Here is a 57,068-nt window from a genome sequence, read left to right as displayed (position 1 = left end):
AACGCCGGACCCGCGAGCCACGGGCGTCCGCCGACCTCCGCCCACCCGACGACGCCCACGTCGAACGCGCCGAACACCCCGCCCAGCGCGACGCAGGCGAGGGCGATGGGCACGACTCCGGCGGGCGGCAGCACCACGCCGCTTCGTCGGCTGCGCGGCGTTGCCGTCGGCTGCGTACCCCGCTGCGAGGCGAGCCACACGCCGCCGATCACCCCCAGCCCGAGCGAGCCGAGCATCGCCACGGCCGGGTCGATCGCCGCGGCGACCGCGGTGATCGCGGGCGGACCCGCGATGAACACCATCTGATCGGCGATCGTCTCGAGCGCCAGGGCGGCGGTCCGCTGCGACGGCGGGGCCAGCACGGTCCAGCGTGCGCGCACGGCCGAGGTCAGGTCCGGCGTGGCGGCGCCGGTGACGAATGCCGCGACGAGCCACGTCCAGAACGGCGCCCCCGTCAGCACGAGGGCGAGCAGACCGGATGCCGCGAGCACGAGGCATCCGAGAGACACCAGGATGACGCGAGCTTGACCGTGCCGATCCATGCGCGACGACCACAGGGGAGCGGCGACCGCCATACCGATCACGAGCGGGGCGACCACGAGCCCGGCCGAGGCGAAGCTGCCGGTTGCGGCCGAGACGAGCAGGATGATGCCGAGCGAGAGCGTCGCGCGGGGGAAGCGCGCGAGGATTCCGGCGGCGACGAAGCTGCGCGCGCCCGGTAGCCGCAGCACCTGCCCGTAGGCGCGGACGCCCTGCCCGGTCTCGGCGGCGACGCTCACGCCGTCTCCCTCGACCCGCGCGTGACACAACGCAGGAGATTCGAGCGGCGCGCGGCGGGACGCCGCGTCGATTCGAGGCTCCACGCGCGGTGCCGGTCGGAACTCCTGTGTCGTGGTCTGGCAGCCGCCGCGTCGAGCAGGGGAACGGCAGCGGACGCCCCCGTCCTTTCCGCGGCGATCGACCATCGCGCCCGCGCGACACAACGCAGGAGGTCCGAGCATGTAACCCCGGATACGGACGACATGGGGTACCGCGGGGCAGCGGAACTCCTGCGTCGTGTCCCGCGGGGGCCCGATGGCCCCTCTCCCCGCAACGGAACGAGGATCACGCGGTGTAGTCGAATCGGCTGATCTCCTCGAGTGCTTCGACGACGAACGACACGCTCTGCTCGAAGAGCTCCGCACCGTGCGCGGCGTTCGCACCCGTCGGGTCGCCGAGCACCCCGGTCGGCCCGAAGTCGTTCGAGAGCCACCCGAAGGTCACGGGCTTGCCGTTGAATCCGATGTGCCGGAAGTCGCCGATGTGCGCCGGAACGGTGGCCTCGAACTGCGTCGCGTCGACCAGCTCGGGACGCAGGTGCATGATCATGCTCGTCTCGCCGTGCCCGGCGTGGATGCCGGTGCCGTGCTCGTCCGGACCCCCGTCGGTGCCGTCGAACGAGGGCACGCGCGCGGCGGGCATGAAGAACGTGCGCAGCCCGAAGCGGCGGCGCAGCTCGCGGTTGGCGACGTTCAGCAGCGCGACGTTTCCGCCGTGGCCGTTCAAGAAGACGAGCGTCCGCGCGCGGGTGGTGAGGATCGACCGGCCGATGTCGACGACGGTCTGCAGCATGGTCTCGGGGGTGAGCCACAGCGTGCCCGGCGCCCACGAGTGCTCGTCCGACTTCGTGATCGACAGGGTCGGCAGCTGCCAGACGTCCAGCCCCTGCGCGGCGGCGCGCGCGACGGCGGCGGTCGCGGAGGCCTCGGCGACGATGGCATCCGTGGCCAGGGGCAGGTGCGGACCGTGGTGCTCGATCGCGCCCGTGGGGAGCACGAGGATCGAGTCCTCGGTGAGGGCTTCGGCTGCGGCGGGGCCGCTGAGCTCGGCCAGAAGACGGGTCATGAGATGATCGCTCCCTTGCGCGCGCCGGTGTAGTCGGGGTTGAGCTTGCCGGGGTTCAACAGGCCGTTCGGGTCGGTCAGGGCCGCGGTCTCGGCGGTCTGCTCGACGTTGAAGTCGACGTTCCACTGGTGCGGGTTGTGCACGCCCACCCCGATCGCGTTGAGCTCGGCGATGCCGCGGTACACGTGCTCTTCGCTGACGTAGGGCGCGGCGAGCATGCCGATCGGGAATGCCTTCGTCGACTCGATGTGCAGGTGCGAGCCCGGGAACACCGACTCGACGGCGTCGATGTCGTCGGCCAGCGGGGCGCCTGCGACCTCGAGGTGGAACACCTCGTGCGGCTGGCTCTTCTGATACCACTCGATGGGGTGGTTGTAGCTCAGCATCGACAGGCGGATGCTGGCCTGCGGCCCCTCGCGCACGGCCTCGACCCGGCCGCCGGCGCCCTCGATGATCGCGGTCACGGTGTCGATCTGGCCGGCGTCCAGGATGACGCGCAGGCTCGACCGGCCCTCGGGGATGGCGTCGTCGGCGGGGAGGGATGCCGAGATCTCGGGCCCGTCGCCCGACACCAGGCGCGGGGCGGGCTCGAGGTTGCCGATGGTCTGCACCACCGAGAGGGTGCCGGCGAAGTCGGGGAAGCTCGCCCACAGACCGCGCCATTCGCGGAGCGGCTCGAGCCGCACGGTCGCCCGCACGATGACGCCCGCGGTGCCGTAGTTGTGCACGTACTTCTGGGCCTCGTCGCCCTCGACATGATGGATCTCGGCGCTGCCGTCGGCGTGCACGACGTCGAGGGCGGCGACGAAACCGCGGTCGTTGGAGCCGTGCTCGATCGAGCCGGTGCCGCCGGAGCCCCCGGAGAGGAAGCCGCCGATCGTCGACTGCGCGGTCGAGGGGTACATCCACAGCGCTTGGCCCGCGGCCCACGCGGCCTGCTCGAGCAGCACCATCGGGATGCCGGCTTCGGCGGTGATGAAGCCGTCGCCCACCTCGATGATGGCCTTGGCGCGGGTGGTGTCGATGACGAGACCGCCCTGCATCGGGATTCCCTGGCCGTAGTTGCCGGTGCCCTTGCCGCGCACGGTGATGGGGACTCCGTGGCGGGATGCCGCGGCCACGGCCGTGGCGATCTGCTCGGCGTTCGCGGCGAAGACGACGAGGTCGGCGAGGCCGAGGGGAAGCTGGGCGGCGATGATCGGCGACATCGGCGAGCCGTCGACGCTGGCGCGCTCGCGCACGCGCGGTTCGGCGCTGACGGCGGCGGGGCCCAGCAGGTCGAGGAGTTCGTCCTCGAGGGAGAGGACGCGGGTGGCGGTGTCGCTCATGGGGTGTGTCTCCGGGTGGAACGGGTGGGGGAGGGATGCCGTGGGGGCGGGGGTGGCTGAGCTTGTCGAAGCCACCGGGGGTGTCGTGGTGCGGAGGTGGCTGAGCTTGTCGAAGCCACCGGGGTGTCGTGGGTTCCGGTCCCTTCGACGGGCTCAGGGACCTGGGTCTTGCGGGGTGTCGCGGGGTTCCGGTCCCTTCGACGGGCTCAGGGACCTGGGTCTTGCGGGGTGTCGTGGGTTCCGGTCCCTTCGACGGGCTCGGGGACCTGGGTCTTGCGGGGTGTCGCGGGTTCTGGTCCCTTCGACGGGCTCGGGGACCTGGGTCTTGCGGGGTGTCGTGGGCCCCGGTCAACGACAGGCTCGGGGACCTGGGTGTGGCGGAGGTGGCTGAGCCTGTCGAAGCCACCGGGGGTGTCGCGGGTTCCGGTCCCTTCGACAAGCTCAGGGACCTCGGTTCAGCGGGGCTCGGGCCGNACGAGGCGGACCGGGCCGTCGGGTCAGAACGAGATGCTCGTGTCGATGAACTCGTTCGTGTACAGGTCGGCCGGCGTGTAGCCGTCCGCGGGCGGGGTGCCGAGGTCGGTGTAGACCTTGCCCGCCTTGTCGAAGAAGTCCGCGAAGCGGTCGTCGTCGAAGTTGCCGTAGGTGGAGTCCGTGCCGTTTCCGACCAGGCCCAGGTCGACCTGCGTCTTGACGGAGTAGTCGGCCACGCCCTGCGTGTAGGTCCAACCGGTGGCGTACTGGTCGACGAGGTCGAGGATGAGGGCGTTGGCCGCCGACGGGTCCTCGTAGTAGGCGACGCCGGCCTTCTGCAGCACGGGCACGAGCTTCGTCAGGCACGGCGACAGCTCGTCGAAGTCGGCGGCCTTCACCGATACCGACGACTGATACGTCTGCCATCCCGCGTCGTGGATCAGGGCGAAGTCGACGGGCTTGCCCCACGCCGAGACCTCGTTCTGGTACACGTACGGCTCGGCCGAGGCGAAGCCCTGCTGCATGTCCTTGCCGCCGGCGGCGACGAAGTTCGACGGGGTGCCGTCGTACGAGCCGTCGAGGATCGACGCGTCGGCGAGGCCGGCGCTCTTGAGGTACTCGATGTACGCCGAACCGTCGAAGTAGCGCCACACCCCGCCGTTGGCGGAGAGGGCGGACTTGACGTCATCCACCGTCTTGACGTCGGGGTAGGTGGTCGGGTCCCACATGACCATCGTGGGGCTGATGTCGAGCGGGGCGAAGACGGCCTTCGTGGGGGTCGTGTCCGAGAGCTGGATCGCCTCGTCGGTGCTGATGTAGCCGAGGGTGATCGCGTCGTCCTGGTACATCTGCGCCGAGACGGTCTGGAAGCCGATGGCGGGACCACCGGCGCGGATCTCGAGGTTCACTCCGGTGAACTCGCCGTCCGACATGAGGGGCCCGGTGACCGCCTTCGTGTTGGCGTCGATCGTGTAGTCGTCCTTGATCATCTCGTAGAGGTGACCGTGCTCGGCTTCGGGGTTCCAGTCGGTCTGGATGACGACGGTGGCGGGGCAGTCGGCCGACAGGTCGACCGAGCCGATCTCCATGTCGGCGGTGGGGGCGGTCTCCGCGGCGCTGCCGGCGCAGGAGGTGAGGGTGAGGGCGATCGCGACGGCGCCGGTGACGGCGGTGCCGCGGACGAGGGTGGAGCGCTGCATGCTGGTTCGCTTTCTGTGACGGGGGTGGAGCTCTCGGGTGCGGGTGTTTTCGGGTACGCCGGATGCCGCCGCGGTGCGTGCGCGGCATACGGAGGGGGGTGACCCGGATGCCGCCGCGTGCGGGCGCGGCATCCGGAAGGGGAGCGGTGCGGGTCAGAGGGTGCTGTCGTACCAGCGGCCGACGGCCACCTTCGACAGCCATCCGAAGAAGGCGAAGATCGCCACTCCGAGAAGGCACGCGGCGAGGATGGCCGCGAACAGCTCGGCGCTCTGGAGGCGCGATTGGTAGTTGGCGATGAGCGAACCGATGCCCGGCTCACCGCGACGGAAGAAGTAGTCGCCGACGATCGCGCCGATGACCGAGAGGCCTGCGGAGGTGCGCATGCCGACGAAGATCGAGGGCAGTGCGGCGGGGAGGGTGAGCTTGGTGAGAACCGTCCACTTGTTTGCCTTCTGCAGGCGGAAGAGTTCGCGCTGCGACTTGTCGACCGACTGCAGGCCGAACAGCGTGTTCGACACCATGGGGAAGAGGGCGATGAGCACGCAGACGATGACGCGGGCGAGGAATTCGTAGCCGAACCAGAAGCCGACCAGCGGCACGAGCGCGAGGATCGGGATGCACTGCAGCATCACGGCGTAGGCGTACGTGGAGCGCTCGACCCAGCGCGCGAGCGACATCGCGATGGCCCAGCCGATGCCGAGCACCATGGCCACGAACAGGCCGGTGAGGGCGACGCCGGTGGTGCGGAAGAGCGCGATCCAGATGTCGGCGCCCACCTGCGGGTCGAAGAACCCGAGCGTGAACATCTCGTGCGGCATGGGCATGAGGAAGCCCTTACCCGAGGCGCTCAGACCGATCGAGATGGCGTACCAGACACCGAGGAGCACGACGAGCACCGCGAGCGGCGGGCCGATGACGGCGGCGCGAGCGCCGAACCCGCCTCGACCTGTCGTCGTTCGCGCGCGCGGCGGGGTGGGCGGGGGAGTGGATGCCGTGGGCTCGGACGACAGGACGGCGACCGGCTCTGCTGACGTGGTGCTCATGAGTGTCCTTCCCGAAGGGCGTGGGAGACCTCGCCGACGAGCTTCGCGTACTCGGCCGTGTAACGGATCTCGGGGTCGCGGGGCATGTCGAAGGGGATCTCGAAGGTGTCGACGAGGTGACCGGGGCGCCCCGACATCACGACGACCTTGGTGGAGAGGTAGATGGCCTCGGATACCGAGTGGGTGATGAACAGGCCGCCGAACTTCTGCGCGACGAAGATCTTGATGAGCTCGTCGTTCAGGCGCTCGCGGGTGATCTCGTCGAGAGCGCCGAACGGCTCGTCGAACAGGAAGAGCTCGGGGTCGAGCGTGAGGGAGCGGGCGAGTGAGGCGCGCATCTTCATGCCGCCCGACATCTGCTTGGGCAGGTGCTTCTCGAATCCGTTGAGCCCGACGAGGTCGATGGCCCACTGCGCCTTGGGTGTGCGCACACGCTTGGGCTGCCAGTTGAGTTCGGCGAGGAGTTCGACGTTGGACTGCACGTCGCGCCAGGGCAGGAGCGTTGCGTCCTGGAAGACGTAGCCGATGCGGTCGGTGTTGACGGTGGCGACGCCCTCGCTCGCGGTCTCGAGTCCCGAGGCGATGCGCAGGAGGGTCGACTTGCCGCATCCGGAGGGGCCGACGACGCTGACGAACTCGCCGCGGTTGACGACGAGGTCGACGCCGGAGAGAGCGGTGGTGCCGTTGGGGAACGTCAGGGCGACGTTGCGGAAGTCCAGGATCGGCGCGGTGGGATCCGCGACGGTCACCGGGGCGGGAGAGGCCAAGGTCACGGGGGCGCTCACTTTCCGTAGGGGGCGGGTTACGGCGCCGTCGCGGGTGCGGCGGAGCGGGTGGGGACGGGGAGGGCGACGGATGCCGCGGTCTCGGTCGAGACGGTCGTGCGGCTGACGAGCCGGCCGCGGTGGATCACGACGCGGTCGGCGCTGGCGAAGGCGACGGCCTCCCCGAGGGAGTCCGCCTTGATCGCGACGAGGTCGGCGCGGGCTCCGGCGACCGGGCCGGCGAGGGGGAGGCCCATCACGTCGCGGGCGCCGACGGTGACGGCATCCATGGCGTCATCCGGGGCGAGGTGTCCGGCGCTGACGAGGAGGGAGGCGGTCTCGAGATGGTCGCAGCGTCCGACGGGGTTGAAGGGGTCGCGCACGTTGTCGGCGCCGGCGGCGACGCGCACCCCGGCGGCCTTGAGGCGGCCGATCGGGGCGATGCCGCGGGGGATCCCGCGATCGACGCCCCACCCCTGCAGGTACAGGTTCGTGATCGGCAGGGCGACGATACCGATGTCCGCGGTGCGGATGCCGTCGGCGAGGGCGTCGAGCTGGGTCTCGGCCATCATGCTCAGCCGCACGCAGTGGCCCGCCGTGCGGGGCCGGTTCCAGCCCGTGACGGCGGCGGCGTAGGCGGCGAGGGTGTCGAAGCCTTCGAGGCTCTCGTCGGTGTGCAGGTCGAGCCCCACGTCGCGGCGACGGGCGAGGGCGATGAGGCGCTCGAGGTCGGCGATCGGGTCGTCGGCGAGGTGCGGGGCGCCGCCGACCAGGTCGACACCGGCGTCGAGGGCCGCCTCGAACACCTCGTCGGGCACGGTCGGGCCGCCGAGGGCGACGAGCTCGATGTCCATGAGACCGGCGAGCTCGGCGCGCAGGCGCACGAGGGCACGGACACCCGTGAGGGCGTCGTCGCCGCGGAGCAGGTCGACGTGCGTGCGCACCGCGGTGATCCCGGATGCCAGCATGCGCAATGCCGTCGAGCGGGCCCGACGCAACGTGTCGTCCTCGTCGAGGGTCACGGCGTAGGCGTGCCAGCTGTCGATGGCGCGTTCGAGATCGCCGAACGGGGGCTGGATGGCATCCCAGGACTGCGATTTGTCGAGGTGCGCGTGGGGTTCCGCGCCGGCGGCGGTGACGAAATAGCCGGTGAGGTCGAGCGTCTCGCCGTCGGTCTCAGGGAGGGGGCTTCCCTCGGGCACGACCGCCAGCACCTCGTCGCCGTCGAGCGCGATGTCGACGAGGTCGCCGGAGGCGAGGCGCACACCTCGCAGGGCGGCGATCGAGACGGGTGGAACGGCGGACACGAGGGCCTCCGGGTGGCGAGCAGTCAGGCGTCGAGACGGGAACCACGACGACGGGGCGAGCCGCAGGGGGCGGCTGCGTCAGTGTTGGTGTGACCAACATCCGGCGATGCTCCGATGCTAGGAACCCTGCGTTTCCGCTGTATTTCTCCCGCGTGACCCTCGTGACAAAGTTCGCCCCGCCCGCGTCTCGATCGGCGCCGCGCCGCGAGCGCCGCCCCCTCAGGCGTGCGTGTGCGCGCGCGGGATCACCCGTTCCGCAGCTCGGCCGTCGGTCACCCCTTGACCGCGGAGCCGGCGACCGACTGGACGAAGTAGCGCTGGAAGAGGAGGAACACGATCAGCACGGGCAGGACGAGCAGCGTGCCGAAAGCGAACGTCTGTCCCCAGTCGACGGGCACGCGTGCGGAGAACACGCTCATCTGCAGGGGCAGGGGGCGGACGCTCGGATCGCTGGTCACCAGCGACGGCCAGAGGTACTGCCCCCAGGAGCTGAGGAAGGTCAGGATCGCGACGGTGGCGAAGACGGGCTGGGAGTTGGGAACGACGATCCGGAAGAACGTGCCCCAGGCGCCCAGACCGTCCAGCCGCGCCGCTTCTTCGACGCTCTTGGGGAGGTTGAGGAAGAACGTGTAGAAGAGGAACACGCTGAACGCGTTGGCGATGAAGGGGATCATCTGCACCAGCAGGGTGTCCCGCTGACCTTGCATGAGCGCCATGAGAGGGATCGCGACGGATTCGAACGGCACGATCACGAGCAGGATGATGAGGAGGAAGACCTTGTCGCGTCCCACCCACTCGAGCCGCGAGAACGCGTAGCCGGCGAGGGAGTTCACCACGAGGCCGCCGACGACGACCACGACCGAGATGGCGACGGAGTTGAACATGAACTGCCAGAAGTACCCGGAGGCGTCGGAGCTCAGCGCCTGGAACACCGCCGCGTAGTTGTCGAAGGAGAGGTTGGTGGGGAGGAACCCGGCGAAGCCGTCCAGCACCTCGGCGGAGGGCTTCAGGCTGCCCACGAGCAGGTAGTAGATCGGGGCGAACATGAGGATCGCGGCGACGGCCATGAGGGCGTAGTCGCGGATGTTCGTGGCGATGCGACGCGAACGGGGGGTGGAGGTCATGACTCGCTCCTTTGGCGAAGCAGACGACGCTGCACGAGGGTGATGAGCACGATGATGAGGAACAGCACCACTGAGATCGCGGACGCGCGACCGAGGTTGTTCTCCGAGAAGATCGCGTTGGTCGCGGTGTACAGCAACGTCTGCGTCGCATCCTCGTTCGCCCCGGCGGTGCGGATCAGGATGTAGACCTGGTCGTAGACGCGGAACGCCAGGATCGTGGTGAGCAGGGTCACGAAGATCAGGGTGTTGCGGATGCCGGGGACGGTGACGTGGCGGAACTGCTGCCATCCGTTGGCCCGGTCCAGGCGGGCCGCTTCGTAGCGTTCCTCGGGGATCTCCTGCAGCGCGGCGAGGATGATCACCATCTGGAAGCCGACGCCCTGCCAGATCGACAGCAGGATCACCGACCCCAGGGCGGTGGCGGAGGAGCCCAACCAGTCCTGCGCGGGGACGAGTCCACCCGTGATCAGCGAGACGGAGGCGTTGAGGAGTCCGTCTTCGCCGCGGTCGAGGATCAGGCGCCAGATGACGGCGACCAGGGCCATCGGGAAGACGACCGGCATGAAGAAGAAGGTGCGGAAGAACTTCACGCCGCGGAGCCGCCGGTTCAGGAGCACGGCGAGCACGAGAGCGAGCCCGGTCTGGACGGGGATGACGACGACGGCGAAGACGAGGTTGTTCAGCAGCGAGCGCAGGAACGTGCCCGAGAGGATCGGGTCGGTGAACAGGCGGATGTAGTGCGTGAATCCCCAGAATCGCGGGTCGCGCGCCAGGTCGGCCTGCACGTTGAAGAGCGAGAGCACGATCGCGGCGACGAAGGGGATGCCGACGAAGACGATGAGACCGATGACGGCGGGGGCGACCATGACGACCCCGTCGCGGGTGTCTCGCCATCGGAACCGACGAGGGCGGGGGTGGGGGAGCGGCCCTGCGGGGGGTATCGCCGTTGATACGGGGGTGACCATGATGCTGCCCTTCTTGCGTTCGGAGGGTGTGGGGGTGCGCGCGGCGGAGCGCGCACCCCCGCGGTGGGTGAGGCGACTTACTGCTGGTATCCGTCGTTGTCGGCGAAGTTCTGGTCGATGGTGGTCGCGGCGTCCTGGAGGGCCTTCAGAGGCGCGGACCCTCCCCACACGGACGAGAGCGCGCTGGCGAACTGGGAGGTGACGGTGGGGTATCCGGCGGTGATGGGTCGGTAGACCGCCACGCAGCCGTCGGTGATGGCATCCGATGCGCACGAGTTCGCCAGCTGCTCGCCGAAGAGGGCCAGGGGGCCGCCCTCCTTGTAGAGGGGGTCGGCGGCGAAGGCGGACGCGGTGGCGGGCGGTGCGCCGTTGGCCTGCGTCATCGCGGTGACGTTGTCGTCGTTGAGCAGGTAGTCCAGGAACGCGCCCGCGGCGCTGCCGTCGTCGGTACCCGCTCCGATGCCCCAGGTCAGCGAGCCGGCTCCGGCCTTGGGCCCGTTGCCGAAGTCGGGCAGAGGCATGACCAGCAGGTCGTCGCCGAGGGCCTCGCTGTACGCGGGGTAGTTCCAGTGCCCGCCGACGCCCAGGGCCACGCGGCCATCGGGGAAGGCGTTCCCGTCGGCGTTCGAGTCCACGAACGGCTTCCATGCCGCGACGTCCGTCAGGGCCGCGACGCTCGCCTCGGAGTCCAGGGCTCCGGCGGCGGCATCGTCCGTCAGGAGGTTGCCGCCCGCGGACCACACGAACGGCGCGAAGGCGTAGGTCCCCCATTCGCCGGCGAGACCGGCCTCGTTCAGGTCGAGTGCCTTGCCGGACGGGCTCGCCGCGGACAGCACGGCGAGGGCGTCGGCGAACTCGTCCGAGGTCCACGCGGTGTCGATCGACGTCGGATACGTGACCCCCGCGGCATCCAGGAGCGACTTGTTGCCGTACAGGCCCATGGCGGAGTCGAACTGCGCGAGCGCGTAGAGCTCCCCACCGGAGGTTCCCTCGGAGATGGATCCGGGGGTGGCGTTGTCGATCGTCTCCTGCGAGACGTACTCGCTGATCGGGGTGATCTTGCCGTTGTACGCGAAGCTCGCCAGGGTCGGTCCGTCGATCTGGAGGACGTCGGGCAGCTGGTCCTTCGGGGTGCTGGTGATCGTCGTCGTGTACGTGTCGCCGGCGATCAGACGCAGGCTCGCGGTGATGTCGGACTGCGACGAGTTGAAGCCGTCGACGGCGGCCTGCAGCGCCGCGTTCTCGCTGTCCTGACCCTGCAGGGCCCAGATGTCGATCTCGCCCGCGCCGTCGCCGGCGGAGCCGTCGCTTCCGCCGCCGGCGCACGCGGTGAGCAGGACCGCGCCGGTGGCGAGTGCGGTGGCGGCGACCATGCCGCGACGCGTCATTCGAGTGATGTTCATCGTTCTCCTTGATGTGGATATCCGTCGTTGGACACGGGGTGCAGGCGGGGGAAGCGGTAAAGCATCGCGTGCACGCCTGCGGTGCGCGCGACAAGTGGGGAGGAGGGGGTGGTCAGGAGCGAGCCGTCGCGACCTCATGCAGCTCGATCTCGCCCTGCGGCGAGATGGAGAACGGGATGGGGTCGGAGATCGCGCTGCGGAAGCCCTCGGGGGTGCGGTCGTTGTGGAACGCCAGCAGCGCCCAGCTCCCGTCGCGGCGTTGGACCAGGCGGCCGGAGTACAGCGACTCCGACGTCAGAGGTCGTGCCTGCGACAAGTCGAACGGTCCGGTGGGCGAGTCGACGAGCATCGCCCACGTGCCGACGTTCGGGTGGTCGATCGCGCGAGCGGTGGTGGTCGCGTCGGCCGAGCAAGAGAACAGCAGCACCCATCGGTCGCCGACCCGGGCGACCTGCAATACCTCGACGTGCGCGAAGCCGGCGCCGGGCAGCGACAGCGGAGGGCGCACCTCCCAGGTCGAGAGGTCGGTGCTGACCGCGTGCCCGACGACGCCGCGATCGTCCAGGTCCCCGTGGTCGGCGCGCGCGGTGACGAGCATATGGAACCCGTCGCCGGCGGGGTCGGCGAACACCCAGGGGTCCCGCCAGGCCTCCTCCTTCCACGGGGAGGTGCCCCACGTCTCGTACCAGCGCGCGTCCGCGGACGTCACCGGGCCGGGCTGCTTGGTCCACGTCGACAGGTCGACGGACGTCGCCACGCCGACGGTCTCGATGTTCGCCATGTGGGGTTCGTCGGACAGGAATCGGGTACCGGTGTAGAACATCCGCCAGATCCCGTCGGGGCCCTGCAGGACGTTTCCCGTCCAGGTGGCCGTCTCGTCGAACGCCCCGGTGGGCCCGACCGAGAAGGGGGCCTCCCGCAGCTCCCAACGGACAAGGTCCGTCGACACAGCGTGACCGATCCGTGCGGCGCGGTGTCGGCGGGACTCGTCGCCCAGGGACGTCGGTGCGTGGAGGAAGAACAGGTGGTGCTCGGTCCCGTCGTCGGCGAGCCAGAAATCCCACACCCACGACCCGTCGAGGCTCAGCATCGGGGGCACCCGCGTCCGTTCGCAGTTCCGCTTCGCGGTGTGGTGAGTGACACGGGCATCCTTCGGCGTTGAGGGTGGAGAGCGTGCTAACACGCTTGACTAGTGAAGTTAGGCGCTTTAGCAAACCGTGTCAAGCGCTTTAGCAAGCGGATCGATAGGCTGGGCGCGGCAACGGTGACGAGAAGGTGCGGACGTGGGACAGAAGCGTGTGACGATGGCCGATGTCGCGCGCCTCGCGGGGGTCTCCACGACGGCGGTGTCGCTGATCATGAACGACCGGCAGGGCACGCGACTGTCCGCCGATGCCGCCGCTCGCGTGCGTGCCGCGGCTGACACGCTGGGCTATCGCCCCAACCTCACCGCTCGTGCGCTGAGCACACAGAAGTCGCACGTGATCGGGTTCATCTCCGACCAGGTCACGACCGACCGCCTCGCGAGCGGGCTGATCCGCGGGGCGCTGAGAGAAGCCAAGAAACACGGCCACGTCCTCTTCATCGCCGAGACCGACGGCGAAGACGGAGCGGTCGACGGAGCGATAGAGGCTCTTCTGGACCGACAGGTCGACGGCATCATCTACGCCGCGACGAGGCCGCATGCCCTCTCGGTGCCCGAACTCGTCGGTGTCACGCCCGTCGTGATGCTCAACGCGACCGCGGAGGGCGCTCGAGGGGTGGTGCTGGCCGACGAGTACCAGGGCGCGCGCGACATCGTGACGCTCCTGCTCGACGCGGGCCACACGACGGACGTCGTCATCCTGGGGCGATCCCTCGACCAACCCGACGACGAGTGGCTCACCGTCGCGGTGCAGCGACGACTCGACGGGATCTGGGACGCACTGCGCTCACACGATGTCGTTCCCATGGCCCAGATCCCCGTCCAGCCCTGGTCGATGATCAACGGCTACCGGTCCGTCCGGGCTCTGATCGACGACGGATCGGTGCCGGCCGCGCTCATCTGCCTGAACGATCGTCTGGCGTTCGGCGCCTATCGCGCGCTGGGGGAAGCGGGCCTTCGCGTGGGACGCGACGTCGCGGTCGTCTCCTTCGATGACGACGACATCGCCGTCTACCTCGACCCGATGTTGACGACGGCCGCCGCGCCGTTCGAAGAGATGGGTGCCGCCGCGGTGCGCCTGCTGCTGGCGGGGGCCCAGCCCGAGCAGGAGCATCTCGTCCCGGTCCCGTTGCGCGTGCGCGGATCCGTCGACGTGCCCCCGGATCTCGCGCGAACGTTCGAGACGAGCCCCAGCGAACCCGACTGGGTCCGCTGATCGAACACCGGCGTCGTCATGGCGACCCGCGTAACGCGTCCTACAGCTCGAGCGTGATCCGCTCGCACGCGGCCCGCGAGACGCACACCATCATGGTGCGGTTCGCTGCCTGCTCCTCGGGCGAGAGCACCGAGTCGCGGTGCTCGACCTCGCCGTCGACGATCGCGACCTCGCAGGTGCCGCACGTGCCCACGCGGCAGCTGGAGGGCACGATCGCCCCCGCCTCCTCGATCACGTCGAGCACCGAGCGCTCGGGTGGGACGGTGACGGTCACCCCCGAGAGCATCAGGTCGACCTCGAACGGCTCCGTCCACACCGGGGGTCCCAGCACCTTCGCCTCGAACCGTTCGACGTGCAGGCTGCCGCCGGGCCAGGTCGCCATGGCATCCTCCAGCGCCTCGAGCAGACGCGCCGGTCCGCACGAGTAGACGACGGTGCGCGCGACCGGCGCGGCGAAGCGGGCGGCCAGGTCGAGGCGGCGTCCCTCGTCCGCGGCGTACACCTCGACCCGCTCGCCGTACCGCTCGGCCAGCTCGTCGGCGAAGGCCATGGTGCGGCGCGAGCGCCCGGCGTATAGCAGCGTCCAGGCCGCCCCCGCCGCCTCGGCCGCCTCGATCATCGGCAGGATCGGCGTGATGCCGATGCCGCCCGCGACGAAGACGTACGACCGGCCGGCTGTGGGCGCGAACAGGAAGTGATTGGCGGGCCCGCGCACGCGCAGCGACGCTCCCTCGACGGCGTTCTCGTGCAGCCAGACCGATCCCTCGCGCTCGCGCAGCACGCCGATCCGCCACGTGCCCCGCTCCGCGATCGGGCCGCACAGCGAGTACTGCCGCTCGAGACCGTCGGGCAGCACGACGTCGATGTGGGCACCGGGCGACCAGTGCGGCAGCGTGCCCGCGGTGCGCTCGAGGTCGAGCAGGACGATGCCGTCGGCGGCATCCCGTCTCGCGCGCACCACGACGTCGAACGTCACGCCGCCGCTCACGCGCCGGCCCCCGCCTGGTCGTCCGCGCCGCCGCCGTGCACGAGGTCTTTCACGATGAGCAGGCGGTAGGTCGACCCGTCGGGCGAGTGCCACCGGTGCGGCGTGCCCGAACGGCAGTAGACCGAGTCGCCGACGTGCAGCGTGCGCTCGCCGTAGACGCCGAACGAGATGATGACGGACCCCTCGAGCACGGTGAGGAACTCGTCCTCCTCGTGCACGTAGTGGTCGCCCGGCGCCGCGTTCGAGCCGGTGAATTCGAGCGGCTCGAACCGCCGCGCACCGGTGGCGAGCAGGCGTGCCGTGCCTTCGGCGTAAGGGCCGATCACGCCCTCGTCGGCGGCGACGAACGAGGGCTGCGCGTCCTGGTCGGTGCGCGGGGGTTCGGATGCCGCGATGAGCTCGACGCGGCTCGTGCCGAGCGCCCGTGCCAGACGTTCCAGGCTCGCCATGCTTGGGCGCGCGAGGCCGCGCTCGAGCTGGCTCAGGAACGGGTGCGACAGCGTGGCCGCCTCGGCGAGCTGGGTGAGGGTCAGGCCGCGCGCCTTGCGGAGGCCCCGCAGGTGCGCGCCGAGCAGTTCCTCGCCGGTGGGAGCGTCGTCGACGTCGATCGCGGGGGCCATGGTGGTCATCGTCGCACTCTCTCGAACAGCTGGGCGACGATCTCTTCTTCGTCGGCGGTGGTGAGTCGGCCCTCGTCGACGACGATGCGTCCGTCGACGACGACCGTGCGGGGTCGGCGCCCGGGGGCGGCCCACAGGAGCCCCGCGACCGGGTCGGCGACCCCTGCGTCGACGACTCCGGAAACGTCCCAGATGCACAGGTCGGCGGCCGAGCCGGGGGTCAGGCGCCCGAGCTCGGGTCGGCCGAGGCCGTCGGCGGAGCCCGCGGTGGCCATGCCGAGCACCTCGGATGCCGGCAGCTGCGGTCCGACGAGCGCGGAGACCTGCATCGCCAGACGTGCGTCGGCCAGCAGATGCCCCGCGTCGTTGCTGCCCCCGCCGCTCGTGCCCAGGCCCACGGCGAGTCCCGCGTCGAGGAGGCGCCGCACGGGTGCGACCCCCCATCCCATCGGCACGTCGCAGCCGGGAGCATGGGTGGCGGTGACACCGGATGCCGCGAGGCGGGCGATCTCGTCGTCGGTGACGGCGCACAGGTGGGCGAGGGTGACGTCGGGGGCGAGCCACCCCCACTCATCGAGCAGGTCGATGGGGCGGGAGCCGTAGCGCTCGAGGGCGATGTCGACGTCGACGACCTCGTTCGCCTGCGTGCGTCGGCGCAGGCCGTGCATCGCCGCGACCTCGCCCAGCAGCTCGAACGTCTCGCGCGGATCGCTGTGCACTCCCGCGGGGCCGACGGCGACCTGCAGCATCCCGTCGGCGGAGACACCGCCGCGGACGCCGGGGAGGAGAGCGCGCACGATGGCGTCGGCCGAGGCGGCCGCCTCCTGGGGGTCGTCGCGTGCGGCACCCCTCACGAACACCAGGCGTGCACCGAGCCCGACCGCCGCGCCCGCCGCAGCCCGGGCCATGCCGACGGTGTCCGAGCCGCTCGGCCACGTGAGGTGGTGGTCGGCGACGGTGGTCACTCCGCTCAGCAGCGCCTCGGCGAGACCGGCGCGTGCGGCGAGGCCCGTGAGCTCCGGGTCGACACCGGCGGAGGAGTACGCCGCCGCCATCGCGGGCAGCCACTCCCGCATGGGGATGCCGCGGGTGCCCGGCAACGTGCGGAACGCGGTCTGCAGCAGGTGGTGGTGTGCGTTGACGAGTCCGGCGGTGACGACGCACCCCGTGGCATCCACCTCCGTCGCCCCCGTGTGGTCGACCCCGACGAGGTCGGTGCTGTCGACGATCGTCCCGTCGACGCAGACGACGTCACCGGTGCGCACGCGCCCGCTACCCTCGACGACGGCCGCGGCGCCGCGCACGATGAGAACGCTCACGCGGTCCTCACCGCGCACGAGAGAGAGGCGTCGTCGGGGGCGGCGGCGTGTATCCCGGCGCTGTGCAGCCGGGCCCCGTTCACCTCTCGGAGCGGACGGGCGTCGGCGGCGTTGCGGGATGCCACGATCTCGGCAATCACCGACAGGGCCGTCTCCTCGGCCGATGCTCCCCCCAGGTCGAGGCCGAGGGGCGAGTGCAGTCGCGACAGCTCGGCCTCGCTCACCCCCGCGGCTCGAAGCAGTGTCGCGCGGCGCGCGACGGTGGCGCGCGCGCCCATCGCGCCGACGAAACCGACCGGCAGGCGCAGCGCCGCGCGCAGTGCGGGCACGTCGAGGCGCTCGTCATGGGTCAATACGCACACCGCGGTGCGGGCGTCGGGGGAGGGAAGCCGCGTGAGGAACTCGTGGGGGGCGGCGACGACGAGCTCGACGGCCTCGGGGAAACGGTCCGGTGTCACCAGGAGGGCCCAGTCGTCGCAGACGGTCACCGCGAATCCGGCCGCGGAGCCCAGCCGGCACAGCGCCGCGGCGTGCTCGCCGGCGCCGAGGATGACCAGTCGCGGAGCCGCCGGGCGGTGCAGGTCGAGTCCGTCGCCGTCGAGGTCGAGGTGCAGCGTCGCTTCCGCGCCGGCACGTGCGTCCGCCAGCGCCGGGAGCACCGCGGCCGGATCGATGGGGTAGGCGACGACGTCGACCGCCCCGCCGCACGCGAGTCCCGCGGAGATCGGGGTGACGGTGCCGTCGTCGGTGAACCCGAAGCGCGCGCGGCGCACCTGACCGGTGCGCAGGGCGTCGAGTCCGAGCATGACGGCGTCGCTCTCGACGCACCCGCCCGAGATCGAGCCGATGACTCGCGCGTCGCGCGTGACGGCGAGCGTGGCGCCGACCCCGCGCGGAGCGCTGCGCACCACACCGGTCACCGTCACCGCCGCGACGGGGACGCCCGCCTCGAGCAGTGGCACCAGGTCGGCGGCCAGATCGAGCATGCCTCCGACCGTAGTCGGGGTGTGTTTCGCGCGCGCTACGCTGTCGTCACCATGCCGGCTGCCCCCTCCGCTCCCCCCTGCGGACTCGTGCTGGCCGCGGGTGCGGGTCGCCGCTTCGGCGGTCCCAAGGCCCTCGCCCGCACCCCCGCCGGCACCCCCTGGATCGCGCTCGCCGTGCAGGCTCTCCGCGCGGGCGGCTGCGAGCGGATCCGCGTGACGCTCGGCGCCGCCGCCGACGAGGCGCTTCCGCTCGTTCCCGCCGGGGTGAGCGTCGTCCGCGTCCCCGACTGGCGGACGGGGGTCGCGGCGTCGGTGCGCGCGGGCCTGGTGTCGGCGGCATCCGGGTCCGCGTCCGCCGTCGTCGTGCTGCCGGTCGACACCCCGGATGCCCCGCCCTCGGCCGTCGCGCGGCTGGTCCGTCGCGCCGCACCGGACGCGCTCGCGTTCGCCGCGTACGACGGCTCGCCGGGGCATCCGGTGCTCATCGGGCGGGAGCACTGGAGCGCTGTCACGGCGTCCGTGCGCGGCGATGTCGGAGCGCGACCGTACCTCGTCGCCCAGGGTGCGGATGCCGTCGAGTGCGGCGACCTGTGGTCGGGGGCCGACCGCGACGAGCGCTGAGCGCGACGCGCGGACGCTCCGCGGGCGGGGGCCGCATTCACCCCCGCATTCACTCCCCTCCGACCGGTTCTCCGGTCAGCGTGCGAGCGCGTCCCGATACGCGTCCAGGGTGCGCTGCGCCATGAGGTGCCACGAGTACATCTCGGCCCGTCGATACCCGCGCGCGCGCAACCCCTCCGCCACCTCGGGGTCGGCCAACACGCGCGAGACGGCTGCCCCGATCTCCGCCCCCTCCGAGGGGTCGAAGTACACCGCGGCGTCGCCGTACACCTCCGGCAGGCAGGTCGCGTCGCTGCTGACCACCGGGCAGCCATGCCGCATGGCCTCGAGGCCGGGGAGCCCGAATCCCTCGTAGAACGAGGGGAACGCGTACACCGCCGCGTTCTCGTACAGCCATCTCAGCTGCCCGTCGGACACGAAGCCGGTGAAGTGCGTCGCCGCGCGCTCCCGGTCGCCGAGGTCGCGGATCAACCGCTGTCCGTCGTCGTCCACTTTTCCGGCGACCACGAGCCCGAGCGACTCGTCGGCGGCGCCGAGCGCCGTGACCGCGCGGATGAGAGCGGAGAGGTTCTTGTAGGGCACCTGCGTTCCGACGTACAGCACGAAGCGTCGGAACGGTACCTCCACGGGCGCCGGGGTCTCGGTGATCGCATCCGCCGCGGGGTAGGTCAGCGTCACCCCGCCCGCCGCGGCTCGGGTGTACTTCAGCAGATCGCGTCCCGAGTAGGCGCTGACGACGAGGTTGACGCGCGAGAGATGGGCGACGGCGGTGAAGGCGACGGCGCCGACGGCGCGTTTGGCGAGCGACACGACCGGATGCTTCTTGTGGTTCCGGATCTTCAGCAGCGTCATGTCGTGGAAGGTCGTGACCCGGGGACTGCCGAGGGAGAGCGGCTGCTGCGGCATCGCGAAGTGGACGAGATCGGGCTTCAGCGCGCGCAGTTCGCGCGAGAACGTCGTCTGTTCCCGCAGGGAGAAGTAGGGGGTGTCGGTGGCGGCCTTCGCGAAGAGCGGACTGCTCGGCTCCCAGTCGTCGTACTGCGCCCGCGGGAGCACGATCGTGTATCGGTGCTCGGTGTCGATGCGCTCGAGGTTCTCGACGAGCTTGCGCGTGTAGCGGCCGGTCGAGGTGAACATCGAACGGGCATCGATGACGATGTGCGGGCGTCGTGCATCCACGGGCTGGTCTCTTCTCGGTCGGGACGTCGCCGATTATGACCGTCTCGGTCGCGGCGGCTCCGCGCGACGTGGCCGTCGTCGTCACCCGTCGAGCGGGTGAAAGAACAGGTGAAGTGGTGGAGCCGCGCGTCGCGCAGAGGGTCGCTCGGGCGTGCGCCCCGTCTGAGAGCGGGCGACGCCGGGGGTGTCGCCCCCGACGGTGCGGCGACCGCCCCTGCCCGGCGCATTGATAGCTTCCCCGGGACGCCCGCCTGTCCGTGCGGGTCCGTCAGGCAGCCCCGTGCGAGGAGAAGACATGCGGATCGTCAGTCTGATGGCGCACGTCCCGTACCCGGGGATTCCCCACGCGGGCGGGCAGTACGTCCTCGCCCACCTCCGCGCGCTCCGCGAGCGGGGCCACACGGTCACGGTGATCGCCCCCGGCTGGCGGGGCAACGGCGACAACGCCCGGCTCCTCCGCGACGAGCTCGACGTGGAGGTCGTGGTGTGCGACCCGCTGTTCTCCGGCCGACTCGCCGAGTGGTGGGACACCCAGCAGATCCGCCTGTTCCCCGTGCGGCCGCCCCATCGCTTCCGCCAGGCGGTCCGACGCTCGCGTCCCGCGCAGACCGCCCTCGCCGACGGCGAACTGATCGAGGCGCAGTGGACCGAGATGGGCTGGCTCGCGCTGTCCGCCCGCCGCGCGCACTCTCGGGTGCGCCGCGTGGTCACGGCCCACGACGTCATCGCGCAGACCTACGAGCGCGTGTTCGCCACGACGCGGACACGGTCGCTGGCCCGCCTGCTCGGGATCTGGCGTCGATGGAGCGTCGCGCGCGACGAGGGACGGCTGTACCGCGAGATGGATGCCGTGATCGTCTTCAGCGCGAAGGACGCCCGCTACGTGCGCGAGCTGAGCGGGGGAGCCGCACCCGCCGTCGTGCTGCGGCCCCCGTTCGAGGGCGGTGCGGCCGACGAGCATCGCGTCCTGCCGGCCGGTCGTCCGACGGTCGTCTTCGTCGGGGCGTTCTTCCGCGAGGTCAACGCGCAGGCCGCGGAGTGGCTGATCGACGAGATCATCCCGCTCGTGCGCGAGAGGCGACCCGAGGTCCGATTCGTGCTGGCCGGCGCCGGCCCCACCGCGCGGATGGTCGCAGCGGCGGGGGCGGATCCTCTCCTCGAGGTGACGGGCGAGGTGCCCTCGCTGGAGCCGTCGTACGCGGCGGCGACGGCGGTCGTGGTTCCCCTGCGCATGGGTGCGGGGCTGAAGTTCAAGACGGTGGAGGCGATGATGCGCGGAATCCCGGTGGTGTCCACGACGGTGGGGGCGGAAGGACTGGTCGGCGAGGGCGATACATCGGGCCTCACGGTCGAAGACGACGCTGCCGGCATCGCGGACGCCCTCCTGCGCGTCCTCAACGATCCCGAGGCCGCATGGGATGATGCGCGCCGTTCGCGCGAGTGGGCTGTCTCGGCGTTCTCTTCGACGTCGTTCCCGGAGCGTCTCGAGAGCGCCCTCGTCGGACGGGGAGGCGGGCGATGACCGTGGACGCCCGCGTGGCGGTGGTCATCCCCACCTGGAACGGGCGCGACGATCTGCCCGCGTGCCTCGAATCGCTGCGGGGTCAGAGCGTTCCGGTCGAGATCGTCGTGGTCGAGAACGGATCGACGGATGGGTCCGTGGAGATGCTCCGCGAGTCTTATCCCGAGGTCACGTTGCTGGTGCAGCCGGTGAACCTCGGTTTCGCGGGCGGGGTGAACGTCGGGCTCCGGTACGCCCTGCACCGCGGCCACGACTTCGTCGCTCTGCTGAACAACGACGCGATCGCCAATCCGAGGTGGGTGGAGCACCTCGTCGATGAGATGACGCGCGACGAGCGCGTGGGGATGGTGGCGAGCAAGTTCGTGACCATCGACGGATCCCGACTCGACAGCACCGGCGAGTGCTACTCGATCTGGGGACTGCCCTTCCCGCGCGGCCGTGGCGAAGAGGATCTGGATGCCTACGACGCCCTGACCGAGTTGTTCGGCGCCAGCGGGGGGTCGACCCTGTACCGCGCCGACATGCTCCGCGACGTCGGTCTGTTCGACGAGGACTTCTTCGCGTACTTCGAAGACGTCGATCTGAGCTGGCGAGCGCGCCTGCGGGGGTGGCGTGTGGTTCTCGCGCCCGCGGCCGTCGCCTCTCACCGGATCGGCGCGACGAGCGGGCGCATTCCCGGGTTCACCACGTACCAGACGCTGAAGAACCTGTTCTGGGTCGTGGCCAAGAACGTCCCGCGCCGGTACCTGGCGACGGTCGTGCCGCGACTCGCGCTGGCCTACACGCTCACGTTCTGGCGGGCCGTCGTGCACGGGAACGGCGTCGTGGCCGTGAAGGGCGTCGTCGTCGCGGTGGCGAAGATGCCGAAGAAGCTCGGGCAACGGCGGGCGATCCAGCGGGGTCGCCGCATGGACGACGAGACGCTGCGGTCGCTGCTGACGTGGGATCTGCCCCCCGGCTCGACGAACCTCCGCCGTCTGAGGACGCTGGTCAGGCGCTTCTGAGGTCTCGACCCCGTCCGGACCGGCGCCGAGAGCGGTCCCGGAGCGCGGGTACTTCACCCCTCAGCTCACCCGAACGATCGGTGGGAGCCGGCGTCACGACGCGGCTCTGGGTCGCGATCACGAAGAGCGGCACGATCATCGACGCGAAGAGGGTGTCGGGAGCGTCGGTGCGCCAGGCCGTCTCGGTGATCGAGGCCGCCGCCAGCACGCACAGGAACGCCATCGCCGCGACATGCTGCCGATGCGGCAGGTGCGAGGCGATCCGTCCGGCGTTGAGCAGAACGAGCGCGATGAGCAGAACGAGGATGAGGCCCCCCGTGACGACGTAGTTCGTGAACACGTTGTGCCCGTGGCTGGCGGCGGTCGACAGTGCGGAGCTGAGCAGGTCGTAGTGATCCGTGAACCACGTGTGACCGAGTCCGACGATCCACTGCGTCCCGTGCAGCTGAGACAGGACGAACTGCCAGATCGCTCCGCGTTCGGTGTAGGCCTCGGGATCGGTGTTCGTGAGCGGGATGAGCGCGATGGCGGCGACGAGTCCGACCAGGAGAACGCTCAGGACCCGTCGAAGCGAGGCGCGCAGGAGGAGGTTCAGCAGCATCACCACGAGCCAGACCGCGGCGCCGAACAACGCCGTGCGCGAGGACGACCACATGATGGCGGCGAGGATGACACCGGCGGTCGCCCAGCGGAGATACCAGCGCGAGAACAGGTGGGTGAGCGGCAGGGCGAGCACGAGGAACAGCCCGTTCGAGTTGGGATGGCTGAAGACGCCCGCGAGCAGGGGCAGACCCGTGAGCGACTTGTCGGATGCGACGTCGAAGCTCTGCGGCATGTACATGAGCGCGGGTGCGGTGACGGTCATCGCCATCGACACAGCGGCGAGAGCCGCGGCCAGCAGGGCGTAGAGCTTCAGGTCGTCGACGTGTGTCTGCAGGGCCCAGAACGTCACGGCCACACCGATCGGAAGAACGATCAGCGGCGAGACGCGCCCGCCACGGGCGAACTCGTTCAGGATGATCCACAGCCAGGGCAGGATGAGGATCAGCACCGGCGCGAGGTCGTTGCGGAGGAAGACGAAGCGGAACACCAGCACGAGCACGGCCACGACGGCCGGCAGGTAGAAGGCCACGTTCGTCGCATCCACCACCGCCTGGGTGAGGGGCGTCTTCGCGCCCTCGACGGCGATGCGACGGCTCATCGTCAGCGTCTGTGCGACCGGGCCCGCCACGCAGGCGAGCCAGAACACCAGCAGGAGACCGTACGAGGCCGCGCGTGCCCCCGGGCTCCGCGTGCCGGCCGCGAGGCGAGGGAGGTCGCTGGTGCGCACCCGCGCGCGGGTACCGGCGACGGCTGGGGAAGTCATCCGCACAGGCTATGGGCGCTCCGCGACGGCGCCGCCGCGTCGTCGAGCCGCCCTCCTCGACGGGTACCGGGTGAAGTATCGGGCTCGTCCGGGCGGGTGGGGATCGATGAGACGGGATGCCCCCGCGAGCGCCGCCTAGGGTTCCGAACGATGCGTCGCGCGCGCGGCGCGATGGGAGGGGACGCCCACGTGCAGCCCGACGCATCCCCCGGCTCCCGCGCCCGGGGCGCGACCCTGTTGCTGTCGACGCAGTGGCTCCGTTACGTGTTGCAGATCGTCAACATCGTGGTGCTCGCCCGACTCATCGGGCCCGCTGACTTCGGAATCGTCAGCCTGGGGCTGGCGATCGTCGGCATCGCCTCGGTACTCGGCGACTTCGGCCTGAGCCTGGCGGCGCTGCGCGAGAAAGATCTGAGCCAGCAGCAGAAGAGCAACCTCCTGTGGCTGAACACGGCCATCGGCGCCGCGTTGGCGCTGATCGTGGCAGCGGCGGCCGTCCCCATCGCGCGCGCGTTCGACGACGACCGGCTCATCGCGGTGGTGCTGATCGCGGCGCCGGCTTACCTGTTCCGCGCCGCAGTCGTGCAGTTCCAGGTCGAGCTGAATCGCACCGACCGGTTCCGGCGTCTGGCGGCGTCCGAACTCGGCGGCGACGCCGTGGGCGTGGCGACGGCCGTCATCCTGGCGCTCGCCGGGTCGGGCTACGTGGCGCTCGCTCTGCAGGGGACCGTGGCCGGCGTCGTCTCGCTCGCCTGGGCCGGCGTGGCCGCCGGGTGGCGTCCGAGCCCGCCGCGCAGGGCCCCGATGCGGCGCCTGCTCGTCTTCGGTGTGTCGACGCTCGGCACGCACGCCGCGCACTACGTCACGACGAACGTCGACACCATCGTCATGGGCGCCTGGTACTCCGCGGCCACGGTCGGTTTCTACAGCCGCGCCTATCAGCTGGTGATGCTCCCCCTTCAGCAGGTCGCGGCCCCCCTCACCCGCATCCTCCTTCCGCGCCTGGCAGCGGTCGCCGACGATCTCGACGAACTCAACGACGCTCTGGTCCGCGCGCAGCGTCTGGTCAGTCACGCCCTCCTCGCCGTCACCGGATTGCTGGTGGTCGGCGGCTCGCCGCTGATCGAGATCGTCCTCGGAGTCGACTGGGTGCCGGCGATGCAGTATCTGCCCGTCTTGGCCGCCGGCACCGTCTTCCAGACGATCGCGTACGGCTACTACTGGGGCTTCGCGGCTCGCGGGCGTTCGGGTGCGCTGTTCTTCTCCGAGATCGTCGGCCGCGTGCCGATGGTGCTGCTGATCCTGTTATGGGCGCCGGTGGCGCCAGTGGGGGTCGCGTGGGGAGTGGTCGCCGGTCAGGTGCTCATCTGGGCGTCGGGGACGTTCGTCTTCGCGCCGCGGGCGGGGCTGCGTGTCCGCGAGCTTCTTCTCACCGCCATCGTGCCCGTCACGGTGAGCGGTCTGGCGACCCTCGGATCGTGGGGACTCGACACCGCGGTGCTGAACACCCTGCCCCCGCTCATCCGCCTGCCCGCCGTCGCCGCGGCCTGGGCACTGCTGGCCGTCGGATTGCTGGCCGTGTGCGGTCGCCGCGACGCACGGCTGATGACCGAGACCCTCCGTTCGATGCGGCCTCGTCGCCGGTCCACGGCGGACTGAGCCGTCCGCGGACGCGGACCGCTCGTGCGGCGGACGCCGACCCCGGTCGGCGTGTTCCGCGGCGCCAGCGGCGGCCGGCCCGGGCTCAGCCGCCGATGACGACGTTCAGCGGCTCATCACCGGCGCGCAGGCGGTCGATCTGACGACGCAGCAGGCGAGCGATGCGCGGGTGCATGGCATCCGTCGCTCCTCCGACGTGCGGGGCGATGAGGACGCCGTCGAGGCTCCACAGCGGGTGACCCGCCGGCAGGGGCTCAGGGTCGGTGACATCCAGCGCCACCCGGATGCGGCCGCGCCGCACGTGGTCGACGAGGGCGTCGGTGTCGATGAGGGGGCCGCGGCCCACGTTGACGACCAGGGCGCCGTCGGGGAGGGCCGAGAGGGCGGCGTCGTCGATCAGGTGGCGCGTCGCGTCGCCCCCGGGAAGAGAGGCGATCACGATGTCGGTCTCGGCGAGCACATCGCCGAGCTCACCGAGCGGGAAGACCTCGATGTCGTCCTGCAGCCGGCCGTGCGAGGCGACCGCGCGCACCTCCACCTCGAACGGCTTGAGGCGCGCGGCGATCGCGCGGCCGACGCCGCCGAAGCCCAGGAGCGTCACGCGCTGGTCGGCGAGTCCGGTGGCCGAGCCCCCGATCCACTCGCCACGGTCCTGCGCGCGCACGAAGTCGGGCAGGCGCCGCTGCGCCGCGAGGGCGAGTGCCACTGCCAGCTCGGCGGTCGCGGTCTCGTGCACACTCGAGGCGTTGGCGTAGACGAGGCCTTCGGGCAGGCGTCCCTCGACGTTGTCGTACCCGATCGACTGGCTCTGGACGAGCCCGACCTCGACGCTCGACAGGGCATCGATGACGCCGTCCATCGACATGTACGGCGGCACGACCATGTCGAAGCGCTCGCGCGGAGCGGCATCCTTCATGTCCCAGACGACCACCTCCACGCCGTCCGGCAGGGGGCGCAGGTCGTCGCGCAGTCGGGTGGTGGGCACGGACACGATGAGGGGCTTGTCGGTGGTCACCTGTTCGACGCTACCGCCGCCGGGGTGGGGGCGGACGCGGGTTGCGCGCGCCTGCCGATCTGCACTCCGACCGGCACATCGTAGGCGAGGTACTCCTCGAGCAGAGCCGTCGAGTCCCGCTCGAACAGGCGCCGCGACAGGGCCGCCGCGAGCTTGGTCGCTCCTCCGACGAGGCCGGGGATCTGGTGGCTCAGCATCCCCTGGCTGAGTCGGGCTCCGTGGTTGAACATGTGGATGCGCGACAGCGCCGAGCGCTCGGGTGCACTCCGGCTGACGAGGCCGAAGTCGTCGTCGAGGTAGGGGAACGCGGCCAGGCCGGGGTTCTGCGCCGCGGCCTCGGGTGGGAGTCGGTCGCTCCAGAGGGCGGCATCCGGAGCCACCGTCGCAAGCTCCGGGCGTCGGGCGAGGTCGGCGGCGATCCCCGTGGCGGCGAGGACCACGTCGTAGCGGTGGATGCCGTGCGGCGTGGTGACGACGATGTCGCCTCCGGTCCACTCCACGTGCTGCCACGGCGACGAGGTCAGGAAGCGGAAGTCGTCGAAGGCGTGCGCGCGCCAGAGGGCGTTCTGCGTCGCGGGCTGGTCGACGGCGGAGAGATGCACGTTGAACGCCCACTTCTGTGCGTCGGTGAAGGAGCCGTAGTTCTCGATGAGCCCGGCGAACTCCATCCAGCGGTAGGGACTCACCTGCGGCATCGCGGCGCGCCGCATGTGGACGTCGACGCTCGCGGCTCCCCGCTCGAGCGCGGTCGCCGCGTTGTCGAAGGCGCCCGTTCCCGCGCCCAGGATGCCGACGCGCAGGCCCGCGAGCGAGGCGAAGTCGATGTCGTCGTGCGTGTGGTGCACGCGCTCGGCGGGAAGGTCCGCGAGCAGAGCGGGCAGGTGCCTGCCGCCCGCACCCTCGATGCCGGTCGCCAGCACGACGTGGTGGGCGGGGAGCAGCCACTGCCCGTCGGGGCCGTCGAGGTGCAGTTCGAGGGGGCCGTCGACGGTCGTGGGTGAGAGGCTCGTGACACGGGTGGAGGGGACGACGGTGATGTCGGAGACCTCCCGGTACCACTGCAGGAACCCCTGCCAGGCCGTCGTCGGGAAGTATTCGATCCCCTCCCAGGCGGACGCGCCGTAGACCGCCTCGAACCAGGCGCGCGGGCTCACCGCCGGGGTTCCCCAGGTGGGCCACGCGATGTCCTTGGGCGTGCGGAGGGTGTGCATGCGGGCGTAGGTGGTCCAGGGGCCGGCCGAGCCGGCGGGGGCGGAGTCGACCACGACGACGTCGTCGATCCCGCGGCGACGCAGGCCCCGGGCCAGCACGAGACCGGCCTGCCCCGCACCGACGATGACGACCGGGCGCACGCCGTCGCGCGCACGGACCCACGATCGCCCGTCGCCGGCACTCAGGGCGGCCTGGTGCGCCGCATCGCGTTCGAGGGCGGCGAGGCGCGACGCCGCGTCGGGAAGTGCGGTGAGCACGCTCACTCCGCGTCGATCACGACGCGCACACCGTACGCGTCGTCGAGTCGGTGGTTGTGGTGGTCGGTGACGTTGGTGTCGTCGAGCTCGAGGTTGACGAAGTCCATGCTCGGATCGGCGAAGAAGGGGCCGGCGTGCCAGGTGCCCTTGCGCATCGTGATGGCGGTGCGCGGTGGGATGCGGAAGGCCCGCAGGTCGTCGAGTCCGGGCTCGTCGATGCCGGGCGCGGCGACGGCGATCGTCCACTCGACATCCCCGACGGCCATCAGTGTCTGCGTGGTCTCGAGGTGGCGGGTCACGCGCACGAACTCGGCCGGCTTGTCATCGAGGCGCATGAGGTAGAAGCGCGGGATGCCGTTCGACACGTCGAGCACGGCCTCCTCGGCGGTGAAGGGGGTGCCGTCCTCCATCGGGGTCAGCACGACGCCGTAGGGCTCGAAGTCGATCGGCGTGATGATCTCGGCGGTCAGGACGTGGGGGGTGAGGGTGTCGGTCACGGCGGCTCGCTTTCGTCGGGTGTGACGAGCGTACGCTTGTCCAACAAGTGAGAGACAAGCTTGTCCGACAAGTTCACGATGCGGTTACATCGTCGAAACGCGCGGTCGGTCGTGGCGGCCGGGCGCGTCACTGGTCGCGTCGGTCGAGTACGCCGACCGGCGGGGCGGGGCTTCGGGGCGGGCGGACGCCGAGGCACGGGAGTCCTCCGCTCGCGGGATGTCCTCCGCAGCCGACGACGCGGCTCAGGATCGCACGCGTCGGATGAGCGCGTTGCGCAGCCCCGCCGGCGCGGACAACTGCACCTCCCGCGACCAGTACCCGATCGCATCGTCGGCCCCGTAGCCGCAGTACGTCATCTCGATCACCGGCGTTCCAGGCTCCGCGTCGAGGATCGCGGCCCTCTCGGCGTCGAGCGCGATCGCGTCGATCCACATGGTCTCCCAGGCCACGCGGACGCCGTTCGCCGCCTCGGCGAGGTCGAACACGGGCCGGTGCGGATCGAGGTCGGTCGCACGCGTGAGGGGGACCATGTCTTCGGCGAGGGCGTACGGGGCGCCGTCGACACGCCACATCTTGCGCGTGCGCAGCACCTCGGTGCCGTCGGGCAGGTCGTCGTAACGCCCTTCGCCGGGGGCGAGCGTGATCCGCTCGGCGGCGACGACGTCGAGCGTCGGTTCGTAGCCGGCGGCTCGGATCGACAACGAGTGGTCGAACTGCTCGTCGATGCGGCGCCCCACCCCGGGGAGGCGCCGGTTCAGCGATGTGCGGGCGCCCTGCGTGCGGTGCACGTACCCGCGCTCCTCGAGGCGGATCAACGCCTCGCGCACCGAGTTGCGGCTCGCCCCGGTGAGCTCGGCGAGTCGCGGCTCGGAGGGGAGGGCCTCGGCATCCACCTCCCAGAGGGTGCGGATGCGATCGATGAGAGCGTCCTGGTCGGGCGAGCGCTTCACGGTCACGCCCTCACGCTATCGCGCGGTCGTCGCGGAGACGTCGGCCCGACGCCCGCGAGATCGCACGTCCGTGTCGGGATCACACGGAGGGCACCGGCCATATCGTGTGACGTCGACACGATCGTGTGATCTCACCGGCCGGCAGTGGCGCCGGACGGGCCGCTCCGGCGGGCGATGATCAGCGTCAGGCGGCGGCGCCCACCACGGCGGCGATCGCCGAGGTGAAGAAACCGAGACCGTCGACGCCGGAGCGCATCGCAGCGCTCGTGCCGGGGCCGAAGCCGGGCTCGACCGCGTGCTCGGGGTGCGGCATCAGTCCCACGACGTTTCCGCGCTCGTTGGTCAGACCGGCGATGTCGTCGAGCGAGCCGTTGGGGTTCACACCGAGATAGCGGAAGGCCACCAGGCCCTCGCCGTTCACGCGGGCCAGGGTCTCGGCATCCGCGATGTAACCGCCGTCGGCGTTCTTCAGCGGGATGACGATCTCGTCGCCCTCGGTGAAATCGTTCGTCCACGCGGTCGAGGCGTTCTCGACGCGCAAGCGCTGGTCGCGACGGATGAACTGCTGGTGGGCATTGCGGATGAGGCCGCCCGGCAGCAGGTGCGCCTCGACGAGCATCTGGAAGCCGTTGCAGATTCCGAGAACGGGCAGGCCCTTGGCGGCGGCGTCTTTGACCTCGGCCATGATCGGCGCGAAAGCGGCGATCGCCCCGGCGCGCAGGTAGTCGCCGTAGCTGAAGCCGCCCGGCAGCACGAGGGCGTCGACACCCTTCAGGTCGTGCTCGCCGTGCCAGAGGGCCACCGGCTCGCCGCCCGCGAGACGGATCGCGCGCTGGGCGTCGCGGTCGTCGAGCGAGCCCGGGAAGGTGATGACGCCGATGCGGGCGGTCACTCCACGACCTCGATGTTCACCACGTCTTCGATGACGGCGTTCGAGAGCATCTCGTCGGCGAGCTCGCGCACGCGCGTCAGGATGGCCTCGTCGACCTCACCGTCGACGGTGAGCTCGAAGCGCTTGCCGATGCGGACGTCGGAGAAGCGGTTCTCGCCGAGCCGCGACAGGGCGCCGGCGACGGCCTTTCCCTGCGGGTCGAGAAGCTCGGCCTTGGGCATGACGTCGACGACGATGGTGGGCACTGCAGCTCCAGGAGTCGGGTGGCGTTGTGGATGCCAGTCTAGGGGAGCGGGCTCCCGGCCTCACCCGTCGCGAGCCGCGTCGTCGCCGCCGCCTGGGAGCCGTGCCGTCGCCGCGAGCGCGTGGTGGTCGCCCGTGCTGGCGCTTGTTCGTGGGTGTTGCCGCCGCGAGAAACGCGGTTCGCGGGGAGAAACGCCGTGTGCGCGCGTTTCTCGGTCGGGGGAGCGTTTCTCGCGATCGATCTCACTGCGCCGCGTTCTCGCGTCGACCTCACCGCGCTGCGGCTCCCCGGCTCGCGCTGAGCAGCCGACTTGGGAGCGCTCCCTTGACACCATGGGAGCGATCCCATACATTCGGTGGCGATCGGTTGGGAGCGCTCCCATAGGCATGTCGCCCGGAGCCCCGCCGCGCCGATCCGCACCCACCACAAAGGAGTGACCCGTGAATACTCGTGCCCTGCGGCGGACCGCGCTCGTCGCCGCCGTCGCCTCCACCTCCGCCCTCGTCCTCGCCGGTTGCTCCGGCGCAGGCGGCTCCGCCTCGGGCGGGACCGATGGTGAGATCACCCTCACCATCGCCACGTTCAACGACTTCGGCTACACCGACGCGCTCCTGCAGGAGTACATGGACGCGCACCCGAATGTGAAGATCGTCCACAACAAGGCCGCGACCAGCAACGAGGCCCGCGAGAACTACTTCCAGAAGCTCGGCAAGACCGGACTCGCCGACATCGAGGCCATCGAGGTCGACTGGCTGCCCGAGGTCATGGAGTACGCCGACCTGCTCGCGCCCGTGCCCGACGACCTGAAGAGCCGCTGGCTCGACTACAAGGTCGAGGCCGCCACCAGCCCCGAGGGTCAACTCGTCGGCTACGGCACCGACATCGGCCCCGAAGGCGTCTGCTACCGCTCCGACCTCTTCGCCGCGGCGGGGCTCCCCACCGACCGCGCCGAGGTCGCGAAGCTGCTCGAGGGCGACTGGTCGACCTACTTCTCGGTCGGCGACCAGTACGTCGCCGCCACCGGTAAAGCGTTCTTCGACTCCGCGGGCGGTACGTACCAGGGCGCCATCAACCAGGTCGAGGCTGCGTATGAAGACCCCGATAACGGGGAGATCACGGCCACGAAGAACCCCGAGGTCAAGGACATCTACGACGAGGTGCTGGACGCCAGCGCCACGCAGTCGGCGCACCTCGGCCAGTGGTCCGACGACTGGTTCGCGGGTCTGTCGAACGGGGCCTTCGCGACCATGCTCTGCCCCGGCTGGATGCTCGGCGTCATCGAGGGCAACGCCCCCGAGGTCACCGGCTGGGACATCGCCAATGTCTTCCCCGGCGGCGCGGGCAACTGGGGCGGGTCGTATCTGACCGTGCCCGGCAACGGCGCCAACGTCGAGGCCGCGCAGGAGCTCGCCGACTGGCTGACCGATCCCGAGACGCAGGTCAAGGCGTTCGAGAACGCCGGAACCTTCCCGAGCCAGACCGACGCCCTGAGCGCCGCGGCGCTGACCGGCAGCACCAACGCGTACTTCAACGACGCGCCCGTGGGCGAGATGCTCTCCGAGCGCGCGCAGGCCGTGAAGGTGTCGCCCTACAAGGGCCAGTTCTACTTCCAGATCAACGACGCGATGCAGAAGGCCCTGACGCGCGTCGAGGACGGGACCCAGGATGCCGCCACCTCGTGGCAGCAGTGGGCGACCGAGGTCGACGCCCTGTCCTGACCCTCTCGCGAAACGGATGTCGGGGCCCGATCGCCCGAGCCCCGGCATCCGTTCCGCTCGTCTCGAGGAGGAGACACCGTGACAAGCACTCTCGAACGGCCCACGCGGCCGGCGCAGCCCCCGATCGGGGACCGGCAGCCCCGCCGGTTCGGCTTCGGTCGTCGCCTCAGCGCGTGGGATCTGAAGCTCTCGCCCTACCTCTACATCTCGCCGTTCTTCGTCCTGTTCGCGATCACGGGTCTGTTCCCCATCGCCTACACGGCCGTCATCTCGTTCATGGACTGGGATCTCGTCCGCAACTCCGGCGAGTTCATCGGCTTCGACCAGTACGCGTGGGTGCTCTCGCAGCCCAAGTTCTGGATCGCGCTGCGCAACACCTTCAGCATCTTCCTGCTCTCCAGCGTCCCCCAGCTGATCATCGCGATCTTCATCGCCGCGATGCTCGACCAGAACATCCGCGCGAAGACCTTCTGGCGCATGAGCGTGCTGATCCCCTACGTCATGGCCCCCGTGGCCGTGGCCCTCATCTTCAGCAACATGTTCGGCGACCAGTACGGCGTCGTGAACACCACGCTGCAGAACCTCGGCCTGCCCGCCGTCCCGTGGCATTCCGACGCCCTCGCGAGCCACGTCGCCATCGCGACGATGGTCAACTTCCGCTGGACCGGGTACAACACGCTCATCCTGCTCGCCGCGATGCAGGCGATCCCGCGCGAGTACTACGAGGCGGCGACCGTCGACGGGGCGGGCAAGGTCCGTCAGTTCTTCTCCATCACCCTGCCGAGCCTGAAGCCCACCCTGATCTTCGTCATCATCACCGCGACGATCGGCGGCCTGCAGATCTTCGACGAGCCGCGCATGTACGACCAGTACGGCACCGGCGGCGCCGACAACCAGTGGCTCACCGTGACCCTTTGGCTCTACAACGTCGGATGGGGGGAGTGGAACTTCGGTCGGGCCGCGGCGCTGGCCTGGATCCTGTTCCTGATCATCCTCGCCATCGGCGCGATCAACATGATCGTCACCCGCCTGCTGGTGCGCGACGACGGCAGCCGCGATCCCCGCAGCCGACGTGAGCGCCGGGCGCAGGCGCGCATCGCGAGAGAACGAATGATCGCGGATGCCGCGTCGGCCGGCACCCGTGGAGAGGAGACACGACGATGACCGCAGTGAACGCCGCCCCCGTCCCCATCGTGGAGCGCGACGCCCCGTCGCCTGCGCGCCGGCGTCCCCGCCCGGTGCGCGGCTCGCGGCCCGGCTGGATCGTCTACGCCAGCCTCGGTGCCGTGCTGCTGGCGAGCGTCTTCCCCTTCTACTGGTCGCTGCTCATCGGCTCGGGTGATTCGTCCACGATCCGCGACGCGAATCGCTCGTGGATCCCCGGGGGCAACTTCCTCGCCAACGCCGCCGCCGTCATCGGCGACCCGGCCGTCAACTTCTGGCCGGCGCTGCTGAACTCGATCATCAGCTCGGGGCTCATCGCGGCATCCGTCGTGTTCTTCTCCACGCTCGCGGGGTGGGCCTTCGCGAAACTGCGGTTCCGCGGCGGGCCCTGGCTGCTGGTCTTCGTCGTGGGCACCATGGCCGTTCCCATGCAGCTCGGGGTCGTCCCGCTATACATCCTCTTCAGCGAGCTCGGCTGGACCGGCCAGCTCGGCGCGATCATCGTCCCCGCGCTCACGAGCGCCTTCGGCGTGTTCTGGATGACGCAGTACCTGCGCCAGGCCGTGCCCGACGAGCTCATCGAAGCGGCGCGCGTCGACGGGGCCACCTCGTTCCGCACCTTCCTCACCGTGGGGGTGCCCGCGGCACGTCCCGCCGCGGCGATGCTCGGTCTGTTCACGTTCGTGAGCGCCTGGAACAACTTCTTCTGGCCGTTCATCGTGCTCGATCGCCAGAACCCCACGCTGCCGGTGGCGCTGTCGCTACTGCAGTCCAATTACTTCGTCGACTACTCCGTCGTCCTCGCGGGCGTGCTGCTGTCGACGATCCCGCTGCTGCTGTTGTTCGTGTTCGCGGGCAAGCAGCTGGTCAGTGGCATCATGCAAGGGGCGGTCAAGGGATGACCCTCGCGCCCACGGAAGGAACCCGAACCATGTCCCACACCCGAGCGTTTCCCGACGGCTTCCTCTTCGGTGCCGCCACCGCCGCCTACCAGATCGAGGGAGCGGCGTTCGAGGACGGCCGCACGGCATCCATCTGGGACGCGTTCTGCCGCGTTCCCGACGCCGTCATCAACGCCGACAACGGCGACGTCGCGTGCGATCACTACCACCGCTTCGCCGACGACGTGCGGCTGATGAAGGAACTCGGCCTCCAGACCTACCGTTTCTCGACCTCGTGGGCGCGGGTGCGTCCCGACGGCGGGGCGCTGAACGCGAAGGGCGTCGACTTCTACAAGCGTCTCGTCGACGAGCTGTTGAACGCGGGCATCCTGCCCTGGCTGACGCTGTATCACTGGGACCTCCCGCAGGCGCTGCAGGAAAAGGGCGGGTGGACCGTCCGCGAGACGAGCGAGCGCTTCACCGAGTATGCGCTCGACATGCACGACGCCCTCGGTGACCGCGTCGACGTCTGGACGACCCTCAACGAGCCGTGGTGCTCGTCGTTCCTCAGCTACACCGCCGGCATCCACGCCCCCGGTCACTACTCGCAGGCCGAGGGCATGCTCGCCGCCCACCACCTGCTTCTCGGGCACGGCCAGACCGTTCGCGAGCTGCGCGCGCGCGACGCCTCGCTGAACCTCGGTCTGACGCTGAACCTGACGGTGGCGGATGCCGTGGACCCGGCGAACCCCGCCGATCTCGACGCCGCGCGGCGGATCGACGGACAGTTCAACCGCTGGTTCCTCGACCCGGTGTTCCGCGGCGCGTATCCGGCCGACATCATCAAGGACTTCCGCGACACCGATGCCGAGGCCGTGGCCCGCTGGCAGGACGCCGTGCAGCCCGGCGACCTCGATGTCATCTCGACCCCGATCGACTCGCTCGGCGTGAATTACTACCACGGCGAGTTCGTGGGAGGCGCGCCGCCGGAGGTCGACCCGCCCGCCGGTGACGCACCCACCACGCGGCCGATCGGCAAGCCGTTCCCCGCGCACGAGAACCTGTACTGGCACGACCGGGGCCTGTCGCGCACGAACATGGGCTGGGAGGTGCAGCCCGAGGGGCTCACGCGCCTTCTCGAGCGCGTGAGCGAGGAGTACTCCGCCCCCGCCGGCACGGCGCTCTACGTCACCGAGAACGGCGCGTCGTACGACGACGAGGTCGTGGTCGAGGACGGCGAGACCCGCGTGCACGACACCGAGCGCGTCGAGTTCGTCGAGGCGCACTTGGCTGCCGTGCTGGATGCCGTCGAGAAGGGCGTCGACGTGCGTGGCTACTTCTATTGGTCGCTCCTGGACAACTTCGAGTGGGCCTGGGGCTACGCCAAGCGTTTCGGCATCGTGTCGGTCGATTACCAGACTCAGGAGCGGACCGTGAAGGACTCCGGCCGGCAGTACGCTCACATCATCGCCGAGCGCGCACTGGCCACCGAACCCGCGGTGTGACCCTCGCGCGAGGGCTCCGAGGAGGCATCGCGATGGAACTCGCACCCGTTCGAGGCGCCGCCACCATCGAGGAGGTGGCGGCCCGCGCCGGCGTCTCACGATCGACGGTGTCTCGCGTGGTCAACGGTTCCACCGCGGTCTCTCCCGCGGCCCTCGAAGCCGTGCGCCAAGCGATCGACGACCTGCAGTACGTCCCCAATCGTGCGGCGCGCTCCCTCGCCAGCCGGCAGACACGCGCCATCGCGCTCGTCATCCCCGAGCAGACCGACCGCTTCTTCGGCGACCCCTTCTTCGCGTCGATCGTCGCCGGCATCGGCGAGGTGATCGGCGAGAGCGACTACATCATGAACATGCTGATCGCCAGCGACGACGTCAGCGCCAAAGCACTCGGGTATCTGCGCGGCGGGAGCGTCGACGGGGCGATCGTCGCGTCGCACCACACGAGCGACACGTTCCTCGAGCGCATCGCCGACGTGGTGCCCGTCGTCTACGGCGGCCGACCGGCGCGGGTGCGCGAGGAGGACTACTTCGTCGACGTCGACAACGTCCAGGGCGGCCGGAGCGCCACCGCTCACCTGATCGCGCGCGGGCACCGTCGTATCGCCACGGTGTCGGGTCCGCCCGACATGCCGGCCGGCATCGACCGTCTGCAGGGGTTCCGCGACGAGATGGCCGCGGCGGGACTCACGCCCGTGGCGGTGGAGGACGGTGACTTCACCGAGAGGGGCGGCGCCCTCGCCATGAGTCGCATCCTCGACGCCGACGTGCGGCCCGACGCTTTCTTCGTCGCGAGCGATCTCATGGCGCGCGGGGCGTACGCGGCTCTGCGCGAACGGGGCATCGAACCCGGACGTGACGTGGCGGTGATGGGCTTCGACGACTCCGCGGTCGCGACCGCCCTCACCCCCGCTCTCACCACCGTGCGCCAGCCCTCGCTCGCACAGGGGCGGCAGATGGCATCCGTGCTCCTCGACGTGCTCGCGGGTCGCCCCGCGGCGCACGCGACCATCCTGCCCACCGAGGTCGTGGAGCGCGCGTCGGCCTGAGCCTGCGTTCGCCTGGCTGACGCCCGTCAGCGGTCGCGTTCGGCCGGCTGCTGGTACACATCGGGAACGTCGTCGCCGTCGGCATCCACGTCCTCTTCGAGCGCGAGCTGCTTGTAGCGCCGGTTGCGCACGAGCAGCACGGCCGAGGCGAGCACGGATGCCAGGAGGGACGCGACCATGATCGCGATCTTGGCGTCGTCGGTGTGCGGCGAGCCCTCGGGGAAACTCAGCTCGGCGATGAGCAGCGACACCGTGAACCCGATGCCGGCGAGCAGGCCGACTCCGGCGAGGTCGATCCACTTCAAGGCAGGATCGAGTCGTACCTTCGTCACCAGCGTCAGCAGGCGCACCCCGAGCAGGATGCCGAGCGGCTTGCCGAGCACGAGCCCCGCGACGACGCCGATCGTGACGGGGTCCGAGACGGCGCGCATCAGTCCCTCGCCGCCGCCGACCGAGACGCCCGCGGCGAAGAAGGCGAAGAGGGGTACGGCGATGCCCGACGACAGGGGACGGAAGCGGTGTTCGAACTGTTCCGCGAGATCCATGCCGCGGATCTCGGGCTGGCGACGCGACGCCGCGACGGGGATGGTGAAGGCGAGAGCGACACCGGCGATCGTGGCGTGCACACCCGACGCGTGCAGGAACGCCCAGGCCGCGAAGCCGACCGGCAGCAGCACGAGCCACGCGCCCCACGGGGTGCGTGCGAACCAGGCGCGCCCCCGGTGCGCGATGACGGCGTAGACCGCGACGAGCAGGGCGAAGATGGCCAGTGGCAGCAGTGAGATGTCACTGGTGTAGAAGATTGCGATGATCGCGATCGCGATCAGGTCGTCGACGACGGCGAGGGTCAGCAGGAAGATCCGCAGCGGTCCGGGCAGATGCGAGCCGACGAGGGCGAGGACCGCCACGGCGAACGCGATGTCGGTCGCGGTGGGGATGGCCCATCCGGCCAGCAGGCTCGGCTGGGTGTGGACGATGGCGACATAGATGAGGGCCGGCACGGCGACGCCGGCGACGGCGGCCGTCACCGGAACGATCGCGGTGTTCAGCCGTCGCAGGCTGCCGACGACGATCTCGCGTTTGAGCTCGAGCCCGACCATGAAGAAGAACACGGCCAGGAGGCCGTCGGCCGCCCACGCGCCCACACTCAACTCGAGATGCCACGGCTCGTAGCCGAACCGGAAGTCGCGCAGCGCGAAGTAGGACTCGGACGCGGGGGAGTTCGCCCAGATGATGGCCGCGATCGCCGCGACGACCAGCAGCATGCCGCCGACGGATTCGCGGCGGAGGAGGGTGGTGACGCGATGCACCTCGGCGTAGCCGGGCCAGCTCGGGGCGCGCACGGTCTCGTGGCTCATGAAGATTCCTCAGGGGTCGATCGACAGAATGTCGACCAGACTTCCCGACGCACCGCTACCCATTCTACAGCGTGGGAGCCGCGCGACCGGGTTCGATCGCGCGGCCACCGCTCAGGCCGACTCGTCGTCTTCCTCGGCGTTGAAGTGCGAGGCGGTGTCGGAGTGACCCGCGGCGACGCCGTCGGGGTCGCTGGGGATGGTGCCGTCGGTGCCGAGGCCGCCGGGCTTGGGTTCGCCCTCGGAGCTCGAGGAGGTATCGGCGTCCGAGTCGGGAGCGCCCTCGGTGGGCGACACTTCGACGTCGGCGCCCTCGTACGCGTTCTCGTCCGCGGCGGCCTGCGAGGGGTCGGAGATTTCGGATGCCATGGGCGTGCCTCTCGTCGTCAGTGGCGGAGCGCCGGTCGGTGCCCGCCGGATCGCCGACGTTACCGATGCGCCGGGACGCGGCATCCCCTCTTGCGGGGTGGTACGGGGTGTGCTGACCTCGCCCGGGGTCGGCTCCCGGTCGGTCAGCTCGTTCGCGGTGTCGACCGCGCCCACGGCGCAAGACACCCCCTCGAACCTCCCTGGATCCGACGGGGTGAAACGCAGCGCCGCACACGCCGAGCGCGCTCGAGCATCGGGGTCAGACCGAGAGGGCCGGCTGCTTCACGACGAGGCGGTCGCCGTCCCAGCCCACGGGCATGGGGTCGGTGACACCGCCGACGAAGCCGCCGTCGGGGCCGACGTTGCGGAAGGCCAGCAACTGCCACGCGCCCGCCCGGTCCCGGATCAGGCGCCCGACGTAGAGGTCGTCTTCGGTGATCGGCGTCGCGGTGGCGATGTCGAACGGGCCGAGCACGCTGTCGGCGGGCACCGCCCACACCGCACCGCGCGGGTGGCGTTCCCGCACGGCATCCATCGCCTGGGCGGTCATGCACGAGAACAGCAGCACCGCGCGGCCGTCGACCTCTTCGACCTGGGTCACCTCGAGCTGCCCGAAGCCGTCGTCGCTCGGAGCGGTGACCGGCGCCTGCAGCTGCCACGTCTCGAGGTCGTCCGACGTCGCGTGCGCGACGACACCCCGACCGTTGAGGGGGCCGTGCGTCGCGCGGGCGGTGACGTACATGTGCCAGCCGCGACCTGCGGGATCGGCGAAGACCCACGGGTCGCGGAAGGCCTCGTCGTGCCAGTCGCTGTTCGCCAGGCGCTCGTAGATCGTGCCGTCCGCCTCGAGCACCGGGTTCGCGGGGTTCTTGTGCCAGGTGAAGAGGTCGGTGCTCGTGGCGTAGCCGATCCGCTGCACGTTGCGGCCGTCGTCGTCCAAACGCGAGCCCGTGTAGAAGAGGAACCAGGTCCCGTCGGCGCGGCGCACGGTCGAGCCCGTCCACGTGGCGAGGGCGTCGAAGTCGTCGGCGCCTCCGCGCACCAGGGCGTCGGCGACGCGCTCCCACGACACGAGGTCGGTCGAGACGGCGTGGCCCACCGAGGCGCGGTAGTGACGGTCTTCCGGGTCGTGCAGTGCGCGCGACGCATAGAGGAAGAACAGGTGGTAGGCGTCACCGTCGTCGGCGAACCAGAAATCCCACACGTAGGAATCGGCGAGGTCGAACACGTCAGGCACTCTCTTTCAGCGCAGCGGGAAGCTGCGGGTCTTCTCGGGTCGGGGGGTCGATGCTCTGGCGACCGACGGTGATAGCGGCGGCGGCCGGGCTTCCGCCGGGGCGCTCGGCCGCCCCGGCGGAAGGGGTGGTGATGTCGGTGAGTGCCCCTCCGAGCACCACGACATCGAATTCTCGTGTCATCCCTTGACCCCGGATGCCGCGATGCTGCTGACGAAGGCGCGCTGGAAGACCAGGAACACGATCAGCACGGGCAGGGTGATCAAGGAGGTGTAGGCCATGACCTCGCCCCACGCGGTGTTGAGCTGGAAGAAGTACTGCATACCGACCATGACGGGCCGCAGCTCCTCCTTCTGCACGACCATGAGGGGCCACAGGTACTGATTCCACGCGGGGAGGAACGTCAGGATCGCCACTGTCGCGAACGCCGGACCCGAAAGGGGCACGATGATGCGGCGGTAGATCGTGAACCAGCTCGCCCCGTCGATGCGGGCCGCCTCGTCGAGTGAGGTGGGGATGGTCGAGAAGTACTGCGCGAACAGGAAGATCGAGAACGCGTTCGCGATGAACGGCACGATCTGCACCTCGTAGGTGTTCAGCCAGCCGAAGTCGTATTTCAGCACGCCGCCCTCCATGACGAGGGTCGGCAGCTGATTGACCCAGTAGACCATCGGCACCGCGATGGTCTCGAACGGCACGATGAGGGTCGCGATGATGAGCGCGAACACGACGACCCGGCCCTTCCACCGCAGGCGCGACAGGGCGAAGCCGGCGAGGGAGTTCACGATCAGCCCGAGGCCGACGGTGAGCACGGTGACGAGGATCGAGTTGAACAGGAACTGCGCCACCGGAACGCGGTCGAAGACGCCGAAATAGTTGTCGAGGCTGATCTCGCCGGTGGGGAGGAACGCCGCCGGGGAGTTGATGTCGCGGAGGATCTGCGCGTCGGGTTTCAGGCTCGACACGAACATGAACACCAGCGGGAAGAGGAAGAACACCGCGAGGATCGACATCGACACGTACGTGAGGATGCGGCCGTTGCGGCCCTCCGACGAGCGGGTGCGCGTGCGGACGGACGACCCCTGACGTGCGGGGCGCGAGGCGCGGGCGGCGCCGCCGGGGCGCTCGAGGGTGCTGGTCATGTCAGTTCTTCTCTCGGGTCAACCAGCGCTGGATGAGCGCGATGATGAGCACGGCGACGAAGAACAGCAGCGAGATGGAGGCCGCGTAGCCGATCTCCTGCTGCTCGTAGCCCTTGCGCACGGCGTGGAACACGACGGTCGACGTCGAGTTGAGGGGACCGCCCTGGGTCATCACGTCGACCTGGACGAACAGGCCGAGAGCGGCGATGGTGATGGTGACGAGGACGAAGACCATCGTCGGACGAAGGCCCGGCCAGGTGACGTTGGTGAACTGGCGCCACCGGCTCGCGCCGTCCATGCGGGCGGCCTCGTAGAGCTCCTCCGGGATGGTCTGGAGCCCGGCGAGCCAGATGATCATGTGGAATCCGACGGCCTGCCAGATAGACAGCACGATGATGGCGCCGAGCGCCGTGCTGGGGTCGTTGAGCCAGTCGGCGCCCTTGAGCGCGCCGAAGGTGAGCGTGTCGATCATCGAGTTGATCAGGCCGTCGCTCTGATACATGAAGCGCCAGAGGATCGACACCACGACGATCGAAGTGACGACCGGGATGAAGAAGACGACGCGGAAGAACGTCGTGCCGCGCAGTCTCTGATTGACCAGCACCGCCAGCAGCAGGCCCAGGCCGGCCTGGACGGGGACCACGACGAGGGCGAACAGGAAGGTGTTCAACGCCGACTGCAGGAAGACCGGGTCGGCGGTGAAGGCCCGGAAGAAGTTGTCGAGACCGACGAAACGCGGCGGGTTGGGCGAGATCAGGCGGGCGTTGGTGAACGACAGCGTGAAGGCCAGCAGCACGGGGACGATCAGGAACAGCAGGAGCAGAAGCGCGGCGGGGGCCATCATCGCCAGGCCCGCCCACGTCTCGCGCCCGCGGGAGGAGCGGAAGCGGCGGAGAGATCGGCGCGGCTGCTTCGCCGCGGCGACCGGAGGAGACACGGTCATCAGGTTCTTCTTTCGCGGGGCGCGGCGGGGGCCCGAAGCGGACCCCCACCGCTGGGCGCGGCGTTACTTCGCGCCGTAGCCGTCGTTGGACTCGATGTTGGTGTCGATCTCGGTGACCGCGGCATCCAGAGCCGACTGCACGTCGGCGCCGTTCATGATGTCCTTGGCCGCCGTCTCGAACGTGGTCGAGATCACCGCGTACGCGGGGGTCTCGGGACGCAGCACGGCGTACTCCTTCGAGAACTCCGCGAACGGACGCAGGGCGCCGTCGGTGGAGTTGAAGTACTTCGACGCCTCGGTGGCCGCCTCGGTGGCGGGGATCACGAGCTGCTCGTCGGCGAACTGGGTGATGTACTTGTCGTCGAAGCTGAACTCGAGGTAATCGCGCGCGCCCTCGGGGTCGCTGCACGAGGCCGAGATGCCCCACTGCCACGAACCGCCACCGATCTTGGGGCCTTTGCCGAGGTCCGGCGGCGGGAGGATCAGCAGGTCGTCGCCCACGGCATCCACCGCGGCCAGACCGTTCCAGACGCCGGTGTAGCTGAGCGCGACCTCGCCGTCGACGAACTCCTGGTTGCCCACGGTGCCGCCGCTGTTGGCGTAGCCCTTCGTGAAGAGGCCTTGGAACCAGGTGCCCCACTTGACGGCGTCGGGGCCGTTGAGGGCGCCGTCGGCCGAGAGCATCGTGTCGCGGTCGATCAGGTCGCCGCCGAAGCTCTGCAGGAAGGGGGAGTACGCGTAGGGCCACCACTCGCCCTTGTCCTCGGCGCCGAGGTCGATGGGCGTGTCGTAGCCGGCGGCCTTGAGGGTCGCGAGAGCGGAGTCGAACTCCGCCTCCGTCCAGGGCTGCTCGATGGAGGGGATGCGGATGCCGTTGGCATCCAGCACCGACTTGCGCGCGAAGATGCCGAGGGCGGCATCCCAGTATCCGGCCGAGTAGATCTCGTCGTTGTACTTCCCGACGGCGGTGGGCAGGAGCTTGTCGGTGATGTCGCTGGAGATGTTCAGCGGCTGCAGGTAGTTCGCCCACGCCCAGTTGGGCATGATCGGACCGTCGAGATCCAGCAGGCAGGGGAGGTCGCCCGAGGCCGCCGCGGCGACGATCGCGTCGTTGTACGCGCCCTGCGGGAACGACTCGGTCTTGACCTCGTAGGTGTCCTGCGAGGCGTTGTAGTCGCTGATGATCTGCTCGTAGACCGCGAGCTCGGCGGGGTTGCCGGCGGAGTGCGTCCACATGGTGAGCACGGTGCGACCGTCTTCGGTCGTCGCGCCCCCCTGACCGGCCTGGCCGCAACCGGTCAGCGCGAGCGCTGCGACGACACCTGTCGCGGCGAGCGGGATGAAGGACTTCTTCATCGTGTTCCTTTCGAGTGGCGGCGACATCGCTGTCGCCGGAGAGGGGGCCGCGTGGTGCGGCGTCAATCCGTGGCCCGGGGATCCCGCGCGCTGCCGAGGTGCGCGGGAGGACCGACGGAAGCCCGACGAACGATCGGGCAGTCCATGAGGTGGGGGGATGCGATGTCGGCTTCGCGGAGGCCGAGGGCGACCTCCATCGCCCAGCGGCCCATGGCCGCGTGGGGGAGCGAGACGGTGGTCAACGGCGGATCGAGCTCCGACGCGACGAGCTGCTGATCGTCGTAGCCGACGACCGACAGGTCTTCGGGGATCCGGATGCCGTGACGGTGCGCCCACGTCACGACTCCGGCCGCGATGCGGTCGTTGTAGGCGAAGATGCCGGTCGGGCGCTGGGCGGGGTCGAGCGCGAACAGGTCGGCGGCGGCCTGCTGCCCGCCCGCCGCCGAGGTCGGCGAGAAGACGTGGAGAGCGGGGTCGGGCTCGATTCCGGACTCGGAGAGCACGTCGAGATAGCCCCGTAGGCGGAGTTCGGCGGCCACGGGACGGTCTTCGTCGTTGTCGATGTAGGCGATGCGGCGGTGTCCGGCATCGACGAGCTCCTGGGTGGCGACCCGACCGCCGGCGTAATCGTCGGGCACGACCGCGGGGTAGCCGCCGTCTTCGGGGCGGCAGTCGAGGAACACGGTGCCGGCGGGAAGGCCCGCGGGAGCCGGGATGACGCGGTGGTACATCGAGGCGTAGACCATGCCGTCGACGCGGTGGTTGACGAGGGTCGAGATCGCGTCGGACTCGATCTCGGGGTGTCCGTCGGTGTCGACGAGGATGACGAGTCGTCCGTTCTCGCGGGCGACCTCCTGCGCGCCGGCGAGCATGCGCCCGGCGAACGGGGTGGTGGCGATGCGGTCGGACACGAGGCCGATGGTGCCGGTGACGCGGGTGCGCAGGCTCCGTGCGATGGGGTTGGGCGAGTAGCCCACCTCGTCGGCGACCCGACGGACCCGCTCCTTGGTCTCGTCGGAGATGCGCGACTCCGCGTCGTTGAGCACGAGCGAGACGGTCGCGGGAGAGACGCCGGCCGCTTTCGCGACGTCGGTCAAACGCACTCGAGTCATCGTCCTCACCCTCCATTGGATAATCGATTTACCTTGCCGATAAAACGATTTATCAGGGACCGAGATCAGTGTGCCGTCTGGGGTGGCGCGGTGTCAAGTAACGGTGGAGTAACGGTGCGTTCCTGTTTCACGCCGGGTAACGGCCGTGTCCCGATATGCGCAGACCGCGTCCCGATTTGTGCTGCCTGGGATGCCTCCAGACCGCACAAAGTGGGACATGGTCCGAGCCGGCCGAGCCGGCCGAGCCGGCCGAGCCGGCCGAGACAGACGAGCCAGCCGAGCCGGCCGAGCCGGCCGCGCGAGGCGCGCCGCGGCCCGGAAACGCCGAACGCACACGCTCCGAAGGTGAAGGAACGTGTGCGTTCGAGCCGATCGTGTGATCTCGGCGCGGGATGCCGCTCAGCCGCGGGTCAGGCGGGGTCGCCGCCCAGCGGCCCCACGGCGGGGATGGGGCCGCCGTCGTCGGCGCCCGTCTGACGGGCGCGGGCGATGGCGTTGCCGAGATGGTAGATCACCAGGGCGGCGACCGAGCCGAGCACGATGGCGCCGAGCTGGAACTGCCCGAACTGCATCGAGAAGCCGGCGATCGCCATCACCAGCGAGACGGCACCGGTGTACTGGTTGACCGGGCGCGAGAAGTCGACGCGGTTGTCGACCCAGATCTTGATGCCGATGATGCCGATCAGGCCGTACAGGGCCGTGGTCACGCCGCCGAGCACCCCGGGCGGAATGGTGTTGAACACCGCGCCGACCTTGGGCGACAGGCTCAGCACGATCGCGGTGAGGCCGGCCACCCAGTACACCGCGGTCGAGTACACCCGGGTCGCCGCCATCACGCCGATGTTCTCGCCGTAGGTGGTGGTGCCCGAGCCGCCGAAGGTACCGGCGAGGGTCGTGGCGACACCGTCGGCGATGAGGGCGCGACCGGTCGAGCGGTTGGCGGTGGCATCCGTCATCGCCGCGACCCCGCGCACGTGACCGACGTTCTCGGCGACCAGCACGAGCACGACGGGCAGGAACATCGCGATGACCGACCAGGTCGCGGGCGTGGTGAAATCGGCGAACTGGAACGTGGGAAGGCCCACCCAGGGCGCGGCCTCGACGGCGCCGAAATCGATGAGCATCTCTCCCGAGACGGCCTGAATGATCACGGTCGCGACGTAGCCGACGATCACCCCGAGGAAGATCGAGATACGGCCGAGGAAGCCGCGGAACAGCACGCTGAACAGGATCACCGCGACGAGGGTGATCGTGCCGGGCAGGGGCTGCACCTGGAAGTTCGACCACGCGACGGGGGCGAGGTTGAAGCCGATCAGGGCGACGATCGCGCCGGCGACGACCGGCGGCATGACCTTGTCGACCCAGCCGAGACCGACGAACTGCACGACGAAGCCGATGGCGGCGAGCAGGATGCCGACGGCGACGATGCCGGCGAGGGCGGAACCCGTGCCGGCCATCGTGGTGGCCGCGGTGATCGGCGCGATGAACGCGAACGACGAGCCGAGGTAGCTGGGAAGGCGGTTGCGGGTGATGAGCAGGAACAGCAGCGTCCCCACGCCCGAGAAGAGCAGCGTCGTCGACACGGGGAAATCGGTGAGCACCGGCACCAGGAACGTCGCGCCGAACATGGCGATGACGTGCTGGAGCCCGATTGCGATCGTCGCGCCCCAGTTCAGGCGCTCACCCGGGCCGACGACGGCCCCGGGTTCGACCGTGCGGCCGTTTCCGTGCAGCTTCCAGCGGAACATGGGTCTCCTTGTGTGGGGCTCCCTTCGACGGGCTCAGGGAGCGGGGTCGGGGAGAGGGTCGATCGCGATGGCCTGTGAGAAGCGGAGCGGGGGCGGAGCCTGTCGAAGCCTCCGCGGGCGGATCAGGATGCCGTGAGCAGGCCGAGCAGCGTCGCGTAGCGCTCGCGCGTGCGCTCGACGATCTCGGCGGGGAGGGCCGGGGGCTCGCCCTGCTTGTCCCAGTTGTCGGCGAGCCAGTTGCGCACGATCTGCTTGTCGAAGCTGGCCATGCGCTCCGCGGGGGTCGTGCCGGTGCGCCACGATTCGGCATCCCAGTACCTCGACGAGTCCGATGTCAGCACCTCGTCGGCCAGCGTCAGCACGCCGTCCGCATCGAAACCGAACTCGAACTTCGTGTCGGCCAGGATCAACCCGTGCGCTTCGGCAGTCGCCGACGCGCGGCGGTAGATCTCGAGCGAGAGGTCGCGCAGCGCGGCGGCGGGGTCGGCCCCGACGATCTCGACCGAGCGCTCGAACGTGATGTTCTCGTCGTGCTCGCCCATCGGCGCCTTGAAGGCCGGGGTGTAGAGCGGCTCCGGCAGACGATCGCCGTCGCTGAGGCCCTCGGGGAGGGGGATGCCGCACACCGTGCCCTCGGCGCGGTACTCGGCCCATCCCGAGCCGGTGAGGTAGCCGCGCACGACGCACTCGATCGGCTGCATGTCGAGCGAGCGGACGAGCATCGCGCGCCCCTGCACGGCATCCGGGATCAGAGCGGCGGTGTCGTCGCCGACGAGCGCGTGGTCGGCGGCGAGGTGATTCGGGATGCCGCGGCCCCCGTCGGCGCCGGCGAGCTGGTCGAACCACCACAGGCTGAGTGTCGTCAGCAGCACGCCCTTGTCGGGGATGCCGGGGGAGAGCACGTGGTCGAAGGCGCTGACCCGGTCGCTGGCCACGACGAGGAGGTGCGCGGGGGTGGCGTCGTCGGCGGTGTCGGCGGGGACGTAGAGGTCGCGCACCTTGCCGGAGTAGACGTGGCGCCAGCCGGCGAGCTCGAGGGGGGAGGCGGAGGTCACCCGCTCATTATTGCGGGTGCGGAGGGCCGGCACCGGCGCGGATTGTGCCACACCGTTCGCTCAGGCGCCTGCCCGCCGGCCGCCGACGACCCCCTGGCTACCCTGGAACGATGACCGAGGCAGCCCCCGACACCGCGGCATCCATCGACCCCCACGCGGGGAGCCGCCACTCGACCATCCGTGGGTGGGTCTTCTGGCCGGCCGCGGGCATCGCGCTGGCGTTCATCGCTTTCGCTCTGTTCTTCCCCGCGGCGGCCGAGGCCACCTTCGACACCGTGCAGACGACCATCGTGTCGACGTTCAACTGGTACTACGTGCTGATCGCGGCGTTCTTCGTCGTGTTCGCCCTGGCGATGGGCTTCAGCCGGTTCGGCACCATCAAGCTCGGTCAGGACGACGACGAGCCGGAGTTCTCGACGATCTCGTGGTTCTCGCTGCTGTTCGCCGCCGGTATGGGCATCGGCCTGGTCTTCTACGGAGTGAGCGAGCCGCTCAGCCACTTCGTCTCGCCGCGCCCTGGTGTGACCGGCACTCCCGCCGAGCTCGCGCAGCAGGCGATGTCGCAGACCTTCCTGCACTGGGGCGTGCACGCGTGGTCGATCTACGTGGTGCTGGGTCTCGCCCTCGCCTACGCCTTCCATCGTCGCAAGCGGCCGCGCACGATCCGCTGGGCGCTGGAGCCGATCCTCGGGGCGCGTCTCGTTCAGGGCGGCTGGGGCAACGCGGTCGACGTCGCGGCCCTCGTCGGCACGCTCTTCGGGGTGGCGACCTCGCTCGGGCTCGGCGTCATCCAGATCAGCGCCGGCCTGGACTTCCTCGGGGTCGTCCCGCCCTCGATCATCAGCCAGGCCGTCATCATCGGCATCATCACCGGCTTCGTCCTCTTCTCGCTGCTGTCGGGCGTCGGCAAGGGCATGAAGTGGCTCTCGAACATCAACCTCGTGCTCGCCGGGGTGCTGATGCTCTTCCTTCTCTTCGTCGGTCCCACCGAGTTCCTCCTGCGCGACGTCGTGCAGTCGATCGGAAACTACATCCAGAGCTTCGTCGGCCTCTCGTTCACCGTCAGCGCGTACGCCGGAGACGACGGCGTGGCCTGGCAGGGTGCGTGGACGGCGTTCTACTGGGGCTGGTGGATCTCGTGGGCCCCCTTCGTCGGCATCTTCATCGCGCGCATCTCGCGCGGTCGCACCGTTCGCGAGTTCGTCGTCGGGGTGATCCTGGTGCCCACGCTGGTCGGCATCCTGTGGTTCACCGTGCTCGGTGGCACCGCGATCTACGGGGAGCTGACGGGGACGGCGTCCTATACGGGTGCGGACGGGTCGGTCGACGTGTCGACGGCGCTGTTCCAGATGCTCGAGGGTGTTCCGGGCTCCGCGGTACTGATCGTCGGCTTCCTCATCCTCATTGCGGTGTTCTTCGTGACCTCCGCCGACTCCGGGGCGCTCGTGATGAGCATGATTGCCACCGGAGGCGAGGAGGAGCCCAAGAGCTGGGTGCGCGTCTTCTTCGCGCTCGCCACCGCGGTGATCGCTTTCGCCCTCCTGATCGCGGGCGGACTCACTGCCCTGCAGACGGCGGCGATCAGCATCGCGCTGCCGTTCAGTGTGGTGCTGCTCGCGATCTGCTGGGCGACGGTCGTGGCCTTCCGCCGCGAGATGAAGGCCTACGACAAGGCCGAGCGCGCCCAGTTGCGCGACTCGATCGGCCAGCACTACGGCCTCGAGGTCGAGGAGCCCAACCAGCGCGGCATCTTCAGCCTGCCCGCGCGGTGGCGCCGTCACCGGGCGGCCACCGCTCCGGCCGAGACCCCCGCGGACGCGCCCGCCGCGGAGGAGGACTCCACCGAGGCGGTGTCCGACTCCCGCTCATCGACCTGAGCCGATTGCCCGTTCCGCGAAGACGCCGCCCCGGTCCGCCGGTGCGGCGTCTTCGTCGTGAGGCGGCGTGACACCGCGCGCAACCCCACCGGACGCGGCATCCGTCCGGCGTTGACTGTCCCCGACATGCCGCGCTGTGCGCACCCCGCCGACGTGTACGGGACACCCGACGTTCATCCGAGGGGTTCGTGGTCGCGGCGAAACGGGCGTATAGTCCATGTGGACTAGTCGACACGGACCATGAAGGGGGGACGGATGCCGGAGACCAGCCGCCTCACCCCCGTGGGAGTGATGATCCTCGCGACGCTGCGCGAGGGCGACATGCACCCGTACGAGATGGTGCGCCTGCTCAAAGAGAGGCGCGACGACCGTCTCGTCCCTCTCCAGAAGGGCACGATCTACCACACGGTCGCCCGCCTCGAACGGGACGGCCTGCTCGCCGAGGTGGGCGTCGACCGCGAAGGCAACAGGCCCGAGCGCACGACCTACACACTCTTGGATGCCGGTCGCCATGCGGTGGAGGAGTGGGTGCGCGCCGAGTTGCCCCAGATCGAACGGGCGAACGACTTCCGGGTGGCCCTGTCGGAAGCGCACAACCTCGACCGCGACGAGGTCATCGCTCTGCTCGACCGGCGCCGCGAGCTGCTCCTGGCCTCCGTGGAGGAGCACCGCACCGGCCTGTCCGCCTCGGCCGTCGCCGAGACCCCCGAGCAATTCCTCGTCGAGCTGCAGCGGCAGTCCGCCCTGCTCGACGCCGAACTCGCGTGGCAGGACTGCCTGCGTGCGCGCCTCGCCGATCGTTCCCTTCCGTGGGGCATCGCCGAAATCCCTGAACACATCAAGAAGAAGCGTCACGTCTCGAAGGAGACCACCCCATGACCGACTCCCGCGCCGCCTCCGCGGCATCCGCCCCCACCGGGTCGACCCGCACAGGGTCCACCCGCACCACCGAACGCAGCCCCTGGCCCGCCCTCTGGGCACTGGTCATCGGGTTCTTCATGATCCTGGTCGACACCACGATCGTGTCGGTGGCGAACCCCGCGATCAAAGCGGCCCTCGACCCGAACACGGGCAACCTCGACAACGTCGTGTGGGTCACCAGCGCGTACCTGCTGACCTACGCCGTTCCGCTGCTCATCACCGGACGCCTCGGTGATCGCTTCGGCCCGAAGAACATCTACCTCACCGGTCTGGCCCTCTTCACGATCGCTTCCCTCGCGTGCGGTCTCGCGCCCTCGCTCGAGGTGCTCATCGCGGCGCGTGCGGTTCAGGGCCTGGGAGCGGCGATGATGACGCCGCAGACGATGGCCGTCATCACGCGCACCTTCCCGCCGCAGAACCGCGGGGCGGCCATGGGCCTGTGGGGCGCGACGGCGGGTGTCGCGACCCTCGTCGGCCCGCTCGCCGGTGGTCTGCTCGTCGACGGCCTCGGGTGGGAGTGGATCTTCTTCATCAACATCCCCGTCGGCATCATCGGTTTCATCGCCGCCGTCATCCTCGTGCCGCAGCTGCCGCGAACCGCGCACAAGTTCGACATCGTCGGCGTCGTGCTGAGCGCCATCGGCTTGTTCCTCATCGTGTTCGGTCTGCAGGAGGGCGAGCACTACTCGTGGGCCGCGTGGATCTGGGCGATGGTCGCGGCGGGCGTCGCCGTGATGGCCCTCTTCATCTGGACGCAGGCGCGCAGCAAGGGCGAACCGCTCGTGCCGCTCGACCTGTTCCGCGACCGCAACTTCTCGATCGCGAACCTCGCCATCGCCGCCGTCGGCTTCACGGTGACGAGCATGGCGCTGCCGCAGATGTTCTACCTGCAGCTGGCCCGCGGTCTCACCCCGACCGAGTCAGCGTTGCTGCTCGTGCCGCTGGCCATCCTCTCGGGAGTGCTCGCCCCCTTCGCCGGCAAGCTGCTCGACCGCACCGACCCGCGCTACCTGCTGGTCCCCGGTCTGCTGCTCGTGGGCGGTTCGCTCGGCATCTACGTCGCGCTCATCCTGAACGACGCGCCGATCTGGATGTTCCTCATCCCCTCCGTCCTCATGGGCATCGGAAACGCCGGCATGTGGGGCCCGCTCGCGACCACCGCCACACGCAATCTGCCGCCGCGCCTGGCGGGTGCCGGCGCCGGCATCTACAACACCACCCGCACCGTCGGTTCGGTGATCGGCTCGGCATCCATCGCCGCGTTCATGCAGGCTCGTCTCGAGGCGAACCTGCCGGGAGCGGGGGACGCCGGGGCGACCTTCGGGTCCGGAACCCTGCCGCCGCAGATCGTGGGCGGGTTCTCCCAGGCGATGGGTCAGTCGCTCGTGCTGCCGATCATCGTGATCGGGGTGGGCCTGGTCGCCGTGCTGTTCATGAAGCGCCCCTCGGTGATCCGCCCGCACGGAGCTCCGCGCGACGCGGCACCCGCGCAGCAGACCGCGCAGGCCGCGCCGGCCACCGCCGGCGAGTAGCGCCTCGGCCCGAACGCCGCCGTCTCCGTCTGGGACGGCGGCGTTCGTCGTTCGCGCGCGGTGCTCGCGCTCTCGCGCCGGACGGGGCCACGGCGGTGATGAGCGGAGGAGACGGGGGCGGGGGAGGAGGGATGCCGTGCCGTCGGTCCTCCGCCCGCGGCATCTCCTCCGCCGGGCACGGTTCAGCGTCGACGCCGTCGCCGCTCGAGGCTACGGCGTGATGGCGTCGACGAAGGTCCGAGCCTCCTCGATGAACCTCTCCCACCGCGCGGGCCCGGCTTCGAGCGGCACTTCCGCCCACTCGCGCAGCGGGCGTCCGCGCATGACCATCGGCCCCGCGTCACCGGACGCCACCAGTTCGCCGACGCGCTTCTCCGGCAGTTTCACCACGAGCGAGCCGTTGTGCACGACGAAGGCGTAGACCCTGCCGCGCACGCGGAGGCCTTCGGCGCCGAACATCCGCCCGATGTCGATGCCGGGAAGCAGGCAGTGCTCCTCCGCGACCGGGTCGAAGATCTCGCGGCCGCGCGCCATGGCATCCCTGTCGACCATGGCCCACACGCTAGCGGGGGACGGATGCCCTGGCCAGAAGCCGGACGAGAGGGGCCCGCCCCGCCCCGCCCCGTGCGGGAGGGTGCGGGACGGGTGGTGATCTCGGGGCGGGAGGACGGATGCCGCTGCGTCGGTCCTGCGGTGCGCGGATCTCCTCAGCCCCCGAGGGGCCGCGCGTGCCGGGGATGCGCGACCTCGCGGCGCGCGAACGCAGTCCGGTCGCCGCGCGTAGCGCGAAACCGCCTGTCGGTCAGCCCTCGGCGACCTTCGCGGCGATGTCGGTGCGGAACTGCCCGCCCTCGAGGCCGATGCGTTCGAGGCCGGCGTAGGCCGCCGTGCGTGCCTCGGCGAACGTGGTGCCGGTGGCGACGACGCTGAGGACGCGTCCGCCCGTGGCGACGAGCTCGCCGTCACGAAGCGCCGTCGCCGCGTGGGCGACGTGCACGCCGTCTGCCTCTTCGGCCCGGTCGATGCCCGTGAGCACCCGGCCGGTGAGGGGCGCCTCGGGATAGCCCTCGCTCGCGAGCACGACGGTCACGGCCGTGGCGTCGGCGAACGCCGGACGGGGCTCGTCCTCGAGGGTGCCGGATGCCGCGGCCAGCAGCAGGCGCGACAGCGGGTCGACGAGGCGGGGGAGCACGACCTGTGTCTCGGGGTCGCCGAAGCGGGCGTTGAACTCGATGACCTTGACGCCCTGCTCGGTGAGGATGAGCCCGGCGTAGAGCAGTCCGATGAACGGGGTGCCCTCGGCATCCATCTGCCGGATCACCGGTTCGGCGATCTCGCGGGTGACGAGCTCGACGAACTCGTCCTCTCCGCCGAAACGCTCCGTCAGCCAGGGCAGCGGCGAGTACGCGCCCATGCCGCCGGTGTTGGGGCCCTCGTCGCCGTCGCGCAGGCGTTTGAAGTCCTGGGCGGGGCTGAGCGGGGCGACATGGTCGCCGTCGCTGAGAAAGAACAGCGAGACCTCGGGGCCCGAGAGGAACTCCTCGATCAGCACGGCGCCGGTGGGCAGATAGGACTCGGCGTGGGCGAGCGCCGCGGCGCGGTCGGAGGTCACGATGACGCCTTTGCCCGCGGCCAGGCCGTCGGCCTTCACCACGTACGGGGCGCCGTACGCGTCGAGCGCCGCTTCGACGGATGCCAGGTCGCCGGCGCGCGCCGAGCGGCCGGTGGGGACGCCCGCGGCATCCATGATGCGCTTCGCGTAGGTCTTGGAGCCCTCGAGCTGGGCCGCGGCCTTGCCCGGGCCGAAAACGGGGATGCCGTGCGCGCGCAGCGGATCGGCGACACCGGCGACGAGAGGCGCCTCGGGCCCGACGACGACGAGATCGACGGCCTCGGTCTTGGCGAACGCGAGCACAGCGGCGGGGTCGAGCGGATCGAGGTCGACCAGGTGAGCCTCGCGGGCGATGCCGGCGTTGCCCGGGGCGGCGAAGATCGCGTGCGAGGCCTCCTCCGAGCGCAGAGCGAGGATGATGGCGTGCTCGCGCGCGCCCGAACCGAGGACCAGGATTCTCACCCGCTCAGCCTATCGAGCGCGGGGTCTGGGCTTCGGTGCGGACCGAACGCAGGAAGTCACATCGCGTTGCGGATCGTCGTGCACCTCCGGCGGGGTAGCAAGTGCGGAACTCCTGCGTCGTGTCCCGGCGTCGCGTCGCGGGCCGGCCCGCCGTGCGCGGCGACGGTGCTCCAGCCTGCCCGCGCGCAACTCCGGAGATCCGCGCCGGAAGCGGCCCGGCGTGAGCGGATCAGGGACGGCCGGTCGCGGATGTCCGGAGTTGCGCACCGGACCCGTCGGGCGGGAGCCCGCGGGTAGCGTGGATGCCATGCCTCCCCGCCGCATAGAGACCGGAGACGGCCGCGCCGCCCTCGCCGCCGTCGCCGCCGGAGACGCCCCGCGCACGGCGACCGCCACGGCGGTGCGTTACCTGCTGCAGCTGCTCGTGGAGAAGGCGCCGGGCAACTCCGTCGAGATGCGCGTGCCGCCGTTCGGCGCCGTGCAGGTGATCGAGGGCCCCCGCCACACGCGCGGGACGCCGCCGAACGTCGTCGAGACCGACGCAGCCACGTGGATCGCCGTCGCGACGGGTCAGGAGCACTGGGCGGATGCCGTGACCGCGGGCCGCATCGTCGCCTCCGGCGTGCGCGCCGACATCAGCGCGCTGCTTCCGCTGCGGCCGTAGGCGCACCGGACCCTCGCCCGCCTGTCGGACACCCGACGGGCTCGCGCACGCGCGGCCCCGCGCCCGCTCGCGGGCGCCCTACCGGCTCGCGGGTGCCTGATCGGCTGGACGAACCCGCACCGATCGCCGAGACCGCAGTGGATCCCCGAGACCGCACCGGATCGTGACCGATCGGATGCGGTCTCGGCGAACGGATGCGTCCTCGGCGCAGGTGCGACGCGGCCTGCTCAGCGCCGGACCGGATCGCCTCCGCCGGCCAGGAACCGTTCGAGGTCGCGGCGAGTCGGGGCCGCCTCCCAGTCGCCGGGAACGAGGCACGCCATCGCACCGCAGGCGTTGGCGCGCACGAGGGTGTCGGCGACGTCGAGTCCCTCGAGGTGGGCGCTGAGGAAGCCGGCGACGAACGCATCTCCGGCGCCGACGGTGTCGAGGGGGTCGATGACGAAGCCGAGCGCCTCGGTGACGCCGTCGGCGGTGAAGACCGCCGCACCCTCCGGCCCTCGTTTGACGACGACCTGCTCGACGCCGTCGTCGAGGAGCGACTCCGCGGCATCCGTCGAGAGCAGGGCGAACTCCTCGATGCCGCCGAACACGAGGGTGGACCGTTCCGCGACCTCGCGCAGGAGGGGACCGGCGACGTCCGGGGCGGCGAGGGCCGAGCGGTAGTTGACGTCGAAGGAGACGGGAACGCCGGCGGCGCGGGCCCGATCGACGGCCGCGAGCACCGTCTCGTGCGCCGTGGCCGACAGTAGCGGCGTGATGCCCGTGATGTGAAGCAGGTCGGCATCCTCGATCCAGCCCGCGGGGATGTCGGCGGGCGCGATGCGCGAGCCGGCCGAACCGCCGCGGTAGTAGTGGACGGCCGTGGATGCCGCGGACGGTCGCTCCTTGATCATGAGACCCGTCGGCGCGTCGGGGTCGACGATCGCGTGCACGTCGAGGCCCTCTCCCCGCAGCTCCCGGGCGATGCGCTCGCCGAGGGGATCGTCGCCCACGCGTCCGAGCCACCCGGTGTCGACGCCCAGACGCCGCAGCCCGACGGCGACGTTGCTCTCCGCCCCGCCGATGCCGAGCGCGAGGCCGGCGGCATGGCGGAGCGACCCGATCTCGGTCGTGCGGGCCAGAGCCATCGTCTCGCCGAGCGTGACGACGCGGGTCATGGGCGCCGCCCCGCGAGCGTTTCCGATCCCGCGCAGACCGCGACGAACCGCTCAGCCCGCTCGCGCAACGCGCCCAGGTCGCCTCCGCGGAACGCGTCGCCGAGCAACGGCCCTCCGACGCTGACCGCCACGGCGCCCGCGGCGAGCCACGCGGCCGCGCCGTCGGCATCCACCCCTCCGGAGGGGACGACGGCGATGTCGGGGAACGGCCCGCGCAGGTCTTTCAGGTAGCCGGGACCGACCTGGCCGGCCGGGAACACCTTGACCGCCGAGGCGCCCGCCGACCACGAGGCGAACAGCTCGGTGGGCGTCAGCCCGCCCGGGATGATGGGGATGCCGGCATCCACCGCCCGCGCCACGAGAGCGGGAGAGGTGATCGGCGTCACGACGTAGTCGGCGCCGACGGCGATCGCGCGCTCGAGCTGGTCGAGGTTCGTGACCGTGCCGATGCCGAGGTCGCCGTCGAACGACGAGCGCAGCTCCGCGAAGGCCTCGAAGGTGCCGGGCGTCGTGAGGGTCAGCTCGACGCTCTGCACGCCCGCCTCGGCGAGGGTGGCGAGAACGGGGGCGTAGTCCGACGCCGCACGAGCCCGGGCGACGACGACGAGCTTCGACGAAACGGTGCGCGAGGGCAGCTCACCAGTCATGGACGGTCCCGTCGAGAAGGCGGTTCACCGGCAGGTAGGCCTTCGTGTACTCGAACGCGCCCGCGGCCTCCTCGTCGAGCTCCACGCCGAGACCGGGCTGGTCGCCGGGGTGCAGGAAGCCCTTGTCGAAGGTGAAGGAGGTCTGGAACACCTCGAGCGTCTGCTCGTTGTGCGGCATGTATTCCTGGATGCCGAAGTTGTGGATCGCGAGGTCGAGGTGCAGGGCCGCGGCCATGCCGACGGGCGAGATGTCGGTGGGGCCGTGGATGCCGGAGCGGATGCCGTAGATCGCGGCGAAGTCGAGCAGCTTCTTCATCGCGGTGATGCCGCCGGTGTGGGTGACGGCGGAGCGCACGTAATCGATCAGGCGCTCCGTGATGAGCGTCTGGTAGTCGTACACGGTGTTGAACACCTCGCCGATCGCGAGCGGGGTCGTCGAGTGCTGGCGGATGAGGCGCAGCGCCGTCTGGTCCTCGCCGGGGGTGGCGTCTTCGAGCCAGAACAGGTCGTACGGCTCGATGTCCTTCGCGAAGCGCGCGGCCTCGATCGGCGACATGCGGTGGTGGCCGTCGTGGAGGATGCGCAGGTCGGTGCCGAACTCCTCGCGGATCTTCGAGAAGACCCCAGGCATGTGGTTGAGGTATTGGCGGGTGTCCCAGGTCTCCTCCGAGGGACGGTCGCCCGAGCGCTTCGCGGGTTCGTAGTCGTAGCGCACACCCGGGCCGGCGGCCGAGACGCCGTAGATCTGGCCGAGGCCGGGCACGCCGGTCTGCACGCGCACGGCGGTGAAGCCGAGCTCGCGGTAGCCCGTGATGGCGTTGGCCAGCGCCTCGAAATCAGTGCCCGAGGCGTGGGCGTAGACCCTCACGCCGTCTCGGCTCGCGCCTCCGAGCAGCTGGTACAGCGGCATCCCGGCCTTCTTGGCCTTGATGTCCCACAGTGCCATGTCGACCGCGGCGATCGCGGCCATGGTCACCGGTCCGCGGCGCCAGTACGCCCCGCGGTAGAGGTACTGCCAGGTGTCTTCGATGCGGTCCTCGTCGCGGCCGATCAGCATCGAGGCGAGATGGTCGGAGAGGTACGACGCCACCGACAGCTCGCGGCCGTTGAGGGTGGCATCCCCCCATCCGACGACGCCGTCGCTCGTGGTGACCTTGAGGGTGACGAAGTTGCGTCCGGGGCTGGTGACGATGACGTCGACGGAGGCGATACTCATGGGGGTCTTCCTGGTCGAGAGGTGAAGGGGACGACGAGCGGGCTCGTCGCCCGGAGGGGGCGGTGTCCGAGACGGGGATCCTCCGCCGCAGGGGAGGGATGCCGGGCGGGCCCGCCGTCACGGGCCCACCCGGACGAGGGCGCGCGGCCCCCCGGGTGACGGGG

Annotated in this window: 52 protein-coding genes (1 of these 52 running past the window's edge); 14 read left to right on the top strand and 38 right to left on the bottom strand. The window is 70.4% G+C overall.

Annotated features, from left to right (window positions below; translation table 11 throughout):
• The 11 genes from ACTJJP_RS16715 to ACTJJP_RS16665 all read right to left on the bottom strand — a co-directional run.
• On the bottom strand, positions 1-779 hold the 5' portion of the coding sequence (locus ACTJJP_RS16715; protein ID WP_440776115.1) for an MFS transporter. The gene continues 439 nt to the left of window position 1, outside the view; 779 of the gene's 1,218 nt are visible here — the first part of the coding sequence; its start codon is at positions 777-779; the stop codon falls past the left edge of the window.
• Between the two features lie 325 nt (positions 780-1,104).
• Positions 1,105-1,884 carry a creatininase family protein gene (locus tag ACTJJP_RS16710; RefSeq protein ID WP_440776114.1) on the bottom strand — a complete coding sequence of 260 codons (780 nt, stop codon included), beginning with the start codon at positions 1,882-1,884 and terminating at the stop codon, positions 1,105-1,107.
• The gene (locus ACTJJP_RS16705) at positions 1,881-3,212 is read right to left on the bottom strand and encodes an FAD-binding oxidoreductase (protein WP_440776113.1); all 1,332 of its coding nucleotides are present in this window, start codon (positions 3,210-3,212) and stop codon (positions 1,881-1,883) included. Before ACTJJP_RS16705 ends, ACTJJP_RS16710 begins: the two co-directional genes overlap by 4 nt.
• Before the next feature lie 497 nt (positions 3,213-3,709).
• Complete coding sequence (locus tag ACTJJP_RS16700; RefSeq protein ID WP_440776112.1) at positions 3,710-4,885, bottom strand: ABC transporter substrate-binding protein; 1,176 nt, start codon at positions 4,883-4,885, stop codon at positions 3,710-3,712.
• A 153-nt stretch (positions 4,886-5,038) separates the two neighbouring features.
• On the bottom strand, positions 5,039-5,929 hold the full coding sequence (locus tag ACTJJP_RS16695) for an ABC transporter permease (protein WP_440776111.1): 891 nt from the start codon (positions 5,927-5,929) through the stop codon (positions 5,039-5,041).
• On the bottom strand, positions 5,926-6,702 hold the full coding sequence (locus ACTJJP_RS16690; RefSeq protein ID WP_440776110.1) for an ABC transporter ATP-binding protein: 777 nt from the start codon (positions 6,700-6,702) through the stop codon (positions 5,926-5,928). Before ACTJJP_RS16690 ends, ACTJJP_RS16695 begins: the two co-directional genes overlap by 4 nt.
• 29 nt (positions 6,703-6,731) lie before the next feature.
• Positions 6,732-8,000: an amidohydrolase family protein gene (locus tag ACTJJP_RS16685; protein ID WP_440776109.1), complete on the bottom strand. Its 1,269-nt coding sequence runs from the start codon at positions 7,998-8,000 to the stop codon at positions 6,732-6,734.
• 272 nt (positions 8,001-8,272) lie between these two features.
• Positions 8,273-9,124, bottom strand: coding sequence for a carbohydrate ABC transporter permease (locus ACTJJP_RS16680; RefSeq protein WP_440776108.1), 852 nt, complete (start codon positions 9,122-9,124; stop codon positions 8,273-8,275).
• Positions 9,121-9,990, bottom strand: a complete 870-nt coding sequence (locus ACTJJP_RS16675) for a carbohydrate ABC transporter permease (RefSeq protein WP_440776107.1) — start codon at positions 9,988-9,990, stop codon at positions 9,121-9,123. The genes ACTJJP_RS16680 and ACTJJP_RS16675 overlap by 4 nt, the downstream gene beginning before the upstream one ends.
• A 176-nt stretch (positions 9,991-10,166) precedes the next feature.
• Positions 10,167-11,492 carry a sugar ABC transporter substrate-binding protein gene (locus ACTJJP_RS16670; protein ID WP_440776106.1) on the bottom strand — a complete coding sequence of 442 codons (1,326 nt, stop codon included), beginning with the start codon at positions 11,490-11,492 and terminating at the stop codon, positions 10,167-10,169.
• A 112-nt stretch (positions 11,493-11,604) separates the two neighbouring features.
• Complete coding sequence (locus ACTJJP_RS16665) at positions 11,605-12,582, bottom strand: glycosyl hydrolase family 32 (protein WP_440776105.1); 978 nt, start codon at positions 12,580-12,582, stop codon at positions 11,605-11,607.
• Between the two features lie 193 nt (positions 12,583-12,775).
• On the opposite strand from ACTJJP_RS16665, the gene ACTJJP_RS16660 reads away from it, so the two are divergent.
• The gene (locus tag ACTJJP_RS16660) at positions 12,776-13,852 is read left to right on the top strand and encodes a LacI family DNA-binding transcriptional regulator (RefSeq protein ID WP_440776104.1); all 1,077 of its coding nucleotides are present in this window, start codon (positions 12,776-12,778) and stop codon (positions 13,850-13,852) included.
• A gap of 40 nt (positions 13,853-13,892) precedes the next feature.
• Here the strand turns inward: ACTJJP_RS16660 and ACTJJP_RS16655 are convergent, their stop codons facing one another.
• Genes ACTJJP_RS16655 through ACTJJP_RS16640 form a run of 4 tightly spaced genes read right to left on the bottom strand, consistent with a single transcriptional unit; the run spans position 13,893 to position 17,765 of the window.
• The gene (locus ACTJJP_RS16655) at positions 13,893-14,840 is read right to left on the bottom strand and encodes a PDR/VanB family oxidoreductase (RefSeq protein WP_440776103.1); all 948 of its coding nucleotides are present in this window, start codon (positions 14,838-14,840) and stop codon (positions 13,893-13,895) included.
• Positions 14,837-15,469, bottom strand: a complete 633-nt coding sequence (locus ACTJJP_RS16650; protein WP_440776102.1) for a helix-turn-helix domain-containing protein — start codon at positions 15,467-15,469, stop codon at positions 14,837-14,839. Before ACTJJP_RS16650 ends, ACTJJP_RS16655 begins: the two co-directional genes overlap by 4 nt.
• Positions 15,466-16,779, bottom strand: coding sequence for an amidohydrolase family protein (locus tag ACTJJP_RS16645; RefSeq protein ID WP_440776101.1), 1,314 nt, complete (start codon positions 16,777-16,779; stop codon positions 15,466-15,468). Before ACTJJP_RS16645 ends, ACTJJP_RS16650 begins: the two co-directional genes overlap by 4 nt.
• The gene (locus tag ACTJJP_RS16640) at positions 16,776-17,765 is read right to left on the bottom strand and encodes an XdhC family protein (protein WP_440776100.1); all 990 of its coding nucleotides are present in this window, start codon (positions 17,763-17,765) and stop codon (positions 16,776-16,778) included. Before ACTJJP_RS16640 ends, ACTJJP_RS16645 begins: the two co-directional genes overlap by 4 nt.
• Before the next feature lie 51 nt (positions 17,766-17,816).
• Here ACTJJP_RS16640 and ACTJJP_RS16635 point away from each other — a divergent pair, with 51 nt between their 5' ends.
• Entirely contained in the window at positions 17,817-18,386 is a 570-nt protein-coding gene (locus ACTJJP_RS16635; protein WP_440776099.1) for a nucleotidyltransferase family protein, read from the top strand.
• 75 nt (positions 18,387-18,461) lie between these two features.
• Here ACTJJP_RS16635 and ACTJJP_RS16630 read toward each other — a convergent pair whose 3' ends face one another.
• The gene (locus tag ACTJJP_RS16630) at positions 18,462-19,565 is read right to left on the bottom strand and encodes a glycosyltransferase family 4 protein (RefSeq protein WP_440776098.1); all 1,104 of its coding nucleotides are present in this window, start codon (positions 19,563-19,565) and stop codon (positions 18,462-18,464) included.
• A 295-nt stretch (positions 19,566-19,860) separates the two neighbouring features.
• Here ACTJJP_RS16630 and ACTJJP_RS16625 point away from each other — a divergent pair, with 295 nt between their 5' ends.
• Together ACTJJP_RS16625 and ACTJJP_RS16620 are read left to right on the top strand one after the other, a co-directional pair.
• Positions 19,861-21,087, top strand: coding sequence for a glycosyltransferase (locus tag ACTJJP_RS16625; RefSeq protein ID WP_440776097.1), 1,227 nt, complete (start codon positions 19,861-19,863; stop codon positions 21,085-21,087).
• Positions 21,084-22,091, top strand: a complete 1,008-nt coding sequence (locus ACTJJP_RS16620) for a glycosyltransferase family 2 protein (protein ID WP_440776096.1) — start codon at positions 21,084-21,086, stop codon at positions 22,089-22,091. The genes ACTJJP_RS16625 and ACTJJP_RS16620 overlap by 4 nt, the downstream gene beginning before the upstream one ends.
• Here ACTJJP_RS16620 and ACTJJP_RS16615 read toward each other — a convergent pair.
• The gene (locus tag ACTJJP_RS16615) at positions 22,078-23,457 is read right to left on the bottom strand and encodes a hypothetical protein (protein WP_440776095.1); all 1,380 of its coding nucleotides are present in this window, start codon (positions 23,455-23,457) and stop codon (positions 22,078-22,080) included. The two genes, ACTJJP_RS16620 and ACTJJP_RS16615, sit on opposite strands and share 14 nt — an antisense overlap.
• A gap of 150 nt (positions 23,458-23,607) precedes the next feature.
• On the opposite strand from ACTJJP_RS16615, the gene ACTJJP_RS16610 reads away from it, so the two are divergent.
• A complete protein-coding gene (locus ACTJJP_RS16610; RefSeq protein WP_440776094.1) occupies positions 23,608-25,116 on the top strand; it encodes a lipopolysaccharide biosynthesis protein in 1,509 nt (502 codons plus the stop codon).
• 85 nt (positions 25,117-25,201) lie between these two features.
• On the opposite strand, the gene ACTJJP_RS16605 is transcribed toward ACTJJP_RS16610, so the two are convergent.
• The 6 genes from ACTJJP_RS16605 to purS all read right to left on the bottom strand — a co-directional run bounded on the left by ACTJJP_RS16605 (position 25,202) and on the right by purS (position 30,185).
• On the bottom strand, positions 25,202-26,131 hold the full coding sequence (locus ACTJJP_RS16605) for an NAD(P)-dependent oxidoreductase (RefSeq protein WP_440776093.1): 930 nt from the start codon (positions 26,129-26,131) through the stop codon (positions 25,202-25,204).
• Positions 26,128-27,600 (bottom strand): FAD-dependent oxidoreductase, encoded by a 1,473-nt coding sequence (locus ACTJJP_RS16600; protein ID WP_440776092.1) that lies wholly within the window; start codon positions 27,598-27,600, stop codon positions 26,128-26,130. The genes ACTJJP_RS16605 and ACTJJP_RS16600 overlap by 4 nt, the downstream gene beginning before the upstream one ends.
• Positions 27,601-27,602: 2 nt before the next feature.
• Positions 27,603-28,097: an ureidoglycolate lyase gene (locus ACTJJP_RS16595; protein WP_440776091.1), complete on the bottom strand. Its 495-nt coding sequence runs from the start codon at positions 28,095-28,097 to the stop codon at positions 27,603-27,605.
• 243 nt (positions 28,098-28,340) lie between these two features.
• Positions 28,341-29,054, bottom strand: coding sequence for a GntR family transcriptional regulator (locus ACTJJP_RS16590; protein ID WP_440776090.1), 714 nt, complete (start codon positions 29,052-29,054; stop codon positions 28,341-28,343).
• A gap of 178 nt (positions 29,055-29,232) precedes the next feature.
• Complete coding sequence (gene purQ / locus ACTJJP_RS16585; protein ID WP_440776089.1) at positions 29,233-29,940, bottom strand: phosphoribosylformylglycinamidine synthase subunit PurQ; 708 nt, start codon at positions 29,938-29,940, stop codon at positions 29,233-29,235.
• Positions 29,937-30,185, bottom strand: a complete 249-nt coding sequence (gene purS, locus ACTJJP_RS16580) for a phosphoribosylformylglycinamidine synthase subunit PurS (RefSeq protein ID WP_440776088.1) — start codon at positions 30,183-30,185, stop codon at positions 29,937-29,939. Before purS ends, purQ begins: the two co-directional genes overlap by 4 nt.
• Before the next feature lie 439 nt (positions 30,186-30,624).
• Between purS and ACTJJP_RS16575 the strand changes: the two genes are divergently transcribed.
• From ACTJJP_RS16575 to ACTJJP_RS16555, 5 genes are all read left to right on the top strand, one after another.
• Positions 30,625-31,902, top strand: coding sequence for an ABC transporter substrate-binding protein (locus ACTJJP_RS16575; protein WP_440776087.1), 1,278 nt, complete (start codon positions 30,625-30,627; stop codon positions 31,900-31,902).
• Between the two features lie 78 nt (positions 31,903-31,980).
• Positions 31,981-33,066, top strand: coding sequence for a carbohydrate ABC transporter permease (locus tag ACTJJP_RS16570; RefSeq protein WP_440776086.1), 1,086 nt, complete (start codon positions 31,981-31,983; stop codon positions 33,064-33,066).
• Entirely contained in the window at positions 33,063-33,968 is a 906-nt protein-coding gene (locus ACTJJP_RS16565; protein WP_440776085.1) for a carbohydrate ABC transporter permease, read from the top strand. The genes ACTJJP_RS16570 and ACTJJP_RS16565 overlap by 4 nt, the downstream gene beginning before the upstream one ends.
• A gap of 29 nt (positions 33,969-33,997) precedes the next feature.
• Positions 33,998-35,452, top strand: a complete 1,455-nt coding sequence (locus ACTJJP_RS16560) for a glycoside hydrolase family 1 protein (protein WP_440776084.1) — start codon at positions 33,998-34,000, stop codon at positions 35,450-35,452.
• 32 nt (positions 35,453-35,484) lie between these two features.
• Complete coding sequence (locus ACTJJP_RS16555; RefSeq protein ID WP_440776083.1) at positions 35,485-36,498, top strand: LacI family DNA-binding transcriptional regulator; 1,014 nt, start codon at positions 35,485-35,487, stop codon at positions 36,496-36,498.
• A gap of 26 nt (positions 36,499-36,524) precedes the next feature.
• On the opposite strand, the gene nhaA is transcribed toward ACTJJP_RS16555, so the two are convergent.
• The 10 genes from nhaA to ACTJJP_RS16505 all read right to left on the bottom strand — a co-directional run bounded on the left by nhaA (position 36,525) and on the right by ACTJJP_RS16505 (position 46,813).
• Complete coding sequence (gene nhaA / locus ACTJJP_RS16550; protein ID WP_440776082.1) at positions 36,525-37,856, bottom strand: Na+/H+ antiporter NhaA; 1,332 nt, start codon at positions 37,854-37,856, stop codon at positions 36,525-36,527.
• Positions 37,857-37,967: 111 nt separating this feature from the next.
• A complete protein-coding gene (locus ACTJJP_RS16545) occupies positions 37,968-38,222 on the bottom strand; it encodes a hypothetical protein (RefSeq protein ID WP_440776081.1) in 255 nt (84 codons plus the stop codon).
• 259 nt (positions 38,223-38,481) lie between these two features.
• On the bottom strand, positions 38,482-39,450 hold the full coding sequence (locus ACTJJP_RS16540; RefSeq protein ID WP_440776080.1) for a glycosyl hydrolase family 32: 969 nt from the start codon (positions 39,448-39,450) through the stop codon (positions 38,482-38,484).
• A gap of 1 nt (position 39,451) precedes the next feature.
• A complete protein-coding gene (locus ACTJJP_RS16535) occupies positions 39,452-39,640 on the bottom strand; it encodes a hypothetical protein (protein ID WP_440776079.1) in 189 nt (62 codons plus the stop codon).
• Positions 39,637-40,599, bottom strand: a complete 963-nt coding sequence (locus tag ACTJJP_RS16530) for a carbohydrate ABC transporter permease (protein ID WP_440776078.1) — start codon at positions 40,597-40,599, stop codon at positions 39,637-39,639. Before ACTJJP_RS16530 ends, ACTJJP_RS16535 begins: the two co-directional genes overlap by 4 nt.
• 1 nt (position 40,600) lies before the next feature.
• Positions 40,601-41,542: a carbohydrate ABC transporter permease gene (locus ACTJJP_RS16525; protein ID WP_440776077.1), complete on the bottom strand. Its 942-nt coding sequence runs from the start codon at positions 41,540-41,542 to the stop codon at positions 40,601-40,603.
• Between the two features lie 63 nt (positions 41,543-41,605).
• On the bottom strand, positions 41,606-42,898 hold the full coding sequence (locus tag ACTJJP_RS16520; protein ID WP_440776076.1) for a sugar ABC transporter substrate-binding protein: 1,293 nt from the start codon (positions 42,896-42,898) through the stop codon (positions 41,606-41,608).
• 62 nt (positions 42,899-42,960) lie between these two features.
• On the bottom strand, positions 42,961-44,010 hold the full coding sequence (locus ACTJJP_RS16515; RefSeq protein WP_440776075.1) for a LacI family DNA-binding transcriptional regulator: 1,050 nt from the start codon (positions 44,008-44,010) through the stop codon (positions 42,961-42,963).
• 410 nt (positions 44,011-44,420) lie between these two features.
• Positions 44,421-45,758 (bottom strand): uracil-xanthine permease family protein, encoded by a 1,338-nt coding sequence (locus ACTJJP_RS16510; RefSeq protein ID WP_440776074.1) that lies wholly within the window; start codon positions 45,756-45,758, stop codon positions 44,421-44,423.
• 122 nt (positions 45,759-45,880) lie between these two features.
• On the bottom strand, positions 45,881-46,813 hold the full coding sequence (locus ACTJJP_RS16505; RefSeq protein WP_440776073.1) for a phosphoribosylaminoimidazolesuccinocarboxamide synthase: 933 nt from the start codon (positions 46,811-46,813) through the stop codon (positions 45,881-45,883).
• A gap of 110 nt (positions 46,814-46,923) precedes the next feature.
• On the opposite strand from ACTJJP_RS16505, the gene ACTJJP_RS16500 reads away from it, so the two are divergent.
• From ACTJJP_RS16500 to ACTJJP_RS16490, 3 genes are all read left to right on the top strand, one after another.
• Positions 46,924-48,690: a BCCT family transporter gene (locus tag ACTJJP_RS16500; RefSeq protein ID WP_440776072.1), complete on the top strand. Its 1,767-nt coding sequence runs from the start codon at positions 46,924-46,926 to the stop codon at positions 48,688-48,690.
• A 255-nt stretch (positions 48,691-48,945) separates the two neighbouring features.
• Positions 48,946-49,569 (top strand): PadR family transcriptional regulator, encoded by a 624-nt coding sequence (locus tag ACTJJP_RS16495; protein WP_440776071.1) that lies wholly within the window; start codon positions 48,946-48,948, stop codon positions 49,567-49,569.
• Positions 49,566-51,143, top strand: coding sequence for a DHA2 family efflux MFS transporter permease subunit (locus tag ACTJJP_RS16490; protein ID WP_440776070.1), 1,578 nt, complete (start codon positions 49,566-49,568; stop codon positions 51,141-51,143). Before ACTJJP_RS16495 ends, ACTJJP_RS16490 begins: the two co-directional genes overlap by 4 nt.
• Before the next feature lie 210 nt (positions 51,144-51,353).
• Here the strand turns inward: ACTJJP_RS16490 and ACTJJP_RS16485 are convergent, their stop codons facing one another.
• On the bottom strand, positions 51,354-51,695 hold the full coding sequence (locus ACTJJP_RS16485; protein WP_440776069.1) for a hypothetical protein: 342 nt from the start codon (positions 51,693-51,695) through the stop codon (positions 51,354-51,356).
• 250 nt (positions 51,696-51,945) lie between these two features.
• The gene (purD, locus tag ACTJJP_RS16480) at positions 51,946-53,217 is read right to left on the bottom strand and encodes a phosphoribosylamine--glycine ligase (RefSeq protein WP_440776068.1); all 1,272 of its coding nucleotides are present in this window, start codon (positions 53,215-53,217) and stop codon (positions 51,946-51,948) included.
• A 307-nt stretch (positions 53,218-53,524) separates the two neighbouring features.
• On the opposite strand from purD, the gene ACTJJP_RS16475 reads away from it, so the two are divergent.
• Positions 53,525-53,881, top strand: coding sequence for a sterol carrier family protein (locus ACTJJP_RS16475; protein WP_440776067.1), 357 nt, complete (start codon positions 53,525-53,527; stop codon positions 53,879-53,881).
• Between the two features lie 227 nt (positions 53,882-54,108).
• Here ACTJJP_RS16475 and ACTJJP_RS16470 read toward each other — a convergent pair whose 3' ends face one another.
• The 3 genes from ACTJJP_RS16470 to manD are packed head-to-tail and all read right to left on the bottom strand — an operon-like array spanning position 54,109 to position 56,904.
• Positions 54,109-55,041 (bottom strand): sugar kinase, encoded by a 933-nt coding sequence (locus tag ACTJJP_RS16470; RefSeq protein ID WP_440776066.1) that lies wholly within the window; start codon positions 55,039-55,041, stop codon positions 54,109-54,111.
• A complete protein-coding gene (locus tag ACTJJP_RS16465) occupies positions 55,038-55,688 on the bottom strand; it encodes a bifunctional 4-hydroxy-2-oxoglutarate aldolase/2-dehydro-3-deoxy-phosphogluconate aldolase (protein ID WP_440776065.1) in 651 nt (216 codons plus the stop codon). Before ACTJJP_RS16465 ends, ACTJJP_RS16470 begins: the two co-directional genes overlap by 4 nt.
• The gene (manD, locus tag ACTJJP_RS16460) at positions 55,678-56,904 is read right to left on the bottom strand and encodes a D-mannonate dehydratase ManD (RefSeq protein ID WP_440776064.1); all 1,227 of its coding nucleotides are present in this window, start codon (positions 56,902-56,904) and stop codon (positions 55,678-55,680) included. Before manD ends, ACTJJP_RS16465 begins: the two co-directional genes overlap by 11 nt.
• Positions 56,905-57,068 lie beyond the last annotated feature (164 nt).

Source organism: Microbacterium sp. 22296 (assembly GCF_052045385.1).
Classification (GTDB): Bacteria; Actinomycetota; Actinomycetes; order Actinomycetales; family Microbacteriaceae; genus Microbacterium.
Note: the sequence above shows the minus strand (reverse complement) of the source record. Positions and strands in the feature narration are given on the sequence as shown.

Coding starts and splice junctions, on each gene's coding strand:
- nhaA (WP_440776082.1), bottom strand. CDS start 37,856: ATGAGCCACGAGACCGTGCGCGCCCCGAGCTGGCCCGGCTACGCCGAG.
- ACTJJP_RS16610 (WP_440776094.1), top strand. CDS start 23,608: ATGCGTCGCGCGCGCGGCGCGATGGGAGGGGACGCCCACGTGCAGCCC.
- ACTJJP_RS16520 (WP_440776076.1), bottom strand. CDS start 42,898: ATGAAGAAGTCCTTCATCCCGCTCGCCGCGACAGGTGTCGTCGCAGCG.
- ACTJJP_RS16640 (WP_440776100.1), bottom strand. CDS start 17,765: ATGCTCGATCTGGCCGCCGACCTGGTGCCACTGCTCGAGGCGGGCGTC.
- ACTJJP_RS16535 (WP_440776079.1), bottom strand. CDS start 39,640: ATGACACGAGAATTCGATGTCGTGGTGCTCGGAGGGGCACTCACCGAC.
- ACTJJP_RS16615 (WP_440776095.1), bottom strand. CDS start 23,457: ATGACTTCCCCAGCCGTCGCCGGTACCCGCGCGCGGGTGCGCACCAGC.
- ACTJJP_RS16530 (WP_440776078.1), bottom strand. CDS start 40,599: ATGACCAGCACCCTCGAGCGCCCCGGCGGCGCCGCCCGCGCCTCGCGC.
- ACTJJP_RS16560 (WP_440776084.1), top strand. CDS start 33,998: ATGTCCCACACCCGAGCGTTTCCCGACGGCTTCCTCTTCGGTGCCGCC.
- ACTJJP_RS16635 (WP_440776099.1), top strand. CDS start 17,817: ATGCCGGCTGCCCCCTCCGCTCCCCCCTGCGGACTCGTGCTGGCCGCG.
- ACTJJP_RS16680 (WP_440776108.1), bottom strand. CDS start 9,124: ATGACCTCCACCCCCCGTTCGCGTCGCATCGCCACGAACATCCGCGAC.
- ACTJJP_RS16485 (WP_440776069.1), bottom strand. CDS start 51,695: ATGGTCGACAGGGATGCCATGGCGCGCGGCCGCGAGATCTTCGACCCG.
- ACTJJP_RS16495 (WP_440776071.1), top strand. CDS start 48,946: ATGCCGGAGACCAGCCGCCTCACCCCCGTGGGAGTGATGATCCTCGCG.
- ACTJJP_RS16545 (WP_440776081.1), bottom strand. CDS start 38,222: ATGGCATCCGAAATCTCCGACCCCTCGCAGGCCGCCGCGGACGAGAAC.
- ACTJJP_RS16670 (WP_440776106.1), bottom strand. CDS start 11,492: ATGAACATCACTCGAATGACGCGTCGCGGCATGGTCGCCGCCACCGCA.
- ACTJJP_RS16650 (WP_440776102.1), bottom strand. CDS start 15,469: ATGACCACCATGGCCCCCGCGATCGACGTCGACGACGCTCCCACCGGC.
- ACTJJP_RS16475 (WP_440776067.1), top strand. CDS start 53,525: ATGCCTCCCCGCCGCATAGAGACCGGAGACGGCCGCGCCGCCCTCGCC.
- ACTJJP_RS16555 (WP_440776083.1), top strand. CDS start 35,485: ATGGAACTCGCACCCGTTCGAGGCGCCGCCACCATCGAGGAGGTGGCG.
- ACTJJP_RS16705 (WP_440776113.1), bottom strand. CDS start 3,212: ATGAGCGACACCGCCACCCGCGTCCTCTCCCTCGAGGACGAACTCCTC.
- ACTJJP_RS16625 (WP_440776097.1), top strand. CDS start 19,861: ATGCGGATCGTCAGTCTGATGGCGCACGTCCCGTACCCGGGGATTCCC.
- ACTJJP_RS16620 (WP_440776096.1), top strand. CDS start 21,084: ATGACCGTGGACGCCCGCGTGGCGGTGGTCATCCCCACCTGGAACGGG.
- ACTJJP_RS16710 (WP_440776114.1), bottom strand. CDS start 1,884: ATGACCCGTCTTCTGGCCGAGCTCAGCGGCCCCGCCGCAGCCGAAGCC.
- ACTJJP_RS16565 (WP_440776085.1), top strand. CDS start 33,063: ATGACCGCAGTGAACGCCGCCCCCGTCCCCATCGTGGAGCGCGACGCC.
- ACTJJP_RS16490 (WP_440776070.1), top strand. CDS start 49,566: ATGACCGACTCCCGCGCCGCCTCCGCGGCATCCGCCCCCACCGGGTCG.
- manD (WP_440776064.1), bottom strand. CDS start 56,904: ATGAGTATCGCCTCCGTCGACGTCATCGTCACCAGCCCCGGACGCAAC.
- ACTJJP_RS16465 (WP_440776065.1), bottom strand. CDS start 55,688: ATGACTGGTGAGCTGCCCTCGCGCACCGTTTCGTCGAAGCTCGTCGTC.
- ACTJJP_RS16470 (WP_440776066.1), bottom strand. CDS start 55,041: ATGACCCGCGTCGTCACGCTCGGCGAGACGATGGCTCTGGCCCGCACG.
- ACTJJP_RS16525 (WP_440776077.1), bottom strand. CDS start 41,542: ATGACCGTGTCTCCTCCGGTCGCCGCGGCGAAGCAGCCGCGCCGATCT.
- ACTJJP_RS16700 (WP_440776112.1), bottom strand. CDS start 4,885: ATGCAGCGCTCCACCCTCGTCCGCGGCACCGCCGTCACCGGCGCCGTC.
- ACTJJP_RS16510 (WP_440776074.1), bottom strand. CDS start 45,758: ATGTTCCGCTGGAAGCTGCACGGAAACGGCCGCACGGTCGAACCCGGG.
- ACTJJP_RS16515 (WP_440776075.1), bottom strand. CDS start 44,010: ATGACTCGAGTGCGTTTGACCGACGTCGCGAAAGCGGCCGGCGTCTCT.
- ACTJJP_RS16665 (WP_440776105.1), bottom strand. CDS start 12,582: ATGCTGAGCCTCGACGGGTCGTGGGTGTGGGATTTCTGGCTCGCCGAC.
- ACTJJP_RS16695 (WP_440776111.1), bottom strand. CDS start 5,929: ATGAGCACCACGTCAGCAGAGCCGGTCGCCGTCCTGTCGTCCGAGCCC.
- ACTJJP_RS16500 (WP_440776072.1), top strand. CDS start 46,924: ATGACCGAGGCAGCCCCCGACACCGCGGCATCCATCGACCCCCACGCG.
- ACTJJP_RS16675 (WP_440776107.1), bottom strand. CDS start 9,990: ATGGTCGCCCCCGCCGTCATCGGTCTCATCGTCTTCGTCGGCATCCCC.